We start from the raw sequence: 57,671 nt of genomic DNA on the forward strand, positions 1-57,671 counted from the left end.
TAGTAAAGCGCACAATAAATTGTCATAATTCATAGATGGTTGAGTTATATACTCCACATTCCGGCTATCCGGCTCACGCATAAATCCATCTAAATTTGTAGTAATTTGATCCGATAGTCCGACAATATCACCTTGATGCGTACCAGTGTACATCTCAATCTCAAAGCCTTTTAATAAGACCATATTATTCTCCAAAACTTCTTCTAATGTTCATAAATTGTATCTAATTAGACGATTTTTTGCATTTTTTATGTATATATAAATTTAGGTAAGGAAAAAGTCATAAGAATTACAAAAAAGGGAACAGGGAATAGGGAATAGGGAACAGATAAGAAACACTCATTTTCATCAGTTTAGAGCTTCAGTCAAAAAAAAGATGTTTTTAAAAGATGCGTAGCCCGAAAAAAACAGTGTCATTATTTCAATCTCATGCCATAATGCCATCTAGTAAAATCAGCAATATTAGAAATAACTAAAAAGTCAATAGTTTTAAATTGCTGATCAATAGCTGGTAAACTGCATACTTTAGCCCCAATATTTAGATATGCCTGAAAAATATTAGGAATTGATATATTAGACTTTTCTGGATAACTTTGCGGAATTTCTATCAAGTATTTTGCATGAGGACATACTAAAATATGAGGATGGATAAAATTATTTTGTTTTAAATAATTAAAAGTACAAGCTGCTTCTCGATGAGATTGTGTAAGTAAAGATGCACAGCCAAAAAAATATTGTTGTTTAGTCCAAAGTAAATAATTAGCTAATCCTTTCCACAGTAATAATAGAGTATGACTATTGCGGTACTTCTTAGCTATACAAGCACGTCCCACCTCAACAGAAGATTGAAGAACAGCATCAGGAATACCATGAAGATCAAATATATCAGCCGCATCAAATCCTAGATATTGAGCAGCCATTGTATAAGTTTGCATTCTATAAGTACCAATCGTTTCACCCGTATTTTTAGCAATGAGTAATAAATGATGACAAACTTGATCAAATTTATCTTGATCCATTTGGGCAATATTAGAATTAGATAATCCTAAACCGAGTTCTAAATTAAATACTTCAAATCGCAATTGGAAAATAGATTCTAGTTCTTGAGGATTTGCAGCTAGACGCAGGATATATTTATCAGTTTGCAAAATGGGAAAATCAGAAAGATGGAGTTGATAATTATTGTAGCGATCAGAAACTTTCATCTATTTTCCTACATAGATTTGTAAAATATTTGATAGAAGATACATCCCCGACTTGTTAAAGAAGTCGGGGATCTGGTTATTATCTTTTTTTCATTATGAGCTTAACTGCTCAAAAAATCTGGTAATAAGATACAAATTTAGTTATACAAGTAGATTAGCGTTAAAATTTGGCGTTAGAGACTTCCAAATAAAAAAATAGAGAAGAGGTTTTGGTCTTTTAGTAGTTAGTGTATCTCTTATAGGATCAGTAGGCTCTATTATATGCTCCTAGAACCTGTTAAATACTTTTTGAAATATTGACTTGTCGTTGTAGATGTGATATTTTAGACGGAAATACTGCAAATAATAATGTAATAATAGAAACTTTTTGAAATATTGACTTGTCGTTGTAGATGTGATATTTCAGACAGAAATGCTGCAAATCAAATAATAATGTAATAATAGAAACATAAGAAGGTGAAAATATGAGTAATTCAATTGAGTCTGTTGACGATTTAATTCTAGCTAGTCATGGTAACTGGAAATTTGATCAGCAAGTTAGTGAAAGTTTTGACAGTCATGTTATAAAGAGCGTGCCTTTTTATGAAGAGATTCAGAGAATGGTAGTTGAAATTAGCGAGTATTTTATCAAAGATAATAGTGTTATATATGATATAGGTTCTTCCACAGGCACAACTTTATCACTACTATCTCAACAACATATTTCAAAAAAGAATATTAACCTATTTGGGATATAAGAAAGCCCATCCATGATATAGAGCGCTAGATATAGATGTACTTCTCCAAATGTGAATTTTCTTCTTCAAGATGTAACCAGTAGTAATATATGTTTTGAAAATGCTAGTTTTGTAACTAGTATTTTGACAATGCAATTTGTACCCTTCAATTACAGGCTCAAGGTACTACAAAGGATCTATGATGGTATAATAGGAGGCGGTGCTAAAATAGGATTTTACTGCAAAATTCTGCTGTAGTCAAAAAATCGTCATCATGTAATTTCATATTTGTAGTTATTTATGAAATTTTCTGTAGGGCAAAACCTCTTCAAATCGGGCTTTTTATACGATGCTATTATTCCCCTTGTCAGGTAAATATCAATTTATCTCTCGCTTTTATCTAATTACCCTTACTAATATTTTATCTTGCACTATTATACCGTTAGCTGGTTTTACCAGTACAGTTTTTCTAGGTCATTTGACAGATATCCGCTATTTTGCAGGTGCTTCTCTGGGTGCAATTCTTTTTGATTATATATACTTTAGTGTAGGTTTTTTACGTTTAGTAACTACAGGCATGACAGCAATAGCTGTTGGTGAAGATGACCGAGAGGCTATGTTACTAGTAGGAATACGGAATAGCGCGATCGCTTTAGGTTTGGGGATACTCATTCTGGTTATACATGAACCCTTAGGGAATTTGGGGTTTGCACTGTTTACTACTTCTCCAGAGGTCAAGGATGCTGGTCTTGCCTACTTTAATGCCCGTATTTGGGGCGCACCAGCAGTTTTACTCAACTATGTACTAATTGGCTGGTTTATTGGACAGGAAAAAAGTAGTAGGGTATTGCTAATGACCATTGTTTACAATGTGGTTAATATACTGCAAGACTACCTATATATTAACCAGTGGCATTGGGCAAGTACCGGAGCCGGAATGTCTGCCGGAGTCAGCCAATATTTAATGTTGTTGACGGGGTTAATTTTCTTACTCCGTGATGTCCCTTTAAAAGAGGTAGCAGCATTAAAGGAGCAAATTTTGGAATCGTCAGGTTTCAAATCCATTGCTCGGTTGAATGGAAATCTATTTGTGAGGTCTTTAACTATTGCATTCACCTACGTCATTTTTTCCTGTTTGAGCGCAACAATGGATACAATGATATTTGCTGGCAATGCCTTACTTTTACAGGTGTTACTGCTGACTATAGATATTTTTAATGGTGTAGGAATTTCTACCGCTGCTTTAACTGGAACATTTAAAGGTGAACAGACAACTCATAAGTATTTGCCTTTATTGCAAATAGCAATAGGAACTAGTCTTTCCATAGGACTTACCTGCGCTGGTCTTTGTGTCCTTTCTCCACAAACCATATTTGGGTTGTTAACCAACCACAGCGAAATCATAGAGCTAATTAAGACCTATGTTCCTTGGTTATTAGTGGTTCTGGGGTGTGCCTCAATTTGTTTAGTTCTGGAGGGATACTTTACGGGTCTAGCGGAAGGGGTTGTTCTCCGCAATACTTTCTTAATCAGTACCTTGGCGGGATTTATCCCTCTAGCTATATCAACATGGTTTTATCACAATAACCATATGTTGTGGTTGGCTATGTCTATGTTTATGGTGATTAGAATGGTGATTCTTGGAGTATATCTGGTGAAAAGCAAAGAGTTGAAGATCGAGACCATATTAAATTAAATTAATACACTTAATTACAAAAACTCACAAAAGAGAGTTATTAGGTGTTGATGAAACTTCGTTGACAACTACTTTTAACTTCTGAATTCTGATTCGGTAAATTCTGACTCCTGCTATAGTTCATACTTTCAATTGTCAGTAAGAATAGATATTAAAAACCCCCAAATATCTTAAAATTGGGGGCGAAGTTGAATTTACTATGACGGACTTAACGGGACAATATTTAGAAAAGATACATAAAAATCAATTGCGGTGATTATTGTTGTAGCGAACTCTCGTTCCAGCCCAAAGTAACTTCTCCCGCAGTGTTTGATAATATGAGTTATTTGCCCGTAATACAATAAACTTAGCGCGGCAATCAGCCATTCGGACATCAACACGATGTCCTGGCCAAATGGAAGTAGATAACACACCATCCATCCAGAGTTTGGTACTTAAATCATAATCGCCCAAAGGCCAAATACTGACCACAGAACCAGGAGGTAAGACAAGGGGACGACTTGAAAGACTCATGGGACAAATGGGAGTGATGGTAATTGCTTCCATCCCATCGTGCATAATTGGTCCACTGGCAGAAACAGTATAACCAGTAGAACCTGTGGGAGTAGAGATAATTAACCCATCTCCCACATACTGATCTACTATCTCACCATCAATTTCCATTTCCAAAATTGAGGTAATCATTCTGTCAGCAGAAGCCGGTTTGACACAAAATTCATTTAAAGCCAAGTAACTTTCAGTCACAGGTTCTAAATTTGAGCCAGTTCCCTCATATACCGCTGCTTGTAACATCATGCGCCGTTGAATAGCATAACGATCTTCTAACAGCCTGTCCCAAACTATTTCTGGATCTTGAAACTCATCTACTGACTCAGTTAAAAACCCCAAATGGCCGCCTACATTCACTCCGAGAATGGGGATACCAGCTGGGGCTAAATGTCTGGCACTTGTGAGGACAGTACCATCACCACCAAGTACCAAAGCAAGATCAATTGGTTGATTAGCAGAGGCCAAAAAAACCGGATAGGGGTTATCTTTTGGCCCACTAGGTCCCATCAATACTTGGCAATGACGATTTTCTAGTTGTTTAGCACAAAGTTCAGCCCAGCTTTTACTCTGGGGATCTCGTGCTTTATAAGCAATGATTACCTGCTTGAGTTGCACGCACTATTACCACTTCAGAAGATTAAACTGCTCCATATCAACGGTATCGCGGTTGCGATAAATCGTCAGCACAATCGCTAAACCCACTGCCGCTTCTGCGGCTGCGACTGTAATCACAAAAACTGTGAAAACTTGACCTTTAATTAAGGTTGAATCAAGGAAGTTGGAAAATGCCATTAAATTTAGATTAACGGCATTCAGCAATAACTCAATTGACATCAGTACCCGCACTGCGTTGCGACTGGTAATTAAACCATAAATCCCAATGCAAAACAAAGCTGCGGCTAGTAATAAAAAGTATTGGAGTTGCATGATTGTCGGTTGTCAGTTGTTAGTTGGTAGGGGCGAAGCATTTGGAGAAGCATTTTTCGCAACTACCGATAATTTATCTTCCAAATGCTTCGCCCGTACAGTTGTCAGTTGTCAGAACTTCTACCAGTGCCGATGAGTTCTTTGGGGCGTTCTGGTAGGGTTAAAATTGTTTGTTGTAGGTCAGAAGTTGGTACTTGGTCAGGTAAATATTCCCGACGTGCCAAAATAATTGCTCCTACCATTGCTATTAGCAACAGAACGGAAGCTAATTCAAAGGGTAGCAAAAAGTCGCTGAAGAAATGCTCACCAATGACAATGATGGAATTTTGACTAACTACGGGATTAGTTGTATAAGCCCAAGGCGTAGCTAATACCATTGTACTTAAAAGCGCAAATAGTCCAAAACTCACTAAAGCTGTAAATACTTTCCGTAATCCCGCACTAGGTAATGGTGAAAAATCCTGTCTTTTGTTTACCAACATAATGGCAAACAGAATTAAAACGTTAATTGCACCAACATAAATTAGGATTTGTGCTGATGCGACAAAATCACCATTTAGCAATAGGTATATTCCCGCCATGCTGATGAATACACCTCCCAGCAAAAAGGCGGAATAAACAATGTTAGAGAATAGCACCACACCTAGTGCTGTCCCAATCATCATTACGCCAAGAATGCCAAGTGATACAGACTGTACTCCTTCGGCTAGATTCACTGTTTTTGTCCTTAGTTAGTTGTTAGTTGTTAGTTGTCAGTTGTTAGTTGTCATTTGTCATTTGTTAGTTGTCATTTGTCATTTGTCATTTGTTAGTTGTCAATTATTTTTCTACTAGGTCTTCTGGACGAGAACCTGCACGGGGGGCATCGGCGGGGACTCCGTGGGGGTCCATTACGCCTTTAGGTAGGTAAACAAGTTCTCGTAATGGTGTCACCATTGGATCGTTTGTAACTTTATAGGGCAAACGTCCCAGGGCTACGCTATCGTAATTAAGTTCATGGCGATCATAAGTAGCTAGTTCATATTCTTCTGTCATGGATAAACAGTTGGTGGGACAATATTCCACACAGTTACCGCAGAAGATACAAACTCCAAAATCAATACTGTAGTGTTTGAGCTTTTTCTTTTTAGTGCCTTTGTCCATTTCCCAGTCAACGACAGGAAGATTAATGGGACAAACACGCACACAGACTTCACAAGCAATACACTTGTCAAACTCATAGTGAATGCGACCGCGAAATCTTTCACCAGGAATTAATTTTTCGTAGGGGTATTGGACGGTAACAGGTCGCCGTCTCATGTGGTCAAAAGTAACAGATAATCCTTGACCAATATAACGACCTGCTTGGACTGCTTCTTTGGCGTAATCACCAACTTGTTTGAGGAATTTAAGCATTTTTGTGTCTCTCTCTTTACAATTTTGGATTTTGGATTTTGGATTTTAGATTTCAGATTCAATCCAAAATCTAAAATCTAAAATTGCCTTACCCACCGAAGGCGAAGGGAAAGGCTAGTTTGAAGGCTGCGGTTAATAGGAGATTTACCAAGCCTATTGGTAAGAGAAATTTCCATCCTAAGTCTAGCAATTGGTCAATCCGTACCCGTGGTACTGTCCAACGAATGAGGATGGCGAAAAATACTAGTAAGTAGGCTTTGATTACGGTCATGGTAATACCTATAACCGCTGTGACTACCTGAATTGCTGGGTCACTTTCGCTGACTCCTAACCAACCAGTGATCATCTCCAGGGGTATAGGACAATGCCAACCACCAAGGTACAAAATTGCTACTAGTAAGGCAGAAAGTACCAGGTTAATGTAGGAACTGAGGTAGAAGAGGGCGAATTTCATGCCTGAATATTCGGTTTGATACCCTGCAACTAGTTCTTCTTCTGCTTCTGGTAAGTCAAAGGGTAGGCGCTCGCATTCTGCTAGGGCGGCTATCCAAAAGATCACGAAACCTAATGGTTGTCGCCAAATGTTCCAGCCCAAAATGCCAAAATTAGATTGCTGATTAACGATGTCAACGGTGCTGAGACTGTTGGACATCATAGCGATCGCTAGTACACTCAATGCTAAGGGAATTTCATAACTGATGGACTGCGCTGCTGCCCGTAAACCTCCTAACAAGGCATATTTATTATTGGAGGCATAACCCGCCATTAATAAGCCAATGGGCTGAATACTCGATAATGCAATCCACAAGAATACGCCCATGCCGACGTTAGCAATGATAATATTCTGTCCAAATGGCACAATTAAATAGGACAGAAATACTGGTAAAACGACAATAATTGGACCAATGGTAAATAGCCAAGGATCTGCTTTGGCGGGGATGATATCTTCTTTAAATACCAGCTTCAGACCATCTGCTACAGGCACTAACAATCCAAAAGGACCCTGGTATTCAGGACCAATTCGTTGCTGTGCTGCCGCAGAAATTTTCCGTTCTAGCCATGTGGCAACTAGGACACCTACTGTAGCCCCAATCAGCATCAATACCATTGGTAATGGCATCCATAGGGCTTTGGCCGCTCCTGGGGGTACGCCTAAGTCCTTGACAGATTGAATAAAAGTTCCTTGGAGGTCAATTCCTGGATTCATGTTTGCTGCTCTTTAAGTCAACGTGCTGATGAACTGTGAAGGATGAAATCAGTTATTCTAATTTTCATCTTTTGTCTTCAGCTTTAGTAATAATCTCTGCTGAGATGATGACCGATTGAAGTTCAATACATTTGCCAATTCATGAGTCTAGTATATCCTTGGATGGTTTTCACCATGAGACTCCACAAGACAACTTCTACTTATGGTTGGGATTGGGAATTGATGATTGGTGGGTGAGGAAATGGGCAAAAGTTTCCCCATTAAGTCGTTAAACAAGACAAATTAGCCGCTTCCGAGTTGGTAACGGTTGTCTATGGTCTACAAATTGTCTGATTTTCCCACACTGGCTGCTGCTGTCAAGTTGCCAATTTTAGCGGGTTTTGATTTTGGACGACAAGCCTCAATGGTAGATAGGACAGTTATCAATCTGCCCATTAGAGGACTTGAATTAAACATCCAAAATCTAGAGTTAATTTATTTGTTAGTTAACGTTGGTCAATGGGAGTGTAGGCGATTTCGTGACGACCGTTGTAAATTTGGGTAGGACGGAAAATCCGGTTTTCTACCAGTTGTTCTTTCCAGTGTGCTAACCAACCTGCTACACGAGCGATCGCAAATACTGGTGTAAACAAGTCTGTAGGAATTCCCATTTTCCTATACACTAAACCGGAATAAAAGTCAACATTAGGATAAATCCCTCTGTCACCCAGTTTTTCCGAAACTACCCGTTCCATTTCCACGGCAATTTCATAGTATTCATCATAGCCAAACTTCTCAAACAACTGCTCTGCCAAGCCTTGTAAGATTGTAGCCCGGGGGTCTTTGACTTTGTAAACTCGATGTCCAAAACCCATAATTTTAGCTTTGCGTTGCAGAAGATTATCCACATAAGGGACAACATTTTCTACAGAACCGATTTCTTCTAACATCTGAATTACTTCTTCATTCGCTCCACCATGCAATGGTCCACCTAAAGTACCTACGGCACTGGCAACTACTGCATAAGGATCAGTTAAGGTTGAAGCTGTTACCCTAGCACTAAAGGTAGAAGCATTCATTGTATGCTCAACATGAAGAATTAAGCAGATATCAAAGATTTTAGCGGCTAAAGGATCAGGCTCTTTCTCGTTGAGCATATACAGGAAGTTAGCCGCATAGCCTAAATCATCTCTGGGCTTAACTGGATCATTACCTTCCCGCATTAACTGGAACGCTGCTACCATCGTGGGAATAGTCGCTATTAAACGGACAGCGGCGGTACGAATGTAGACCGGATTATGTAAGTCCCTAAGAGAATAAAATAAACCTAAAGCAGCAGCAGAAGCTTGAAGAGCATCCATCGGATGACCACTTTCAGGAAAGCATTTCATCATATCCCGAATGCGGTATTTGATGCGTCTGTGGAAGAGAACTTCATGCTCAAATGCTTTTAGTTCTTCCTGATTTGGTAACTCACCCCAAATTAACAGATATGCAGTTTCTAGGAATGTACTTTTTTCGGCTAATTCCTCAATCCTGATACCACGATATTCTAGAATTCCTTTCTGCCCGTCTACATAACTAATACTCGACTGGGCTGCGGGAATACCTTCTAAACCAGGCTTGTATTCGCATACCGTCATGGCAACACCATTTACTTTGTAAAATATCTGCTCACGCTAACTCACCAGAGACTATTTTCACCACAAAAGTTGCAGATGTAACAACTATTACAGCAGGTACTTGGGTGGTGTCAACCAAAACATTTGACTACGACCCCAAGCTGAACCATCATCTGGTAGTTTTATTCCCATCATACCTGCTTTTTTGAGGATGAGGCTCTCTTTTGCTTCTCCCCACAGGAGAATTTCTGCCCAATGGCTTAAATTAGGCTCATGGCCTACTAATCCTAGTCGGGTTTTTTGGGGATAATTTCTAGGTTGAAGCCATTCTTGTAGCCAATTTTGAATATTACCATCAAAGCTAAGATGATCTGATGCTTCTAACTGGGAACTCAGTCCAGCAGCAATGAGTATTTCTGCTGTTTGGTAAGCACGGACTAGGGGACTGGTGAGAATTAGATCAAAGTGTAATTCTAGCTTTAGTAATTTTTGAGCTATTTTCTCGGTTTTTTGTCTTCCTTCTGGGGTGAGTTGTCGTTCTTCATCTTTTAGTGTAGGTTGATGTTCTTCGGCGATACCATGACGGATTAAGTATAGTTCCATGTTTTTAGTTGGGCGTTTTTATATTATTTTTGTTTCGCGCAAAGACGCAAAGAAGCAAAGGCGCAAAGAAGAATGCAGGAATCAGTAGTTTATACTCAACACGGCTTAATTATTTGATTGTGTGGGTAAGGGTTTAGCAGTTCTAAACCCCTACAAATATAGGTTTTTCGTGATAAAGAATCTAGATTTTTCATACTTTAGCCTTTTCTAATAATCCATATAACATTTGAATCCGTTTGTAATTAACTATATCAATAATAGTTACTTTTTTAGGTTGAACTTCAAAAATGATTCGATATATGCCTACCTTGGCAATAAAATCATTATCTGAGCTTGAATTCAGTTGAGAAACTTCAATTTCTGAACAATCAGGAAAGTTTTCTAGACAACTAATAGCATAACTAATCTTTTCTTTCTCTTGAGTTGGTAAAGCATCAAGTGCTATTTGTGCGTTATCATCTAAAATTATTTCATTTTTGTTTACCTGTTGATTTTTAGATTCAGTAGAAGTATCGTAATACTCATCAGATAAGTGTTGAAGTTCATTGAAAAAATTATTTCCTCCTTCTTCTTTTTCCACTGCGTGCTTAATCTTTGCCAATATTTCTTTTTCTCTTGGGTGATTATGTAACTCAGAAACTGCTATTTCTTGAATTTCTTGATTCGTTTGTGCTGTGTTTTCCTGATTATTTTTTGTCATACTGTCCATAATTTGCCTGGAAACCTGTAGAACTGCTATTTTCTCAGATATATTAGAAGTCCATTCTATCAATAAGTTAACAACCAACATTATAAACGTAGGTAAAACCTCCGAATCTAGCTTTTGAATATATCCATGAGCTAGACGATTGCGCTTTTCAAAATAAGCTTGAATAATATCAAATTCAGAAATTGATAACTCTCCCAAAGAGTACATTGTTTTTAGCAATCTTATGACTGGTAAACGTTCAACAGGAATTGATACATCAACTGCTCTTTTTCTTAATGCTCCCTCAAAAACACTCCAGAGAAAAAGAAAAGCAGGTTCAATATTATTATTTTCAATAAGCTTGCTAACTTGACTAAAATAGTTGATTAGTTCTTCCCAGGAAGGTAGTTCTTCCGATGTTCCAGGTAATGATTCGGCTTCTATATCTTCAAGTGTTACCAATAAAAAACGCCAGCCCGGATGTCTACTAATTTCTTCCGCTACAGATTGTAAACGCTCAACTGAAACTGGACTAATGCTGGTTTTTACTTCAATTATTAAACCAGATTCATTTTGATTCTTAGTAGCAAGAATATCGGGTTGATAGTTATCCAAATCAAAGGGTAATTGATCCGCCTTCGGGTTTTGTATAACTGTAAATCCTTCATCACGATACTTTTTGATCAAAGATTCAACTTTATCATCACGTAAACTTTTAGTATTGTCTATCATAAGTATTGTTCCAATGGTTGAGATTCACTTACTTTGACATAAACACACTCTTCGCCAATGATGGCACCTTCCCGCAATAATAAAGGTAAATTTGTTATATCAATCGGATCTGACATAAACCGACGATGACTATCTACATCTAATACTAAATTATCATCTTCATAAACTAAGCCTATAAGTGCATCCTGTATTGGTTTGATAATGTTATCAGTATCAGGTGGAGAATCATCACTACAAATGTAAACTAGCGTAAGCTGTAGATAAGATACTTTAATTGGACTGTCACCTTTCCAAAACTTTTCGGCTTCAGAACGAACAAAATTTTTCCATTCATTCAGTCCTTTTGGTTTTGCTTGTAATGAAACAGGCCGTCTGGAAATGAGAAATTCAAAAGGTATTATTGGCATTCCCAGTGCATCTCTTGATTATAACTTAACAAACTTATAAGCACCTTCAACAAATCTTGGATATATTTCTAAATTGTACCAAATTTATACCTGCTTCTTTGACAGCAAAAGCTAAATTCATTTGCATGGGTTCAGCACTGCTAAACCCTAAATCAATCAAGTCTTTTAATCCGGTTTAAGACTAAATTGGATTATCTCTAGGATTCACCAATCTCAATAATTTTTGTTTGATTTGTGCGTCGAAAACTTCCCATTTGATTTTGGCATAAGCCGAATTTTCATTACCACCAGATAAGAAACCCATGGGAATTTCAAAGCCTCCCGCACCCGTTCTTCCACCACCAAAAAATCGCCCAGTGCTATCCTGTCCAAAGGCTTCTTTAATAAATTCATCAGGATCTAAAGTAAGTTTTGTGGTTCTCAGAGATCCTATCACCACTTCTAGTTCGTCATCTTCATCATGAACGATTCCATAAACTACTGCGGTATGCACATTTTCTTCCGTCACCAGAAAATCAGCCGCTTGGGGAATTGCATCCCGGTCATCATAGCGCAAGTAACCAACACCAGCTATGGAAAAGTTATTTTGAACGATGCGGTTTTTAAGCGATCGCTCGATCACATCCATCACCCGCTTAGAACGATTTGCTTGCAAAATAGCATTTAGTAACTGAGCATCATAAAACCTACTCAAATACCCAGCAGCCATAAAATCTTCTTCTTGGGCTTGCATCAACCGATTTGTATCTGAGCGCAAACCGTGCATTAAAGCTGTAGCACATTTAACGTGCTGGCTAATGCTGTTATCTAAAGTTAATAATCCTGCTTGTAAGTATTGAGTAAAAATTGTGGCTGTAGCTCGTACATAAGGACGAACATCAACAAATTCTGACTTGAGTTCCCCTTGTAAACTATGATGATCCACCAGCACTATCAGGGGAATTCCTGCTTGTTGGATTGCTGGTAATAATTGAGATGTAGTTCCCTGGTTGTCAATTAACACAAACCCTTGATAGGACGACAAATCTTTATTTTTTAAAGTTTGCATCGTCCAGCGTTGAGCAGGTAAATTAGTTAGCTTAACTAAAGCAATATTTTCCTGATGGCTTAAAGTTCCCGCGTAAACAATATCACACTTAATATCATACTGTTGGGCAATTAGTTGGTAAGACCAAGCACAAGAAAGAGCATCAGGATCGGGAAAATCCTGTAAAATCACTAATTGACGTTCATGGCGATGTGCAAGCAGCGTTTTCTGTAACTCTTCTGATTTTTGAGATGCTAGAGAATTGCCACGCTGAACTAAATAGATACCTCCATCACCATTAGAGGATGATAAGGAAGTTCGGGTTAAAGTTGGAAGCTCAATTAGCTCTTTCTCCTTCTCTTTCTCTATTTCCTCTGGATGCGGATCTGTGGTCAATGATAAACTCTCAAATTGAGAAGCCGGATAATTCACGTACATAAGTAACTGTATTTTTAAGCGGGGAAAGGGGGGTATCCATTCAGGCATAATCCAAGCAATAATGCGCTTGTAAAGCTACAGGAGACTTGGCAAAAATCTAAAATTAATTGTCTTGGCACTTTGTCGGGCGGTTTATTTTTGTCAATAGCATGAGTCAAGGATCTATTACATCTACCTCAAGTGCTACAGAGATGCTGAAAATGAGGTACGCTTTACCTCTTGGGTTATATAAAACCTCATAATTTGTGGCTTTGTCTAAACAAATATGCAGATTTTTATGAAAAAAATTTGATAATTATCTTGAATATTTATTTGACTTGTGTTATCTTGGACATTCCGTGTGCAAATTGACATCTCAATTTCTAGCTGGCAAGTCATCCACTTATAATTGTAACAAATTATCAGTTAAGAACAAAATCTATCTATATATCGTTTTTTAAAGGACAAAACGCTAGTTCTGGAAATTAAGGTTGTTTGATGCTGCGGACATGAAAATATCAGCTTAGTGGAAACTTGCCATAAGCTGTAGTAAACACTAATCAAAAGCCAGTGAAACCCCTACTTGTAGTCACTATCATTGACTTTATTTAGTCAAACGAATACATCTACAGGTAAATTTTGACCTGAACTTTTGTAGTTAATTTTGGGTAATGTCAAAGACCTATGACATACTTTTGCCACTCCTGGTGAAGTCCACTTTTCAGATGCTTCGTTACCTCAAAGTAGAGACTACTGTAAGGTTGACGGGGTAAATTACGCAAAGGCATTCGGGCTTCTTGAGGTGTACGACAGCCTTTTTTGATATTGCAGCGTACACAAGCAGTAGTAATATTCTCCCAGGTATCTCCACCTCCTCGTGATCTCGGTATCACATGATCTAGAGTTAACCCGTCCCCTGTGTGACCACAGTATTGACAGGTATGGCTATCACGATGCAGGATATTTCGCCGAGTGAGAGGAATTTCCATATAAGGAACGCGGACATAATGGCGCAACCGGATCACGGTCGGCATGGGAAAATCCGAGTAAAGGAATTTACCGTTGTATTCTAAGCGTTCAGCTTTGCCTTTAATCAACAACACGGTGGCACGTCGCCAACTGGTGATGTTGAGCGGTTCGTAAGAGGCGTTCAGGACTAAAACCTTCCTCATGAATCTGCGCTCAAGGTATTAGTTTTACACATATTAACACAAATATACTCCGCTGGGGATATGAGAATAATTTATACTTTTGTCCTTGACTCAGATCCCGGACTTCTTAAAGAAGTCCGGGATCTTATTTACCTAAAATCGCCATAAAAGAGGATTTAGGGGTTGACATTTGATTTTAAATTTGTTATGATGAAACTGATAAGGAAGAACTATCTTCCAATAATTTTTGGAATTATTGAGTATTCAGACACACTAATAATATTGCTCGTGCTACTATCTTGTGTAAATTACCGGATCAAAGTTAAACTTCCTGATTAAAGTGATATAGCTTCTAGGGGATGTGAGAAGCTTTTCGGTGGTGTGATAGGAGTGAAGTGCAATGTTAAGTCGCAAGCAAACCCCGATTTTTGCTGACAATCAGGAATGTGATACTTATGCTTGGTTTTCTCAGCGGGCTTGGGTAGAAATTGATTTAGGGGCGTTGTCTGATAATGTCAAGCAGTTGGTCAAGTTTTTATCACCACGCACCCAATTAATGGCAGTTGTTAAAGCGGATGCCTATGGACATGGGGCGGTAGCAGTTGCTAAAACTGCCTTAGAAGCGGGTGCTGGTTGGTTAGGTGTGGCGACTGTTCCTGAAGGTATTCAATTGCGGGAAGATGGCATTAAAGCCCCGATTTTAATTTTAGGGGCAACCAACACGCCAGAGCAAATTCAGGCGATCGCTCATTGGCAACTTCAGCCCACACTGTGTAGTCCTAAGCAAGCTTTAGAATTTTCCAACACATTAGAAACTATTAACTATAATTCTTCTTTATCTGTACATATCAAATTAGATACGGGAATGTCTAGATTAGGCACTAATTGGCAACAGGCGGCGGAGTTTGTGCAGTTGGTACAAGGATTACCCCATTTAGATATTGCCAGTATTTATTCTCACTTAGCAACAGCAGATAGTCCCGACGCTACGGTGATGATGGAACAGCATAGCAGATTTGAAGAGGCGATCGCCCACATCAAAGCTAAAGGGATCACAATTCCCAGTTTACATTTAGCCAACTCAGCCGCTACCCTGGCAGATTCAAGATTACACTATGATATGGTGCGGGTAGGTTTAGCCATTTATGGGCTTTATCCTGCTAATCACTTACAAAATCACATCAAACTGCAACCCGTTTTACAACTCAAAGCTAGAGTTACCCAAGTTAAAACCATAGCCGCAGGAACTGGAGTTAGTTATGGTCATCATTTTATTGCTCCTCAAGAAATGCGTCTGGCTGTAGTTGGCATTGGTTATGCAGATGGAGTTCCTCGTCATCTTTCTAACCAAATGCAGGTGTTAATCCGTGGACAGCGTGTGCCACAAATTGGCGCAATTACCATGGATCAAATTATGTTAGATGTGAGTTCCATCCCCGATTTGCAAGAAGGGGAAATCGTCACTTTGCTAGGAGAACAGGGAAAAGAACAAATATCCGCTGATGATTGGGCAAATTGCCTCAATACCATCTCTTGGGAAATTCTTTGCGGCTTCAAGCACCGTCTACCTCGTGTAGCTGTGATCTAAAGGCTTGGGGTTATGGAAATCAGCAATACCCCATACCCTGATTTTAAATTTTGTATTTTTACCTATTGCCATAAATATTTTATTGTGCTAAGGTAAGGTATTGATGCGGATATGGCGAAATTGGCAGACGCGCTAGATTTAGGTTCTAGTTCCGAAAGGAGTGAAGGTTCAAGTCCTTTTATCCGCACTTTTAAATAAATAGCCAAGTTAAAAGCACTCAGGAAAATTAAATCCTGATAGTGCTTTTTTCTGTATATTATACTCATTGATCAAAACATAGCAGAGTGATTTTAGACATATATTTTACAAAAAAAACAGCAAAGGTATTGCTATATAACCCCATAAATTAATGTTCATAATAGTCGCCCATGAAAAAATTACACATTGACTTTAATCATCAAGCAGCCGTATACAACAGCCGAGAAAATGGCTATCTTAAATTTCAACTTAATCAACAAACTGGTGCTGTTTTATCCATTGCTCATACTCAAGAAGCAGTTGTTGTGCCTGTGACATCGGTTACAGCTATTCCGAATATGCCCGCTTGTATATTAGGATTGATGAATTGGCGCAGTCATATAATTTGGGTAGTTGATTTACCTAAGATGTTTAATTTAGAATGTCTTGATCATCGGTTGCGTCAGTATAATATCATTGTTATTCAAATAGAATCAATGATCTTGGGTTTAGTTGTTCAAGAGATTAAAGGCACAACTAAATTTATTGCTGATGATATTCGTTCTCCCGTAGGACAAGTAGCATCTAGTTTAGTACCTTACTTGTGTGGTTGTGTGGTGCAACAGGAAGAAATTTTATTGGTATTAGATGCAGTGCATATTTTACGTTCAGATATTCTTGGTATTAACTAATAATTAATACTCGGAAAAAGGGGTAGTTTTTTTATTTTATAGATGTGGTATGAGGAATATATGTTGAATAAAACTGATATCAAACAAAGTGGCAATTCTCAAAATAACCCATCTTTAATTTCTTCAGCAAAAGTTGTTGATGTTAGAGGAGAAAATTCTAGTTATAATAGGGTGTGGCATCAGGGAATAGGATATTTGCGACAATTTAAATTGAGTACAAAAGCTATAATTTTATCCATAGCTATTGGTACTTTACCAGTTTTGGGAATTGGGGCGATCGCTTATCTTTTTGGGAGCAAATTAATTACAAAGCAAATTATTACATCCCAAGAAACTAAAGCAATTAACTTGAGTGATAAAGTTAATAATTTTATTGGACAACGTTATGGAGATATTCAAGTATTATCTGGTATATCTTTTTTAAGTCCTCCTAATTCCGGAAACAAGGCCGGATCAGAAAAATCTAGCAAAACAAGTAAAGTTGATGTCAGCATCATTAATATAGAAACACAAGCATCCTGGGATCGCTTGATGAAAACTGTTAAGGTTTATGATAGTGTCGCTGTATTTGATCTTAATGGAAAAGTGATTATTCAATCAGCCGGAGAATCTTTAATTTCCGAAAAACAACGGATCTATTTTCAAGAAGTAATCAAACAAAATACTCCTATTATTAGTCAAGCAGAAATAGTTAAAAATATAGGCGCAGTAATTTATATAGCTGCACCAATTAAAGATCCAGTGCGGGGTAATACTATTGGTATAGTCAGAACCCGTATGCCTGTAAAGGCTTTAGAAACAGTAATAAAAGGTTATATAGATGAGACTAATCAATATTATTTTTTAGATGGAACAGGAAGAATTTTAATTAGTTCCGATCAAAATTTATTTGGTGAGAAGTTGATAGGTATATATCCTAGTTTAACTAATGTTTTGAATGCGAAAAATATTGATACATTTACAGCCAAGTCCAAAAATAATCAAAAGCAGCAACTAATTAGTTATGTACCATTGCCAATATTATCAGGTTTACCGGATATGAATTGGCAGTTACTTGTGGCGAAAGATGCAGCAATTGCCTTTAAGCCGCAGAGGGAATTTTTGATATTAATTGCTAGTACAACACCATTAATTGCATTATTGATGACGTTGTTTATAGCTTGGTTAAGTCAGTGGATTAATTCTAAAATTTCTAGTACATCTATAACATCCTCTAAGGAAATTCAAGAGCAAATACATTTAGATGTATTTAATAAAGAAGAGGAACAAGAAAAAGAAATTGAATGGCTAAAATTACTCCTAGAAATTACTAGAAAAATTCGTCTAAATCTTCAGTCTGAGGTTATTTATCAAACTGCCATTTCCGAAGTTAGTCAAGTTCTAAAAACAGACAGAGTCATCGTTTATAAACTGCATCGAAAAACCCAAGCTGTTAAGGTAATTGCTGAATCAGTAATTGATGATTACCAAAAAATGCTCGGTGTATATAACAATGATTCCCACTGGCGAGAACTTGGTAAAAATAGTCAATTTGAGGCAATATCAAATATTGAAAAAGAGTCAAGTTTAACGAGTAGTTATATCGAGTGGTTAAAGAAATTTTCTGTGCAAAGCAGTTTAACAGCACCAATTTTAAGTCATGGAGAAATTCAAGGATTTTTGATTGCTCATCATTGCCATAATTCTCATATTTGGCAATCTGAAGAAATTAATTTTTTGACCCAAATTGCCACACAAATTGGCTATGCTTTAGAACAATCCCATTTACTAGTAGAGATAAAAAGATTAAAAGCACATAGTCAGACAAACACTAATCAAGACACTTCAGAACTCCAGAATTTTCAGAATAGTATTCAGCAAATTGTCAATCAAATTCAACAAGCTATTGGTGAAGTAAATATTTATTTGGAAAAATTCACAACAGAAGCAATTATCGAACCTGAAAAAATACACCTAAGCTTAGAAACCATTGACAATATGACTATTGCTATTCAATCTATAGCTGATATAGCACAACAAGCTGTTACCATTGTTAATGATGTTAACCATAGGGCTACTAAAACTGAAGCAGCGATAGATTTAACATTGCAAAATATTTTCTCTGTCCAAGAAACAGTTGATGAAATAGCTAAAAAAGTCAGACGGTTAGGAGAATCTTCCCAACAAATTTCCCGTGTAGTTTCTGTAATTAATCAAATTGCTATGCAAACTAATCTATTAGCAATTAATGCCGGAATTGAAGCTGCAAGAGCCGGGGAAGAGGGTCAAGGGTTTGCGGTAGTAGCTGAAGAAGTAGGAGAATTAGCCGCCAGAAGTGTAGCCGCAACTCAAGAAATTGAGGAAATAATTGAGAAAATTCAACGAGAAACTGGTGAAGTATTAAAAACGATGATCATGGGAACTAATCAAGTTACCCAAAGTAGCCATATTATCGAAGATGCCAAACATAGTTTACAACAAATTGTTGATGGATCACAGCAAATAAATACCTTAGTTCAGTCAATTTTGATTTCTACTACATCTCAAGTCCAAACATCACAAATTGTTAGTCAAACTATTAAGGACATTACTATTATATCAGCCCGTAATAGTGATAATTCTCTTGAGGTTTCCCAATCTTTACAAAAAGTAGTAGATATTTCTCAGGAGTTAAAAGATACTATTGAGACTTTTCCACCTAATTAATATTCTCATTTGTTCTGAATTAATAACTAATGACTAAGGACTAATGACTAATGACGAAAGATAAAGAATTAGAAATCCAGATCCAATTTCTGGAAGAAGCAACTGATTATCTCAATACTTTAGAAGGAATATTACTGGAAATTGACACCAGTAAACGCATCGAACTAGAACATATTAATGCTGCTATGCGAGCCGCCCATTCTATTAAAGGTGGAGCAGCTATGATGGGATTTCGGGTATTAAGTGATTTAGCTCATAAATTGGAAGATGCTTTTAAAGTTTTAAAGACTCAGAAAGATTCCTTGGAACTTGATACTCATTTACAAAGTTTATTACTATCTAGTGTTGATTGGCTGCGACAGATTGTGGAATTACTGGCCAAGGGTAATGATTTAGATGATAGTTGGTTAGGAAAATTTTGTTACCCAATTTTTGACGAACTTTATGAGCGTTTAGGTGAACCTACCCCAGAAGATATCACAACTTTACTATCATCAGAAGATGATCCAGAAATTATTTCTTTATTATTTGAAACTGAAGTTGAAGAGTATTTACAACACCTAGAAGCTAGATTAAAAAATAGTAACAAATCGGGATTAAGAGCAGAGTTAGTAATGATGGCAACTGAGTTAGGTGGGTTAGGAGAAATGCTGCAATTAACGGCATTTACCCAACTATGTCAATCAGTTAGTCATTACTTAGAAACTGATCCTGATAGTGCTGTGGAAATTGCTGATTTAGCATTAAAAGCATGGCGACAATCTCAAACTTTAGTATTAAGCAATCTTCGAGGTAATTTACCAACAAAAATTGATTTTGGTGAAGTTATTAATCATAATCTTTCTGAGCCATTAAATAAACAGGATTATTTATTAAATAAATCAGCTATTTCTGATTTTCAATTATTAGAAAATGTCGAATTATCTCCAGAAAGTGCTGATTTTGTTAGTGCTGATAGCGGATTGGCTTCAGAGAATCTGCCAATAGATTACAAATATACCGAACGCAAAACTGATATTCATTTATTTCCCAAAGAAAGAGAAAATCAGGAAAATACAGTTAGAGTTCCTAGTAAACATTTAGAGAAAATTAATGATTTGTTTGGAGAAGTAATTATTCAACGTAATGGGTTAAATGTGCAAATGGAAAGATTACGTAAATTGGTGCGTAATCTTAGTCAAAGAGTCCAAATTCTTGATCAAGAAAATCAAGAACTGCGAACAGCTTATGCAAAAATGATAACCCATAATCATCTGGTAGAAGAATCAACTAATCATGGTAATCAAGGAACAGAAAACAATTTTATAGAACAAGATAGCTATCAAAAATTGAATCTTTTATCTCAAAATGTCATGGAAACTATTGTTCAAGTTGCAGAAGTTACCAGTGATATCCAATTAAGTGTGGATGATACAGACCAAATAGCGCGAAAACTGAATAAAACTTCTAAACAATTGCAAAGACAATTAACTCAGGTGAGAATGCGTCCTTTTTCTGATTTAGTGGAACGTTTTCCTAGAGCTATTAGAGATTTAAATGTTGAATATGGAAAAAATGTGCAGTTGAAAATTGAAGGTGGAAATACTTTAATTGAAAGAGGTATTTTAGAGGCTTTAAATGAGCCTTTAATGCACCTGTTACGCAATGCTTTTGATCATGGAATTGAAGATCCTACTACTCGTAGAACTCAAGGAAAACCCGAACAAGGGTTAATTGAAATGAAGGCAGTTTATCATAGTAATCGCACAATTATTACTATTCGTGATGATGGTCAAGGTATTTCTTTAGAAAAAATTCGTCACCGCGCTTTAAAAATGGGTTTGGATGATTCTTTATTGGCGAGCGCTAGTGATGAAGAACTACTATCATTGATTTTTGAACCAGGATTTAGCACCTCGGAACAGGTAACAGCTTTATCTGGTCGGGGAGTAGGCATGGATGTAGTCCGTAATAACCTGAAATTAGCGCGAGGAGATGTGAATGTTGACACCCAAGCCGGAGTGGGGACGAAATTTACTTTATCAGTCCCATTTACCTTGTCAGTCGCGCGGGTTTTATTGGTTGAGAGCGATCGCTTAGTGTTAGCATTTTTTACAGACGTAATCGAGGAAATTTTCCTCCTAGAACAGGAGCAAATCTTCTTCCTAGACGGCAAAGAATTTATTAACTGGCAAAACCATCAATTACCATTGCTGCGTCTAAATAGTTACTTTGAGTTTAACTGCTCCCGCTACAATAACCTGGAATTAGAAACTTTGCCGATCATTAATGCTATAAGTGTATTGATAGTCAAACATGATCATCAACAGGTCGCAGTTCAAGTAGAACGCTGCTGGGGTGAGCAAGAGGTAGCTATTCGTCAAGTAGAAGGTAATATTCCCCTTCCCAGTGGGTTTAATAACTGTACAATTCTTGGTGATGGTCGAGTAGTTCCCCTGATTAATACTAATGATTTAGTCTTATGGATTACAACAGGTGAACGTCCCCATATCAGTAATAAATTACCAACAACTAGATTACAAACTGCATTCCTCAAACCGCCAAAAGTAGCAACTGTCAAACAACCTAGTCGCCAAAAAGGGGTAATTTTAATTGTTGATGATTCCATTAATGTCCGCCGTTACCTCGCCCTAACTCTCGAAAAAGGTGGGTATCAAGTAGAACAAGCTAAAGATGGTCAAGAAGCTTTAGAAAAGCTGGAAAGTGGTTTACAAGTGCAAGCGGTAATTTGTGATATTGAAATGCCCCGTATTGATGGTTATAGCTTTTTAGAGCGGATTAATAACAATACAGAGTTAAGAAATATTCCTGTAGCCATGTTAACTTCCCGTAGTAGTAGTAAACATCGTCAGTTAGCTATGCAATTAGGGGCAAAAGCCTATTTTTCCAAACCATATAATGAGCAAGAATTATTAAGGACATTAGAAGAAATAATTTTCCAGATTGCAGAAACAACATGATTGAATTAAAAATATATAAAATACAATAAAGCAATTTTAAATTTGAAAATCTTGGCTGTTTTTAAACCAATGATTCAGTCCACACGGGGTTTATGGCACTTTGGACAAACGGTACTGGGTATTATATTCCGCCACCCCATTACTGGTACAAGTATTATCCCCATTTTACCTGATGGTCAGATTGTTCTCATTAGAAGAAAGGATGATGGTCGTTGGTCATTGCCTGGTGGTATGGTGGATTGGGGAGAAGATGTTCCTCATGCAGTCCGTCGGGAATTGATGGAGGAAACAGGGCTAGAAGTGGTCACAATTCGCCGTTTAGTGGGAGTTTACTCTTCACCAAATCGTGATCCTCGGATTCATTCTATCTGTATTACTGTTGAAGTCGAAGTTCAGGGAAAAATGGCAATAACAGATTCCTTAGAAGTCATGGAAATTCAAGCTTTTCCTCCTAGTTCTTTACCAAAACCAGATATGTCTCATGATCATTTTCGTCAGTTGCAAGACTATTTAAATGGCTTAACAACACTTGCATAAAATATCAAAGATGAAAGATTTTGGGTTTGAAAATTAAATCCAAAGTCTATAATTAAAAATTGCCCAACTTAGACAACTAAATTAGTAAATTAAAATGAATCTTTTATTTCGTAACTCCCGAATCAAACTTAGTCAAGGGGTACTGTTTTGGCGTGAAGTTGGTACAGGAATACCCATGATTTTTCTACATGGTGCATGGAATGATGGCAGCGAATGGGTATCGACAATGGAACTATTGGCTAAAAATATCCATTGCTTCTCACCAGATTTGCTAGGTTTTGGTGAATCAGCAAATCCTAATATTCACCATTCTATAGATTTGCAAGTCGAGTGTTTAGCTGATTTTTTAGAAGCCTTGAAATTAGAAAAAGTCTATTTAGTTGGTAATTCTCTTGGTGGTTGGATTGCGGCTAGTTATGCTTTAAAATATCCAGAGCAAATATCTGGTTTAATATTGTTAGCACCGGAGGGTGTCGCAGCAAAAGGACAAAAAAAGGAATGGCAAAAAAGACGGCGGTTATTTAACTGTTCACCATTGATAATTAAATTTTTACGCTTCATTCTGCCGCTGATGAGATTGATTGGTTGGGAAGAAAGAATTGTTAAAGATTTAGAATTAAGAAGAGAATTATTACAATCCTCTACGGCTTGTCAATTACTTTTTAACCGCAAGAAACCAGAAATAGAAGCAGAATTATTAGAAAACCACTTACCAGAAATTAAAGTTCCCTGTTTGATTTTACAAGGTAGTCAAGATACAAAAACTGCTATATCAAAAAGTAATACTTATGCTCGATTAATTCCTCAAGTTCAGTTACATAATATTCCTCATGGGGAAAGTAATTTACCAGAAACTTGTGCTGGGGTTGTTGCTGAAGCTATTTGGGATTTTATTAATAAGTAGTCAGGAGTCACCGAGTCACCGAGTCAGGAGGAAGAAGAAGAAAGAAGAAGAAAGAATAGTCTTAAATCTAGGAAAGTGATCATTGAGATTAAGACTAGATTGACTCTAAATATCGGCGTAACTTACTACTAAACCAATCAATAACTGTGACTACTACTAATAGCACTAACATCATGGTTGTGGCTTTGGTATATTCAAAACCATCTATATAGCTTTTTAATTGAAACCCTATTCCCCCAGCACCAACTACTCCTAAAACCGAAGCAGCACGAATATTATATTCAAACATCCACAGGGTGTAACCTAATCCTAAAGGTAATATTTGGGGTAATATCCCATACTGGACAATTTGTATTTTCGATGCCCCAATTACCTGTAAAGATTCTAAGGAACGATGATCTACAGATTCTATTGCTTGTTGATAAAATTTAGCAAGATAACCAATAGTATATATTGACAATGCCAATGTTCCAGCAGGTGCGCCTAAGCCTGTAGCAGCAACAAAGATTAAACCTAAGATCATTGAAGGTACGGAACGAACAGCATTTTGCAGTAGGTTTGCTATCCATCTTAGCCATAAAGGGGCGATATTATTAGAACTGGCTATGGCAATTGGTAATGATAAAACTGCACCTAGGGATGTTCCCCAGACAGACATTTGCACGGTTTCAATTAATCCTTTAATAGCAATATCTAAAACTTGTAAGTTGGGAGGAAATAATCGTGAAATAAAATCTGTAATAAAAGGCCAACTATCTCTTAATAATTTAAGATCAACTTGTAATCCTTGTAATGCCCAAATGTAAACTCCTATCATCAATAGAAATACAAGTGAGGGAATAAGCCAAGGATAACGATGAAAAATTTGTGAATTAGAAATTTTTTTCATTGTTTTTAATAACTAAATATAAATTCAACTTTCTTAAATGATATGTGATGAAAATTGCGCTTGTAAATTTTCACATTTACCATCATAAACTACTTTTCCACTATCTAGAATTATCGCCCTTTGAGCGTATTCTGTAGCTAGTGCTAAATCATGTAAAACGGTAATAATAGTTAATCCTTGTTGATGCAATTCTGATAAAGTTGTCATGACTTGTTGTGAGGCTACCACATCTAAACCTGTGGTGGGTTCATCGGCTAAAAGTATTTGTGGAGATTGCATTAATGCTCTAGCAATTGCTACTTTTTGTTGTTGTCCACCACTCAATTGACTAGTTTTTTGATATATTTGTTCTCTTAAACCTAATTGTATTAATAATTCTAAGGCTAATGTGCGATCGCATTGCGGAAATCCCCATAAAGTTTGTCTCGTCTTTCTCACTCCCAATTTTCCAGATAAAACATTATCAATTGCTGATAATTGACGAATTAATCCCCCTCCTTGAAATAACATTCCCACATCTCGACGAATTTGCGGTAAGTTTTGATCACCCACAGAAACACCATTAATTGTAATTTCTCCCTTAACTAAGGGAACTAAACCCACAAGTGATTTCAATAATGTTGATTTACCTGCCCCATTCAATCCTAACAATACGACAAATTCACCTTGATTAATTTGGCAATTGATATTATTTAAAATGGGCCGGTGTAGAGATGCAATATAATCTGTTTCTAAATGACAACATTCAATAAAATTCACGTTACTTTTAGATAAATGATAATTTGTAATTACTTCAGAGAAAGGAGTCATGGTTAGTTTTGTGAAAATTTCATCAGAAAATGATAATTTTGTCAGAATTAAGAATTTTATTCCCAATATTCCTAATTCTGAATGCTGACCTTTAAAGATTATTCCATCCCCGCATTTTTCAGGGCTTCCCGCACTGGTTGAAGATGACGATTATGATCAACTCTTACCAATTCTGTGGAATTATATAAACTGCTTAGTAATTGATTGTTTTCGGATTTGTTTAACTTTAATAAAGCATTAATTAGCTTTTCTCTAATGATAACTGGGACATCATCATCAATCGCAATACCATGAGCCGGAACACCAGAAATTTTATGTAATATCCTGACTTTATCTCTATTCTCAGCCGCCAAATAGGGAGGGAAAAGAGCATATTCTGAGACTACCGCTACATCTGCTTGACCTCTAACTACAGCATCTAAGGCTTTACTATAATTTCCACCATAACTAACTTTACCAAAGAAGCTATCCAAGCGATCGCGGTTAGGGACAAAACCCTGTTTAACTAGCTCACTTACAGGAAAAAGAAACCCAGAACCAGATGTTGGAGAAGTAAAAGCAATAGTTTTTCCTCTGAGTTGTTCTAAAGTTGCTTTCGGAGAATTTTTACTTTTTAATTGGCTATTATTGGGAACAACAAAAATAGAATTATAAGTATACCTACCAGAGTAATTTTTGCGAACTTCAGCCAAATATAACCGAGAATTTGCTAATTGTTCAGCCTTTAAAGCCGGACGGCTACTTAAAAACGCTACATCAGCCCGATTTGCTCTTAAAGCTTCTACTGCGGCTGTCTCATCACCTACTTGCGCTTTAACAGGTATCCCTAACTCCTGAGATAAAAAAGCAGCCACATTATTAGCTTTATTTTGCAAGTCTGTGGAATCAGAACGACTAGGAAAAACTATAGTTAAAGGGTTCATTTTCTGAGCAACTAAGCGTGGTGCTGGTTGATTTTTTAAGGGGTTAGCTATGGCTATTTGCATAGAACCCAAACCACTCAAAGCCATTCCCGTCAAAGCTAACAGCCCTCCACTAATCCCCCAAAATCCCTTTTTATTTATTGTCATTTTTTTAACTCCAATTAGAGTATTTTTGCGAATTACTTGCAATTATTGCCATAAAAAACCTTAGCCTTTTTAACAATAAAAGTCAATAAACAAAAAAAAGAATTATTCATAACAGTGTTAAAAATCTTTTTATCGGATTTTTATACCAATTCTATTAAAAATGCACTGAATATTAATATCTTCGCCATTGTTCGTAGGTTGGGTTAAGCGACAGCGCAACCCAACGCATTTTTTGGTTTTAAGTAGGTTAGCATTGAAAATTGTCGTTATGGCACTAGACAAGAGGCAAGGGTGAAGAGATTTTGGGCGATTTTACGTTTCTTTACACAGATTGGTTTTATTCTGTTCACCTACTTAGTGCCTGAAGTTGGGTTTGGTCTTTGTTCAACCCAACCTACGAATCAAGGCTTTTTCAAACCTTTAACCTTTAAAGCTCTTACCTTTGCGCCTTTGCGCCTTTGCGTGAGACTAAAATTCATAACCCTGGGGTTTTACTTACATCCTAAAGATGCACGAGTATCTACACCTGTTTTAGAATTTACACCACTGGCATTAATACAGATTTTTTTTATCTGTATCATATCTAGAATTGCATTGGTAAAATCAGCACCAGTAACATCAACCTGATCAAAAGTGGAACGCAACATCATGGCTTCTGTAAAAACTGCATCACTTAAATCAGAATTTTTGAATCTTGATAAATAAGCAATACCTTGACTAAAATCTACACCGTGAAAATTCACAGTATCCAGTAAAGTACCGTTAAATACAGCACCACGTAAATCAGCATTGTTAAAATTAGTATTCTCTAATTTCACACTTGTAAACTCAATCCCAATTAAACTTTGTCCAGAAAAATCCTTCCCCCCGACTCCCTTGTTAGTAAGAGAATTAGTTACACTCGAAGAGCTTGCAGCTTGCGCTGATAAGGGAAACACAAACAACACTAAGGCTAAAATCAGACTAGCTAATATTGAGCGATACTTCATAATCTTTGCTTAATAAATCTCAACAATTCCACTATTAATCATTAAACCGCAGGAAGGATGCAGAAGTAATTCTCTGCTAAATTACCAGCAATCCCGTAGGATAGATAAATGTTGAGGTGCTATCCCAAGTAAATATAAATAACCACCTGTGGCTAATCAAGAAAATACTCCCCTGTCGGCAGTCGCTCATGGAGGAAACCCTCAAGACCGCGCTGCCTCCCAATCTCTGACGCGAACCCCTTTATATCAAATGGGTGTAGAACTCAAAGCCAGATTCACCAGCTTTGGGGGCTGGGAAATGCCCATACAATACAGCGGTATCACCCAAGAACACCACGCTGTCAGAAATACTGCGGGAATGTTCGATATTTCTCACATGGGCAAATTTACCCTCCAAGGTAAAAACCTGATTTCCCAACTTGAGTATTTAGTTCCTTCCGATTTAAGTCGTTTACAGCCTGGACAAGCGCAATATACCGTCTTACTTAACCCCCAGGGCGGAATCATTGACGACATCATTATTTATTACCAGGATACAGACAGTGCTGGTAAGCAAAATTTAGTCATCATTGTTAACGCCTCAACTACCGACAAAGACAAACAATGGCTATTGGCACATCTTGATCTTGATGTAGTTAAATTTCAAGACCTGTCACAGGATAAAATCTTAATTGCTGTTCAAGGCCCAACAGCTACTCATTCGCTGCAATCCTTAATTTCAGCAGACTTATCACCTATTAAGGCTTTTGGGCATTTAGAAACAACCATTTTTGGAAAACACGCATTCCTCGCCCGGACAGGGTACACTGGCGAAGATGGTTTTGAGGTGATGGTAGATTCATCAGTGGGTATAGATTTGTGGCAGAGTTTATATGATCTTGGTGTTGTGCCTTGCGGACTTGGTTGTAGAGATACATTGCGTTTAGAAGCGGCAATGGCACTTTATGGGCAAGATATTGATGATACCACCACACCGCTAGAAGCTGGTTTGGGTTGGTTAGTACATTTAGATACTAAAGGTGATTTCATTGGTCGGGAAGTTTTAATACAGCAGAAAGCCCAAGGAATGTCCCGTAAACTCATAGGTTTGCAAACACAAGGACGAAATATTGCCCGCCACGGCTACCCCGTATTATCATCAGATCAGGTCGTAGGAGAAGTAACAAGTGGTACTCTCTCACCTACGCTTGGTTATCCCATAGCCTTAGCTTATGTTCCCACCCAGTTAGCAACCCTCAAGCAGCAGCTAGATGTGGAAATTCGCGGCAAGGCTTATCCTGCGGTAGTTGTAAAACGCCCATTTTATCGCTCAAAGAATCGTGTTCCTAACTGATAATCTTTGCGGTTTTTGAGGAATAATGTTGTTTAGGTTACTGTTGTAACACTATTTTTTTAACAGAGAACGTGATATGTCTTTTGAATATCCCCAAGATTTGCGATACTTAGATTCCCATGAATATTTTCGTCTAGATGGCGACATTGCTACTATCGGTATTTCCGAATTTGCTGTTGATCAATTAGGTGATATTGTTTTTTTGGAACTGCCAGAAATTAATGATGTTATCACTCTAAATGACCAATTTGGTACAATTGAATCAGTAAAAGCCGTAGAACACCTGAATTCACCAATCAGCGGTACTGTCATAGAACGGAATCAAGCTGTAATTGACTCTCCTGAAGATATAGCAGAAGATCCCTATGGAGAAGGTTGGTTAATTAAAGTGCGTATTAATGATGCTGCTGAAATAGAAGACGCTATGACAGCAGATAAATATCGCGCTTTGGTAGAAGGTGAGTAAATAATTTAACATTCATATTACTCAAAATGTAGAGATGTTTCCCAGTAACCTCTCTACATATAGCAGGAGTCAGAATTCACTTGATAGCGCAGTGTGGTGGTAGCCATTTTTTGGTTTAGATTTTGGATTGTGAATTCTGGCAATTGCATTTAAATTTAGGTTTTTAGCTACAGTCTGCTTAGGCTTTTTTCGCAACTTGAAAAGCTGAGATATAGGTAATTTGGATATTTCCTCCATAATGATCTTCGATCTTTTTTCGTAATGCTGTAAATAAACAAGTTCTGGTTTCTATATCTAGTTTTAGGTATTGTGTATAGGTGCTTAAAAGCAGTAAAAAGTCATCCATATAATAATTAACTCTACAGACAACTTGTTCGGAAACTAAATTTTTGAATTTACCTGAATCAATGGCTTTTTGTCCTAAAGCTTGCACTATCTCTTTTTGAGTTTCTATATCTTCATATCTGTCTAAAAGTGGAGCATACTTTTGATAAATTTCCCGAAAATTTTGATATATTTCATATTCTGGTTGCGGTGTCATATTCCACAGCAAAATTAAATTACCATGATTCCGTAAAGCTTGAGAAATTTTGCTATTACCAAATTCAGGATTAATCCAATGGTAAGAAGTTGCTGCTAAAACAGCATCAAATTTTCCGGTTTCTAGTTCCCATTCTTCAAAGGTTGTTTGCTGAATTTCCACCTGTGGATAGATTACACAATTTTGTTTTGCCAAATTACAAGCTGCTAAACTTGGTTCTAAACAAATCATAGAAAAACCTAATTGAGCAAATGCTAAAGTTGCATTTCCCGGTCCACAACCTAATTCTAGAATATTGGCTTTGGTGGAAAGTTGAGCTACTTCTACAGCACCATTAATAATTTCTTGTGGATAGCGAGGTCTGAATTTATTATAGACTTCTGCTACATGAGAATACCAGTTTTTTCTAGTTTCTAAATCTTGAGAATATAAGTTTTTTAGTAGTTCCAGTTCTTTCATAATTAATCCTTAATTTCCCAAAGCTATCACGGCATTTTGTCCCCCAAAGCCAAAGCTAAAACATAGCACTTGCTGAATTTTACTTTCTTGTGCTGATGTGATGAAATTTAAATTAAATTCTGGTTGCTGAAGTCCTACACAGGGAGGTAAAATTTGGTTTTGCAATGCCATGAGTGAAAATGCTACACCTAAAGCTCCAGATGCTCCTAATGTATGACCTGTGCTACCTTTTGTGGAGCTAATCGCTAATTTTGGTGAAAACAAGTGTTGAATAATTTTACTTTCAATGCGGTCATTTAACTGGGTAGCTGTACCATGAGTGTGAATGTAGTCTATGTCTGTGGGTGAAATGTGACTACGTTCTAAACATTGTTTAATTGCCATGATTGCACTTTTACCTGATGGTTCTGGTGAATTTCCATGATATGCGTCTGCTGTCAAGCCAAAACCTAGTATTTCTCCATAAATCTTGGCTTGTCTTTGGGTGGCTAATTCCGCAGATTCGAGAATCAAAACAGCACCACCTTCACCTAGTACCAAGCCTTCTCGCTGCAAATCAAAGGGATAAGCTCCTGTTTTGGCTAAAGCCCCCATTTGCCTAAATCCGGCAATTGTCAGGGGGGTTATGGGTGCTTCTATTGCTCCTGTAATTGCTCGTTGGTATTGCCCAGTTTTGATCAACATTGTAGCTTGAGCGATCGCCCAAATTCCCGTTGCACAAGCCGCCATTGGGGCTAAAACTGCTGCTGTTGCCCCAATTTGTCGCGCTACAGCGATCGCATTCATCTGAGGTAAAGTATTTAACCAATTATCTAAGTTTAATTCTGCCTCTTCCTGATACATCTGTCGCGCCATGATCTCCCAAGATGCTTGATAACTCCGACTAGAACCAATTACCACCGCGCAATCAGGTAAAGGCGTTATTAATTGAGCATCTTGTAAAGCTGAGTTAACAACTATTTCCGTGAGTGTATTTAATAAAGAGGGTTTTTCAGCAATTAATCCCAGAGGAATTATTCCCAATTCTGGAAATAGTTGATGTAATTTAATTCCCGTTTTTCCTAATAGTAAATCTCGCCAACTACCCTCCAAGCTTTTACCTAAAGCGGAAACTAAACCAATCCCAGTCACAACAACTCTAACCAATTTTAGATTTTATATAAAAATACATGAAGAAGGAGTCAGAAGTCAGGAGTCAGGAGTCAGGAGTCAGGAGTCAGGAGTAAGAATACTTGTAAAATTACGAAACAACTTTAGGCTAGTTATCAATTATTTTGACCACTGACAACTGACCACTGACCACTGACAACTGTACGGGCGAAGCATTTGGAGAACTATTTTTGGCAATGACCGATAATTTATCTTCCAAATGCTTCGCCCCTACTGACAACTGACAACTAAACTATGGAGCAGTTTTTAGATTTTCCGCGCCTTGAGTAACTTTTGCCGATACAATGCGATCGCCTTGCTCAATTTTGTTCACTACCTCAAAACCTTTGGTAACATTACCAAACACCGCATAGTTACCATCCAAGAACGATAAATCTGCTAAAGCAAAGTAAAATTGAGCAGAAGCAGAATCAGTTGGTTGTGATCTAGCCATAGCGATCGCCCCTTGCTTATGCTGTAACACAGGCTTCTCAGTAATTGTTTTACTGTAAATAGGCTCTTTTGCGCCTTTTGGTTTAATTTCTAACGGTATCCGGCGCTCATTCCCAGTTTTAGGATCAATAAAACCACCTGTTCCCAGTCTATTTTCGGGAAATTTCGGATCTTTACCTTGGGGATCTCCACCTTGAACCACAAAAGGTTGAGGTTCACGGACAACACGATGGAATGCTAAACCGTCATAAACGCCTTTTTGAACCAAATCCACAAAATTACCCGCAGTAATTGGTGCATTTGTGCCATCTATTTCAATTGTAATTGATTGGGGGTTAACTACTTCTCCACGCCTCACCGTCATCACCACCGTAGCTTTACCCTCAAGGCGTGGTAAACCTTTGGTTCCAGGAATACTCTCACTAACAGTTTCTGATACTGTTTGTGCGCTAGTAGTAGCACTGGTAGTCGTTGCCGTTGGGGATGAATTAGAAGATGTTGTACTACCAGTACATCCTCCCAAAGTCAAAGAGCCAATCATCAACAGAACTACAAAAAATTGTGGAAATTTTAACCGCATTGTTAGTGACTGCATTAAACAAAATATCTTCATCTTTTCTGGCCAATTATTCCTTAGATCCCCAGATCCCCGACTTCTCTAAGAAGTCGGGGATCTTATGTTATGGATCTTATTGTTCACCAATCCAAAATTCCTAGAGTCCTTCTAAAGATACTCCTAAAAAACGAGCTAATTCCGCACCTTGGGTTTCCAAATCTGCCAAAGATAACGGTTGACCTACTCGTGTGAGGGGAATATCTCTTCTACCCTTAACCCTAAGATACAAAGCACGTTGAGGATTCAGACCTTCTTTAATCACAATCCTGACAGATTGTACATCTGCAATCCTGCCGTCAATTTGGATTTGACGGTTTTTCCCTGGAAACCCCCAACGAAAGATTTTTAATGTCCCCGTTTCCCGATTGAACTCATTATAACCGCCGCCTAAATCCCACAGCACCACGAGCCACAGATATGTAGCTAATAGCAAGCCAGCAGAACCATATAGTCCCATCACCAATCCTTGAGGGACAAATATTAGTTGTGTTGCATCAGTAACTATGAGTAAATTAACTTTGAGATAACTAGAGATACCAGCTAAGAAAAAACCACTGGCTCCCATAGTTACAATGCTTGCCCACCAGTAGTTACTAAACCGACGTGAACCAAGAACCTTTTGAGAGAGGAGGTTCTCGCTTTTGTTAATTGTTGTTGATACGGTCATTAAACTGCCTTGGACTATCTTTCTCAAGTCTGCCACTGAAGCAGTCTGGATTGCAAGTTATCAAAGAATTGAGCAGAAATTTTATCCTGAACTTGAAGGATTTTAGGCCGCAGGGCCAGCGCCCCTAGGAAGATTTCTGAGAAAACCTATGTCCAATTGTTAAAATTCTGATATGGATAGAAAATATTTAACTTCCTGTTCCATATCCAGCCCAAACTCTGAGGAATGTGATAAGTTAAGAATCATTGCGTTACCACAATCTAGATTGCTAGTTAACGGTAGCCGATCGAGAAATGATTACTTTGTCAAGTAGTCAGTTCTCACAATCTTAGCTTCTGCAAGGCTGCTGGGTTTGTAAAAAAAACGTTGAATTCCTCACGGCAGATGATATAAATCAGTAAAACTGTGGAAACACTGCTTAAAAAAACGGGGCAATTTTAGTAAAAAACGAGGATTTTAGTTAAATGACCATCGCAGTTGGACGCGCCCCCAGTAGAGGGTGGTTTGACGTACTAGACGACTGGCTAAAGCGCGATCGCTTTGTATTCGTAGGTTGGTCAGGAATATTATTATTCCCCTGTGCCTTCCTCGCATTAGGCGGTTGGCTGACCGGTACAACATTCGTCACTTCCTGGTACACCCACGGACTAGCATCTTCTTACTTAGAAGGAGCTAACTTTCTAACAGTAGCAGTATCCACACCAGCCAACAGCATGGGGCATTCCCTGTTGTTCCTGTGGGGTCCTGAAGCTCAAGGTGACTTCACCCGTTGGATTCAACTCGGTGGTTTGTGGCCTTTCGTAGCCCTACATGGCGCATTCGGTTTGATTGGCTTCATGTTACGCCAATTTGAAGTCGCCCGTCTCGTCGGTCTGCGTCCTTATAACGCTCTTGCTTTCTCCGGTCCTATCGCCGTATTCGTCAGCGTGTTCCTGATGTATCCTTTAGGGCAATCTAGCTGGTTCTTTGCACCTAGCTTTGGAGTAGCCGCAATTTTCCGTTTCCTCCTATTCCTACAAGGTTTCCACAACTGGACACTCAACCCCTTCCACATGATGGGTGTAGCGGGAATCTTAGGTGGAGCTTTACTTTGTGCCATTCATGGTGCGACAGTAGAAAACACCCTATTTGAAGATGGTGAAGGATCAAATACCTTCCGCGCCTTCAACCCCACCCAAGCTGAAGAAACCTACTCCATGGTGACAGCAAACCGTTTCTGGTCACAAATTTTCGGAGTTGCTTTCTCCAACAAACGTTGGTTACACTTCTTCATGTTGTTTGTCCCTGTGACAGGCTTGTGGATGAGTTCCATTGGTATCGTTGGTTTAGCATTAAACCTCCGGGCTTATGACTTCGTTTCCCAAGAATTACGGGCAGCCGAAGACCCAGAGTTTGAAACTTTCTATACCAAAAACATTTTACTAAACGAGGGTATCCGCGCTTGGATGGCTCCTCAAGATCAACCCCACGAACAGTTCGTATTCCCAGAGGAGGTACTCCCACGTGGTAACGCTCTCTAATAGAGTTATTAGTGGTGGACGCGACCAAGAATCCAGCGGCTTCGCTTGGTGGTCTGGCAACGCCCGTTTAATCAATTTATCTGGTAAACTACTTGGCGCTCACGTAGCCCATGCTGGTTTAATCGTCTTCTGGGCTGGAGCAATGACTTTGTTTGAAGTCTCTCACTTCGTCCCAGAGAAGCCTATGTATGAACAAGGCTTGATTCTGCTTCCTCACCTCGCCACACTTGGTTGGGGCGTTGGTGCAGGTGGTGAAGTTTTTGATACATTCCCCTACTTTGTTGTCGGTGTACTTCACCTGATTTCCTCCGCAGTTCTAGGCTTTGGCGGTATTTATCATGCTGTTCGTGGTCCGGAAACCTTAGAAGAATATTCTGCTTTCTTTGGTTATGACTGGAAAGACAAGAACAAAATGACCAACATCATCGGCTTCCACCTGATTATCTTAGGATGTGGTGCGTTGTTGTTGGTGCTGAAGGCTATGTTCTTCGGTGGAGTTTATGATACCTGGGCTCCAGGTGGTGGTGATGTGCGTGTGATTACTAATCCCACACTCAACCCCGCTGTTATCTTTGGCTATTTAATTAAAGCTCCCTTCGGTGGCGAAGGCTGGATTATTAGCGTTGATAACATGGAAGATATTATCGGCGGTCACATCTGGATTGCTTTCACTTGTATTGCCGGTGGTATTTGGCACATCTTCACCAAGCCTTTTGCTTGGTCACGTCGGGCCTCCATTTGGTCTGGTGAAGCTTACCTATCTTATAGTTTAGGTGCGCTTTCTTTGATGGGGTTCATTGCCTCTGTCATGGTGTGGTTTAATAACACCGCTTACCCTAGCGAATTCTATGGTCCTACGGCTGCGGAAGCTTCACAAGCTCAAGCCTTAACCTTCTTGATTCGTGACCAACGCTTGGGTGCTAACGTCGGTTCTGCCCAAGGGCCTACAGGTCTAGGTAAATACTTGATGCGCTCTCCTACTGGTGAAATCATCTTCGGTGGTGAAACCATGCGCTTCTGGGATTTTCGTGGTCCTTGGTTAGAGCCTCTTCGTGGACCTAACGGTCTTGATTTGGAAAAAATCAAGAATGATATTCAGCCTTGGCAAGCTCGTCGCGCTGCTGAATACATGACTCACGCGCCTTTGGGTTCTTTGAACTCTGTGGGTGGTGTGGCTACAGAAATTAACTCCTTTAACTATGTGTCTCCTCGCGCTTGGTTGGCGACTTCACACTTCGTTTTAGGATTCTTCTTCCTGATTGGTCACTTATGGCACGCAGGCCGCGCCCGGGCTGCTGCTGGTGGTTTTGAGAAGGGTATTAACCGTGAAACAGAACCAGTAATGTTTATGCCTGACCTCGACTAGGTTGTTTTTAGCTTAATTTCATTACTGACAATATAATGCTTTTGATAGCTCTTGCCTCACCGCAAGGGCTTTTTTTGTGGTTTTCTGTGTAAGTTCACACATTAAGCTTTATTAAGTAAGAGTAAAAATTTAAAATAAATTTTGCACAGGTACTTACAATAATTAAACATTGCTGCTAATATATAATGTAACAAATCAATCTTACTCAGGGTTAAGCAATGAATAAGCTAAAGTTCGGCACATCTGTATTAACAGTTGCTGCTGGTTTGGTAATGGGGACATCAATAAATCAAGTTGTTATAGCTGAGGAAGTTGTTGTAGAACCAATTACTCAGCCAGTAGTTACAAATGAAGTTATTGCCACATCAATCACTCCTGAAAAAACTGAAACTCATCCTCAACCAGGAACTTTCAGTTATAGTGCTGGTGATTTACTGGCAAAAAGACCACTGGATTTAGATATATTTTGCAAAAGTTATCCTTTAAACTCTCGCTGTACTGAGCGTTCTACTCCATCAAAACCACAGGGGGGAGAGTCAAAACCTACTCAAGAATCTAAACCTAGCGAAGAAATGAGCCAAACTTCTGTAAAAACTAGAGGTTGGGCAATTACACCTGAAATTAGTACATTAGGTGTTGGTGCAACAGTCACTAAATCTATAACACCTAATGTCAATGCTAAATTAGGCATTAATGGCTTAGGTATAAGTAGAGATATTAGCTTGTCCGATGTTGATTATAAAGCTAACCTCAACCTATTTAATGTGTCTACCCTCGCTGACTACCATCCCTGGAAAAATGGCGGTTTCCGTTTGACTGGAGGCTTAGTATTTCAGGACAATAATATAGAAGGAACTGGGAAACCCAAGAATGGTGTGACCATTAGGATCAATAACAAAGACTATAACAGCAAAACTGTGCTTACATCATTGAACGCTAAAGTTTCCTTTGAAAATAGTGTAGCACCATATATTGGACTGGGTTGGGGTAATGCTGTGAAGCCTGGTAAACATTTGGGATTTTCGGCAAATTTAGGGGCAATGTTTTCTGGCTCCCCAAAGATATCATTAACACCTGGGTTTGGTAAAGATGCAACGGATGCTATAAAAGCGGAAATTAATAGTAACATCGAAGCAGAAAGGAAAAAACAAGAAAGTGATCTGAATTGGTTGAATATTTATCCTGTTTTTTCTCTTGGTATTTCTTACCAATTCTAGTTGACAATTTGGGGTGTGTCAGATGTTGGAAATATATTCATTATTACTGAGTTATCGAGTCTGACGCACCCTAAAAAAATATTTAGTATCACATTTGCGTAAATCCTAGTTTTAACTTTCCTCTCTACCAGTTACTATATTAAATTAACTTGTATTTTATTCTTAGATATACAAATGATCATCACCAAACATCGCGCTGATAGAGTTACAGCACTTCCCGGTGTTATGAGGTACATATCTAGCGGGCAAGATGCCCGCACTACAAGAGTTTCATGATTCAACTTTGTACCTCATAAGAGCGGAAACCGCTGTATAACATCAGTTGGCAACAATTTGAGAATCTGCTGCAAGATTTGGGAGAAAATCGGGCGGCTAGAGTGGCTTATGATGATGAAACTTTGGAAATTATGACACCTTTACCAGAACAGGAATATTATACAAAAATTCACACTATCATGTGAAACGTCTCCCAATATCTCTGCTAACCTACTGCACCCCCCAACTTTGGCTCTGACAGTAAAAATAAGGTGTATAGGTCTAGATTGCATTGCGCTGTGGATGGTTTCGTAATTTTTCTGATTGTCCGATACCTCGTAAGTAGACGACCTATATTTATCAATGCAAGATTTTGTTATTCTGTCAATGAGTAACTCCTAATATCTTGACATTTTTTGCTTTTACTCCAATATCAGAAGTGTTGAATCCTCCAATAAAACTTGACAATGTTTGGGTTTTAGCCAGGTAAAATCCCTTGTCTATTGAGAATAGAGTCATTAACTGCTCAAATTTGGTATCATCAATGTCAATGCACAACTTGGACAATATCATCAAAATCCTAACATTCAACACTTCTGGATTTAATCAAGATGTAGCTAAAAATCGAATCTTAAAAACAAACCCTGCCCATCTAGACAAGGTTCTGTTTTAGGTTTATGATTTTTGCAAAGCAACTGGAGGTAAAACCTGATTTAATTTACCACTACGATAACCTTCTAAATCCAAAGTTATATAAATAAATCCCCAGTTTTGAAATACAGATACTAGACTTGGTAAATCTGTCATGGTAACAAAATCTTTAATTTGATCTGGTGATAATTCAATTCTGGCTGTATCACCTTCGGAACGAACCCGTAAATTTTGCCAACCTAAATTTCGCAAATAAATTTCGGCTCTTCCTACTCGCTGTAATTTGGCTATGGTAATTTCTTCACCATAGGGAAAGCGCGAACTTAAACAGGGTTGCGCCGGTTTATCCCACCAAGGTAAACCTAATTGTTGGGAAATTTGCCGAACTTCGGCTTTTGTTACGCCAATTTCTGCTAAAGGCGATCGCGCACCTCTTTCTTTTGCAGCTTGAATTCCGGGACGATAATCATGTAAATCATCGGCATTTACACCATCCACCACATAAGGATAACCCAATTCTAAAGCCAAAGGTTTGAGGGTGTCGTGTAATTCGCTTTTACAAAAATAACAACGATTGACTGGATTAGATGTGTAATTGGGATTGTCCATTTCCTGTGTTTGGACAATTCTATGAGATATTCCGATAGTTGCGGCTTGAATTTTTGCGTCTTCTAATTCTTCTGGTAATAAAGAAGGAGAAACCGCAGTTACAGCCAAAGCGCGATCGCCTAACACATCATAAGCAATCTTAGCTACTAATGTACTGTCAACTCCGCCAGAATAGGCTATTAAAGCCTGCTCCATTTCTGTAAAGAACTCTTTTAACTGCTCTAGTTTTTCTGTCCAACTCATCTTCCTAAAACCCCATAATGCCTAACCACTCCTATTTTAGTCATTAGTTGTTATTAGATCACTAATGTTTTCGAGAATTTCTCGCCCCATACGTCAACTACGGATTATAATATTCTTCATAATCTATTCTTTACTTGCTACTGAGTGAATTACAAAGATGAGATGAAATGTTATAAACTTCGCTAATTTTTATTGAAAACTATGAGAGTTAAACGGCTACAAATGCAATCTTTTCGCGGAATTGGTGATTTAACAATAGATTTTGATAAAAAAGAACCAACCGTTTTTATTGGTATTAATGGTGTAGGTATTTTACTTTTCGTTACATATTACTCTTCGAGAAGCCGCTCCGCGTCTACGGTTTTTTTCCGTTCACCTACTTATGATTCCTGCTATTATTCCTAAGTGATCTAAGTTTTTACTCTCAAATTCTTCTTTTTGGTAATTCATATTTTTTGGTATTTTGATTTCATTCAGACTCATTTTCTCATTTTTTCTTCTGAATTTATTGTTAATACCTTATTAATTTCAATTTGTTGGCAATTTTTATATTACTGTCTATATTTATTGCCAATTTAGTTATGTGTTTATATTTAAGCTGTTTCTGTTACTTGTTACACTTGCATCTGTACTACAAAATGAAGTGCGGAATGTGGGGTATAAGCTTTTTATATGCAGATTTATAAAAAATTAGTATTAATTTTTGACAATGCAGTAGGATAGTATCATGGGATTAGCTGTAACTTAACGTACCTGTTCACAAACTGTCACAATAGTTGTTACCAGCAATACACAATATTTGGTATACTTACCCGTACTAATGTCATTTTTTAGTTAGGGAATAGGTAATAGGCAAATGGAAAGATCAGTCATGAGTAAGTATTCTTTCCACTTACCTCTTCCCCAATCACCAATTATCCACTACCTCTTTCCTTAACTACTACATGAATCTAAATCAAGTTAAATCCATCCCCAAATGGACACAATTACCATCTCCATCTATATTTTGTGCAGAAGTATCTATGCAATTGAGTATAGATACATCCGTTGCCCAATTACAACAGCAGGTAGAATATTTACAAATCCAATTGGAGTCAGAAAGACAGGAACATATTCAAGAAATCCAGCAAATTCAGAAATTTCAGACGTTACTTCAACATATTACTGAACACATCCGCGATAGTCTAGATGATCGAAAGATATTAACAATTATTACTCAAGAATTAGTTGATGTATTACAACTTAATCGCTGTCAAATTGAACTTTATAATCCCTGTTTAACTTCTGCCACAGTTACCTATGAATATAGTGCTGTTTTACCCCATTTTCAAGGCTTAACCACAGTAATTGCTGATTTTCCTCAAATTTATCAATCTCTATTGCAAAAACAAATTTGGCAATCTATAGAAATTGTCCCAGGACATTATTCTGGATTACAGATGATGAATCAATTAGCTTGTCCAATTTTTGATTATCGAGGCATTTTGGGTAATATTTGGCTAATTCGGCATACAGAGGCAAAATTTGGAGAACAAGAAATATCCTTTTTGCAGCAAATAGCTAATAAATGTGCGATCGCAATTCGTCAATCTCGACTACAGGCAAAAACCAAAGCGCAGATTCAGGAAATAGAAAAACAAGAACGGCAAAAAAATGAATTTCTCAAACAGCTTTCCCAAGAGTTACGCACACCGATTACTAATATTAATCTTGCTGTGCAAACATTAGAAAGTCTGATGACACCAACGGGAATTTTAGATATAGAAATAGGATCTCAACTATTACAAATTCTCCATCATGAATGTGGACGAGAAAATAAATTACTTAACGATCTTCTCAGCTTTGCATATCTGAAAACCCATTCGGAATCTCCTACTTTAATTACTATTGATTTTCCAACTTGGTTATCTCCCATTATTGAATCTTTTCGAGATGTTACCAATTGTCAGCAACAACAGTTACACCTGGATATCTCCACAGAAATTCCCCCATTCTCCACAGATATCACTGATTTAGAAAAAATTATTACCTTGCTACTCAACCAAGCTTGTCAATGCGCTCCCGCAGGTGAATCAATTACAGTTACCGCCGATTTGAATGCAGCCACGGTAGAATTAAAAATCAGTATTTCTGGTGTAGAGATTCCTCACCATGAACTATCACAAGTCTTTCAGCCATTTTACCGCATTCCCAAACATTCCTCATGGCAAGCACAGAACACTGGTTTAGAGTTAATTTTGGTAGAGACAATGGTACAGCGTTTGCATGGATTAATTCATGTTGCAAGTGCAAATAATCGCATCACGTTTATCATGCAATTTCCCCTGCGACTAGTTTTTTAGCTGCAACTTCCAACTAAAAAAAATATCCCAATCCTGAGTATAAATGTAGGGGTTTAGCAGTGCTAAACCGTTACTCAGTGTATTTGCGGTATGTGGGATAAATATTGATTTATTTTGGTAATTGGTAATTTTATTGGTTACAAATCCGATAATTGTCTAGAAAAAAAATATTGATTTTTGTCTTATTTACATCAAAAGAGTCAATATTATTTGAACTTTGTCCAAGTAAGAAATAAAATACTTATAATATCTTTTTAGTTAAGTAGGATACTGAATATGAACGCCCAAGCCAAGAATTTACAGACTTTATATGCTAAAACTCGCTTGCTGCTTGCGTTGTGGGACTTAGGAGGAAGTCAGCAGAAAGTGGCTAGGGGTAAATTGACGAAGCGGATAGACTCCAAGAGTCAGAATAAAGCGGATTATCAAGCTATTTTAGAGGATTTGGAAGCACAGGGGGCTGTTACTGTTACTAAAAAGGGATCTTCAACCAGTTATACTCTCACGTCACCGACGGGCTTAGATGTGTTAAAAGCGGGTTTGCGTAGTGATGAGTTTGAGTTTAATACTAATCTTGGTGCTTGGGTAGGAAATTCTTTGTTGCGATTGTTTCGTGAGATTGATGTTGTAGTAGCTGCGCCGGTTGCATCTGGTGGTGCGGTGATTGGTTCTTATGAGGAGTTTAAGTCTGTCGCGTTGGATATTTATGACAAGTTGAATTATGAACACAATCTTAATAATTTAGTACCTATTTATCGGATTAGGAGAGAAATAGGAGAACGAGTTAATCGGACGGAATTTAATGATTTTCTATTAGAAATGCAAGCTGATGATATTTTTCAACTTCAAGGAGGGAGTGTAGAAGACAGCGCACCAGACAAAATAGAAGATTCCATCAAAACAGCACTTGATGGATTACGCTGCTATGCCAAGCGTATTTAAACCCAAACTTTTTTGCTCCTTTACACCTTAACTTTACAAAACTATGATTGCTAACATTGATGAACTAATTAAAGAGCAAAATCCATTTGCCGGACATATTGTTGTTAGACCTCAGCAGATATGGGGTAAAAGTTTTCCTGATGTTCTCTCAATTAATGTTCATGCTTCTGATGCAGTATTTAATGCAGTTGAAAAAATACGCAAGCAACAACGTGAAACTGTAGGTATCACGATTACAGCGGAAAAAGGGTTAGGAAAAAGCCATATTATTAGTCGAATTCGCCATCGTTTACAAACGGAAGATGGTTGCTTATTTATATACATGGGTAAATATGATGACTTGAATCAAATCAAGTATCAATTTCTGCAAAATATTGCCTCTAGCTTGAGAGCATTTGGTAGCCAAAATGTGATGCAATGGCAAGAAATTGCAGCAGCATTAATTAATGAATCAAAGCAATGGAATTACACACCACAACAGTATATTAGTCAATTTCCAATTTGGTTGAATAAATACTCAAATAAATTTGTTGAACAATTAACCAAGCTTATTCTACCAATCAAACCTGAAATTATTAACCCTTACATAATTCAAGCAATTTTATGGACACTTTCTCCAGTTCATATCAATTATGCAAATCGTTGGCTATCTGGCTTAGAAATAACACAGGAAGACGCTGAAGCAATGGGGCTACCAAATCCGAAAAAAGAGGATAGAGAAGCGGAAGCATTAAGTAATATTCGCCAGATTTTAGATATTACTAGCGATTATAGAATTCCGGTGATTTGCTTTGATGAATTAGACATAGCTGATATAGCAGATAATGGTTTTACCGCACCACAAGTTATTGCCAACTTAGTTAAGGACTTATATAACAATCTTAAACGAGGCGTTTTACTATTGGCAATGTATCCTGAAACATGGAATGACCAAATTAGGGTATTACCACAAGCTGAAGCAGTAGTTGATAGATTAGCAAGTGAACAATCTGATAGACAACCAATTGCATTAAGATATCTTAATTCTGATGATATTGTAGCTTTAGTTAAAATATGGTTACAAGAATTTTATCAGGAACATCAACAAATACCTCCTCATCCTCTTTACCCATTTGATGAAAATAAGTTGAGAGAACTTGGTAAAGGGAAACCTACTATCAGAGCAGTTTTAAAATGGTGTGCAGATAATTTTGTTAGTAATCAGCCTATTATTGATAACACTCAAAAACAAGAAATAGAGACAATACACACTACAGAAACTACTACTAAATGGACATCTAAAACTATCCATACTGTGAAACCATACTATCAAAGTGAGTTAGCTAATGTAGAAGCTTCTATTGATTCATTAATGGAAGATGAAGAAGCTATTATTAATTCTATTTGGCTGGCTTTTAATAGCTTGATAGGTAAAAATCTAAAAGGAGTAACAATTGAAGCAGTTGAAGATATAGGAGCTAAAGCAGCAGACGAAGGATATATTAATTTCAAAATAGTTGGTAATGATCAAAAAGTCAAAATTGGAGTAAGTGTAGTTCAGCAAGATGGGTCATTTATAACTGCTGCATTGAAACGACTAATTAATTACCAAAAATTTGACATTACTCGCGGTTGCTTAGTTCGCTCAAAGAATATTAATCCAGGTGCAGCTAAAGCTAGAGAACTTTTGAGAAAGCTGTTAAAAGAAAAGAGTGGAGAGTGGGTTGGTTTACAAAGCCAAGACATTAAACCTCTCTTAGCTATCTGGTTTGTTTTCCAAAACCAAGAGAGTAATGAATTGACAGATGAACAGATTTTTGATTTTATTGAGAAATCGCAACTAGCAATTAATAATCCTTTAGTTCGGGAAATTTTAAGTGATCCTTCTGGACAAGAACCAACTAATTTAACTGATGATGGATTACCTATTAGTATTCCTCAAAATGTTAATTATAACGATAACATTGAACTTGACTTTTAGCTAATTAGAAATGAATCAATCATTTTCACTTCCAACAGCATTGTGTTTATCCGTCCCTGATATTGAAGCTTTAATACAGGGACGCACAATTGCAGCTTTACCCAGGATGTTTATTCGTACTGGGCAAAGATTTTCTCTTTATCCTGTTGACAATTCAACAAATGTACTTTTAATTAAAGTATGGGCTAAGTGTGAACTTTGCCAAATTCTAAATAAAACAACACCATTAGATATTTTATCTCAATTAACAATCTGGAATTTAGAAACCTTAGAAGCAATGATACAGAAACATGAAAATATTTTTCTGGCTTACTTGCGCGTTTATCATTTACCTCAGTTTATTGAAGTTCCAACTATTCCAAATATTCAAGATAAGTTAGGTAAGTTTGTAGGTTTACCTAACATTTCTGGTTCTGAATATAAACCCGTATTAAGTGATCAGGTTTTCATTCAACGTAAACAACAACTAGAAAAACGAAAACCTTCTCTAAATCCTGAACTGGAAGAATTACAAAGTGCATTATCACAAATAGCCAATAATAATCCAGTAGCACAACAATTAGAAAATGAAATTAAAGTATTTTTAGGTTGGAGTAATGCACCAACTACAAATACAATAGATGCTGATTTAGATTGGATAAAAACAATTACAACATTAGGAGATAGAAGCATAGAAAAAGATGATACTACAAGCAACTATCAAGCGGGTACAAATTTTGAAATTGTTACACGCAAAAGCCTTAATTTTTTAGGATTTAAAGTAGAGGAAGATCACAAAGGTGGTGCTGGAGGTTTAGATTTATATTGTTCACAACCTTATTCTCTAGTTTGCGAATGTAAAGCAGGTAAAAGCATTCCTCATAACACAGTAGAAGAATTAGATAGAATTGGTAAAAGACATCTTCAAGAAAATTATCTTCAAGCTGTGCGGTTAATTATTGGACCTGGTGAACCTACTAAAAATTTGAAAGAATCGGCTCAAATCTCTAAAGTCAGTATTATCAAAGCTATGACATTACAAAAATTAGTTGAACTTAAAGCAAAATATCCCGGTGCGATAAACTTAATTGAATTAAAGCAATACTTAGAACCGGGACAAATTGATGATAAAATTAATGAATATATTGATAAAATAGAAAAAGAGATAAAATTGCGATCGCATATTATCCAACTCGTCAAAAAACATCTAGAAAAGACAGGTACTAAAGATGCTCAATTTAGTAATCTTTGCATAGCATATCTTTATAATAATCCACCACAAAAGCTAGAAGATAAAGAACTATACGACATTCTCATAGAACTATCATCACCATTAACAGGCTACTTGGGAAGAATTAAAGAAGATTTTTGGAAAAGAGATCGCTTTTACTATTTGCGCGACTTAGAGGTTGTTTGAAAAGTATTATATGAAACCCATAATCTCCAAAAACCTAACCCCCCTCCCCCCCCTTCCCTACAAGGGAATGGGGGTTTTAAAGCCTCTCCCCTGGTAGGGGAGAGGTTTGGAGAGGGGTCTGTTTACACATTAAAAACTTTTAAAACATCCTCTTACCAATAAATTAAAAATAACTCTTTTCTTCCTTCTTTTCTTCGTAGCATTGAAAATCGTCGTTATGGCACTAGGCAAGAGGCAAGAGTGAAGAGGGTTTGGGCGATTTTACGTTTCGTTACATATTACTCTTCGAGAAGCCGCTCCGCGTCTACGGTTTTTTTCCGTTCACCTACTTATCGGGAAAATCAACGACTTGAAAGCCTTGCTGTAATAATCTTAGAGTAGATGCTAATTGACCAGACTGCATGAGTAGAATAAGCTCAAAACTATTTGTATTTTTTAATTGTTCCCAGTCTTCATCCCGCAAATCGTTAAATCCTGGTCATCCTGATTCAGACATCCTCCCATACAACAAGCTTGATAAAAAAGTCAATTAGTCTTAATTTTAGTTACAGTTAGATAACAAATAAATCGTGAGGGGTGAGACTATGCGTGTTTTGCTAGTTTATCCAATATTTCCAAGCACCTTTTGGTCTTATGAGAAAATTCTGGCACTAGTTGACAGAAAGGTATTGTTACCACCATTGGGTTTAGTAACGGTAGCGGCAATTTTGCCCCAAGAATGGGAGTTTAAACTTGTAGATCGTAACATTCGCGCCGCCACAGAAGCAGAATGGGCATGGGCAGATATGGTGATTTTCTCCGCCATGATTGTCCAAAAACAAGACTTACTTGAGCAAATTCGGGCAGCGAAAAGACGCGGTAAGCTGGTGGCTTTGGGCGGTCCTTATCCTACCTCCACACCCCATGAAGTGGAAGCAGCAGGGGCAGATTACCTGATTCTCGATGAAGGGGAACTGACTTTACCCATGTTTGTGGAAGCTGTGCAACGGGGAGAAAAATCGGGAGTTTTCCGGGCTGCTGAAAAGCCTGATGTCACTAGTACACCCATTCCCCGTTTTGATTTATTAGAGTTTAATGCCTATGATATGATGTCGGTGCAGTTTTCGCGGGGTTGTCCCTTCCAGTGCGAATTTTGCGACATCATTGTTTTATATGGTCGCAAACCTAGAACTAAAACTCCTGCACAACTTTTAGCCGAGTTAGATTATCTCTATGATTTAGGTTGGCGACGGGGTGTGTTTATGGTGGATGATAACTTTATTGGCAATAAGCGAAATGTGAAATTGTTGCTAAAAGAGTTAAAAGTTTGGATGGCAGATCATCAATATCCCTTCAATTTTGACACAGAAGCTTCCATTGATTTAGCACAAGACCAAGAAATGATGGAGTTGATGGTTGACTGTGGATTTAAAGCGGTATTTTTGGGGATTGAAACCCCAGACGAAGATAGTTTACAACTAACTAAAAAATTCCAAAATACTCGCAGTTCCTTAACTGAGTCGGTAGAAACCATTATTAGAACTGGACTGCGGCCAATGGCTGGGTTTATTATTGGTTTTGATGGTGAAAAAGCGGGTGCAGGCGATCGCATTGTCCGTTTTGCCGAACTTGCAGCTATTCCTTCTACTACCTTTGCCATGTTGCAAGCGTTACCCAATACCGCCTTGTGGCATCGGTTGACCAAAGAAGGCAGATTGCGGGAAAACCAAGATGGAAACATCAATCAAACTACATTGATGAATTTCATTCCTACCCGTCCTCTAGAAGAATTGGCTAGGGAATATGTGGAAGCTTTCTGTGCTTTGTATGACCCTGCTGCTTATTTAGATCGCACCTATCGCTGTTTTATGATGTTGGGTTCTCCCAAATGGACAGCACCAGCAAAAACACCAGAATGGGTAGTTGTTAGAGCTTTACTTATTGTAATTTGGCGACAAGGATTTAAACGACAAACTCGTTGGAAATTCTGGCATCACTTCTTTAGTATTCTCAAGCATAACCCCAAGGTAATTGAACAATACGTTTCTACCTGCGCTCACATTGAGCATTTTATGGAATATCGGCAAATTGTCCGTGATGAAATCGAAAGTCAATTAGCTGAATATTTAGCCCAAGGTGCAGAAACACCTTATGTACCTGTTAAGGAAAAAGCAGAAGCTGTAGTTTAATAATACCCAGATCCCCGACTTCTCAAAGAAGTCTGGGATCTATTTTGTGATCGGCAAAGTCACGGTAAATGTTGAACCTACTCCCACTTGACTATTAACTGTAATTTCTCCTCTGTGGGCTATAATGCACTGTTTGACGATTGTTAATCCTAAACCACTACCAGGAATGATTCCCACATTTTCTCCTCTGTGAAATGGTTGAAATAGTTGTTTTTGATCGGTTTCTGTCATCCCAATTCCCTGATCTTGAAATTTTAAAATTACGGTTTTTTCTTGTTTGATTAATTCAAATAGGACTGTACTATCGGGAGGTGAATATTTAATGGCATTATTGAGTAAATTACTGACAATATGCTTTAATAGGGTTTCATCTCCCAGGAATTCAAAACAGTTTTCGGAACTGGTAAAAATCAAATTCAACGGTTTTTCTTGGGATTTCAAAAGTTCCGCAGTTTTTTCTTCCACTTGAGTTTCTAATGTTTGATTAATTTGATTTAATTGTTCTAAAAATTGTTTACGTTCTATAGCATATCGTACAGAACGCACCAATGTATCTGGATTTACGTGTCTTTTGACTAGATAATCTTGCGCTCCTTGTCTGACTGCTTCAATGGCTAATTCTTCATCATTGGTGTTAGTCAAAACTATGATAGGGTTGCTAGGATTTTGCTTGAGTAACTGGGGTATGGAAGCTAATCCTTGACTGTCAGGAAGGGTTAGATCTAACAAAATTACATCGTATTTTTCGCTGTTTAATTGGTTGATTCCGTCTTGGAGTTTTTGGACGTGAACTAAACTAAAATTTTGAGATTTTGTGAGTTTAATAAACTCTTGTAATAACCTGGCTTCTGCTAAGTTATCTTCAATTAATAGGATTTTTAATGTGGAAGTTGCAGTAATCATTCCTTGATTTTACCTCTTGCAAGTTTTCAGCCCGTCTCAGAATGAATTCTGAGTCTAATAGCAAAAGTCGTCTAAAGACGACTAAAAGAAAGTTTGTAGTCCGTTTTAACGGACTTGAGTTATTAGCCCTGATAGCGAAGCGTCGCGTAAGCCATACTTTAGTTCTGGGTGGATTATGTTTAGAACGAAATAGCCCTGGACATTGAGTAGTTTTCTTGTTATTCTCATGGTAAGGTCGCGGTAGAAAACCAAAAGTCTTCAATACCTTTGATGATTTGGAATAGCTCACTTAGATTACGAGATTTGGTAATATAGCAGTTAGCGTGTAAGTCGTAACTATGGAAAATGTCATCTTGATTTTTTGAAGTTGTCAAAATGACGACGGGAATGCGTTTTAGTTGAGGATCAGATTTAATTTCTGCTAATACCTCTCTCCCATCTTTTCTGGGTAAATTCAAATCTAATAAAATTAAATCAGGTCGTTGTGCATTAGCATATTCTCCTTCTTGATGGAGGTAATTCATAGCTTCTACACCATCCCTAACTGTGACCACTTGATGAGGTAATGAACTGGTTTTTAAGGCTTCTTGAATGAGACGAACATCAGCTTTATTGTCCTCCACTAAAAAGATAATTTTGTGTGTTCCTGTCATTTCGATGCTCATGATCACAACCTCTGACGGGAATGGTAAAGTAGAAAGTTGTACCCTGACCGAGTTGGGACTCTACCCAGATTCGTCCCCGATGACATTCGATGATTTTTTTACAAATAGCCAAACCCATTCCTGTACCTGGATATTCGTCTCTAGTGTGTAAACGCTGGAAGATAATAAAAATGCGATCGCTAAATTGTGGATCTAAACCAATTCCATTATCTTGAACTGAAAATAACCATTCATCTTCCAATCTTTTCGCACTAATATGAATCTTTGGTAGTTGACTGCTGCGGAATTTGATAGCGTTACCAATGAGGTTCAAAAATAGCTGAATTAATTGTGTTTCATCAGCCATAACTGTGGGTAAAGGATCATGGGTAATAATTGCGCCGGTTTCCCCAATGCGTTGACGTAAATTCTTCAAAGTCCGATTTAAAGCTGTTTCTACTTCGGTAACTTGAAAAGCAATTCCTAATGTATCTACTTTGGAATATGCGAGTACATCATCAATTAAGTTCTGCATCAAACTTACACCTTCGACAACATAACCAATAAACTCTTTTGCATCTGCGTCTAGTTCTGATTCATAGCGCATTTCTAAAAGTTGTACATAATTACCTACTTGATTGAGTGGTTCTTGCAAATCATGGGAAGCGACATAGGCAAATTTTTTCAATTCTGCATTAGAACGTTGTAGATCTTCAGCTAATTGGGCTAATTCATCAGCTTGACGTAAGACAATATTGATGATTGATTTTCGCAACTCCAATGCAGCTTTGATTTCTACATTTTGCCAGGGTAAAGATGTTAACTGCACTATTTCTTTCCATAAGTCAAATGATTTACGGGGACACAAACGGACATTTCCTTCAGATTGATCAACTGAAAAAGCCTGATGGGGATTTCCACCCCAATTTACAGTTTGAATGACTTCTGGTCGAAACCATAATACATAATTTTGCTTGGAAATGGGAATAGCTAATAAACCACTAGCGACATTTTTAAAGCTGATCGCGTCTGGATAAATACTAGGTAAGGAATTTGTGGAAAATACCTCATCTTTGACATTATTTCTCAGCCATTCTCCTAAAAAATTCAGTTCTTCCTCTTGAGGAGTATTACCAATCAGAGTATACTTTCCAGCAAAATAGATTGCTGCACCTTCAGCATTAGTTAAATTGAGCAGATTTATTTGATTTTTGACTAAACCATCAATAAAGTTCTCTTTTTGAGACATATATTCAACCAATAGTGATTGAACTTGTTTTAAACTTATTTGATAGTCGTAGTCTTCTGTTTCTTCCTTTCCAGAAATTTCTGAAAATATGATTCTTCCTAAAAATTCACAGGCTTTCCGTAATTCATAGGAAACGTATTTAGGTGATTGATGATGACAAGCAATTAAACCCCAAAGTTTGTGATCTTTAATTAAGGAAATTGTCAAAGATGCAGCCACGCCCATATTATGTAAATATTCTAGATGACAGGGTGCAGGACTTCTGAGAATTGAATTAGTTAAATCAATTGGTTTACCGCTAACTGGGTTAATTTTAGGAAAAAGTTCGGCTGATAATTGAACGTTTGTATCGGGGATAATTCTAATCGAGTTTTCTAAAAATAATTGTCGTGCTGGCTGAGGAATATCTGATTCTGGATAATGTAATCCTAAATAAGACTCTAAAGTAGCTATTTTTTCTTCAGCAATCACAGAACCATGTCCATCATCACTAAATTTATATAACATCACTCTGTCAAATCCGGTTATTTTGCGGATTTCTTGCACAATTATTTGACTGAAATCACGGAGACTTTTACTTTTTTCTAAGCGATTAATTGAGGATTTAGCTAAATGATAAAAACTCAAGAAAGGAATATTTTCTTGAGATGCTGTAGGTTCTAGTTCTAAGATTAAAAATCCTTCAGAGTTGCGATAGAAAGTGGCATCAAATATTGTATATTCATCCCCTTGTTTCTTAATCCAAATTTTTGTAGGATTAATAAAATCCAGATTTTCTTCTGACAACCAAAATTTGATTTTCTGGATTTGGTAAGGATCTAGTAAATCTTCTAATTCCTGTTGCACGATATCTTCTGGCGATATGCCAAAAGTGCTGAAAGTATTTTGACTAACTTGTAATATTTGTAAATCTGGCTCTTGTAAGACTAATAAAATTCCATGAGGTTGAATTTCACTAGTTAGATGTATCGCTGCTTCTTTTAAGCTAGTGATATTAATATGTTGCTGCTTGATATTGATATCCATAAAAGCCTTCCCCGATAATTTTGGAGAATAAAATATGTAGATTTCATCTCAATTCCTCACACCTCTAAAAATCACCATTGATTTAGTAGCCTTGATAATGGCAAAGCCCATATTCATAGTTGCCCTCACCCACTATTCTCACACAATTTAAATATCTGTTACCTAATATATAGATAAGAAATGTACAAGGGAAGATAATCAAAGCCACAGTCTTTGTGTACATATATTAAGAAATTTCAATTTTATGTGTGGCTGCACAAAACCATGAAATTAATTCGTCTTTGCATAATGAAGGTATGAATTGTGTTTCGCTCTAATTTCATACTTCAAGTCAGCAATGCCATTAATTCATTAATTTATCTGCGTTTATCTGCGTTTATCTGCGTTCAATCTTTCATAAAACTTCGCGGGATGTGGGAAACTCAGTCACAAAGCGTGCTGAGAGGGAAACGGCACGAGCGGTTTTAACCGCAGTCAGTCTTTGCTTAACCATTACCGCCTTGGAGTTGTTCGATTCGGTGTGCTTTTGTATTGCACTTTCAATGGGACAATTACCATTTCAAATTTCACAACCCTGTACGCATAATGTTTTGCTCAATAGAGCCTCCCATTTCTGGGGTGATGTTAGCTTCGACCTGTTATAAGAGCTTGTTAGGCTGAAAGCACTGTTCCAGTGACTTTAGAACTGTTTAACTTACAGCGACAGAGCGGGGAACTAGCTATGCCTGACGGCACGCTGGCGCGAACGCATTCCGAGGTGTCGTGACTCAAATAACGGCTACCCTTCGACTACGCTCAGGGTGGTCTGGTCAGTACAGCTTGTTTGATTTCTCTTACAAGCTCAATCCCTTTAGGGTTGAGTTACTGACTATTCCTACTTTTAACTAAATCCAGGAACTAAACCACATCCGCATTCTATAACCATCAGGAGACATGGGTAAACCTAGATAAATAGGCATCCAGAAAATAAAGGCAGCGACAATGATAAAAGTTATAGTCACACCTACTGCCCGAATTTGCCGATAATAACTAAGTAGACATTGATCAACAAACCAAGCGATCGCTATAAATGTAAAAACAACCGCAGACATATAATGGTAGATGAAAGTACACCTTGTTACCTCCACCCAAGGGAGGAGATTAGCTCCATAATTTATGACTAAAAATAAGCCAATCCAAGTATCAATGGTGAGATTTTTCGGGATAAATAACCGCTTTTTTTCAATTATCGGCATCGTAATTGTGATGATTACCATACCAATTAAAAAGATCATTGCAGCTAAACCAAACCACCATAAAAAAGGATTCCCCATAGCATGAACATCATAAATTACTTTACCAGCACCATCAGGTAAGGGCGGTCCAAAGACAGGTAAGGAATTCTTGGTACTTTGAGCAGTTTGATAATAATAAGCCATTGGTCGAGTTAACAATGGCCATTTATACCATGCAGCGCAATAAGGATGAACGCTAGGACTATTTCCACCTAATTGGAGATGAAAGTGTAAAATTTGTTTATGAACTTCAATAAATCCATATCTTTTATCAAGTTGGAGATGAGGAATCCAAATCAGACTATAAATAACTGCCGGAATAATTCCTAAATAGGAAAACATCTGCCAAATATTTATTTTTGTCAGATTTTGCAAGGGTAATTTTATGGTATCAGTTGGGGAATTATTAGGGTGATTAAAAAAGTGTAAATAAGAAAATAATGGCACGCGAGATGTATGATCAAATGATTGCAACCAGCGAATTATCCAAGCTGCTATCCATACACCATAAGCACCAGTTAAAAACCATAAACCATTCCATTTTGTGCCAATACAAGCACCAAAACTGATTCCAGAGAGAATTAACCAAAACCACCGTTTTTGCTTTTCTAATGCTAATAATAATAACCATTGTCCGAGTAAACCAAAGATAACTATATAGACATTACTTAAAGCATAACGAGATTCTACTAAAAATAAGCCATCACAAGCTGTAAAAAATCCTGCCAATAAAGCAAACCGATGACGATAACTAAATTGATAAGTTAATAAAGTTATGACTACGGGAATTAATGAACCAGTTAGCGCATTTACCCACCGATAATTCCAAGGAGATAATAAAGAATCTGTGAGACTATTTACAGTATCTCGACCAAGGGGAATGTATTTACTAATCCAAATCCCCAACCCGATCAAATATTGGCTTAATGGTGGATGAGCATTAAAAAATGGTGTATGAGTAAGATAGTTGTTACCAAATTTGGCAAAATAAACTTCATCAAATACTAAAGTATTAAATCGGCTGATTCCCCAAAAACGTAAACTCAAGGAAAGTAGAAATATGCCTATTATGCCTAATCGAAACCAAGTTTTTTTCATGATGTTCTTGAGGTGTTTTTCGAGTTAGGTCCCCGACCTCTCTAAAAAGTCGGGGATCTTGTTGTCCACAAATATAGAATAATAGCTCTAATACAGTCAAAAAACTTAATCTACTATGTCACAATTAGAACGACTGCTAAAAATGGCAGAAGATGAACTTACGGAGTATAGCACTGATGCCCGCAAAATGGAAAAACTCCGCCGCAAGATTAGTTTATCAGTACCATTAGCGGAACAGAGGCAACTAAAAGCGACATTATTAGCTACAATGCCATCTGGTAAAATTGCAGAAGTTGTGGAGGAGCAAAGACAGACGGTGGCCTTGCCATTTTGGGGAATTGCTGGTTTGGGTTTATTATTGGGGATTTCCCTAAATCAACCCATGGGCTTATTAGCAGCTATCGGGGGGACTGTAGCGGCTTTTAGAATTCAAAAATGGGGTTGGCAATTACAGGCAAATCGTCTATTATTACGGACACTAGAAGATATTGAAACCCGGATTTCTCAACCTAGTAATTAAGTGCAAACAACAAATTAATTGAGGAGATAGAAGTTATGACAAAGTATGATTATATTTTCAAATCGAAAGAGCCGATCAAAGAATCATTGAATGAACAAGAAGCCGTAGCGGCAATTGCGGTGATTACCACCATAGTTGATTCTGGCAGTGAAGACATAGATGCAGAAAGTTTAGCTGATATTCTCTGGGAGTTTGAGATATTTGATGAATACTCAGAAGAAGAAATGCTAGAAACGGTGGACAGACTCATAGAAATTGCCGGAGAGGCTGGATTAGGTTCTTTATTTAATGCTGCCAGTGCGGGGATTTCTGATGAGGCAGTTTTAGATGGTTTTGCGGCTGGAGTGATTATGCTTTTAGATGCGGAAAATTTAATTATTCCAGCAAATAAAAAAGTTTTTCTGAAACAACTACAAATAGCTTTAGAATTGGACGATGAAGAAGCAGAAGAAATTATCAAAGAGATAATTGACTCAGTAGAAGCTGGAGATGAGGAAGAATATCTCGAAGAAGAATATGAAGCAGTCATTTTTAATGAAGCTGGTGAACAATTTTATCAATCACCTTTGGGTAACTTTATAGTTCCTATTCCTTTAAATGTTGAACAGGGAGGAAAACTGCAAACAGAGGAAGGAATGGTAAGTTTTTCGGACGATACTGGTACTTTACTCAGAATTGATTATTATCCTCTCTCTCTAGAACAAATTGGTGATCTAGAATCCCAAGAAAATGAAGTATATCTGCATGAAGTTTTGGTAGATAAATATGTGCCTCAAGCAATTATTTCTCATGTTCCTACGGCGGAAGTGAAACATAAAGAATATTGGCAAGATACTTTAGAAAGTTATTACTATGTATTAGTAAATATGCCTCAAGGTTCAACTATATCCAAGCATGAAACTAATGGCAATGGGATGAGATTAGATGCCTATAGAGGATTATTGTCTTTTGTCAATAATGAATGTTTGTATATAGTTAGTAGTCAACGCAGCTTTTTAAATGGTGAAGTACCTGGTTCTATGAAAGCAGAAGCGAAAAAAATGAAAAAAGCTATTTTAGATTTTGTCAGCACGATTGAGTTTGCCTAAATCTAAATTTCTCGGTATTAGCGGTATTCTCTTGGGCGTAGTCCCTGCGCCTCTAGCCCCTACCTCCTGTGATATTAGCGATCGCATAGGACACAATTGCGAGAAACTAAGAATAGGTCTTTAAAATTAGGAGAATCTCATGGCTTGGACTCAAGTTTTAGCTGCTAACGCACTGGCTGCTGGTGCGCGGGAAGTAGTCAAAGTGGGCGATCGCAAAATCCTACTCTTAAACCACGAAAATCAGCTTTATGCTGTAGATGATACTTGCCCTCACTTAAAAATGTCTTTGAAAAAAGGAAAAATCGAAGATGGGGCGATAGTTTGTCCCTTCCACCGCAGTGCATTTGATTTGGGTAATGGTGAAGTCAAAACTTGGTGTCCCTTCCCACCCGTAGTTGGTAAATTACTGTCAATGGTTTCCTCAGAAAAAACCTTACCAACCTATCCTCTGAAAGTGGAAGCAGGCAACATTTTGATTGATGTATAAGTAGCTAGGTTGACAGATCCTGCACCCAGGGACTAAGATGCCATAACTCATCTATAGGGGTAAAGCACAATGCTAAACCCCTAAAATTTCCTTGCTAAAAATTAACTAATTTCTGAATATTTAGTAATCATTGTTTTCACATTTAATAAATGTTCTTCAACAATTTCGGGAACTTCGGTATTGGTTGCAATAATTAACTCACCAATAGTATTACTCGCAATTTCATTAATAGCATCAATCAAGAGATTGGGCATAGTAATATTAGCTTCAGCAATTTGTTTAATAGTAGCTCTGGGGTTATCTTGCTCAAGGATAGCTTTCAAAACTTGAATTTCATAAGCGGGGAGATGGTTTAAAAAAGTATCCCATTCCGTTGGTAAATTTCCTGTGTGATCATGTTTGCCATTTATGGAATCTAATGGTTCTAATAATTCCTCAAAAGGAAATAACTCTAAATTATCTTCTTCATTATCGGGAAATGTTTGGGAATTAATAGTTTCCACCTGTTGCAGTAATTCCCAAACTTGATTTTGCAATAAATCCCGTTCGTCTTGTAAGACAGAAATTTGATTTTGCAGTTGATTAACTTCAGATTTTTGTTCTAATGTCTTATTTTGTAAAGAATTGAGAATAGTTTCAAGATGATATTTAGTTGTACTTGTCTGTACTATTAAATCATCTTGTTTAGCAATTTTCAGTTCTTGAGTTTGAACTTCTATTCTTAGTTCATAAAGCTTTTCTTCTAGTTGTGGCTTGAGTCTTTCCAGCAAAATTACATCATTTCCTAGTTCTTGTTTTTCCTGTTTTAATATATCAATTTGAGGTTGAATTTGGTTAAGTTCGGCATGAGAAGCATGACAATTTATTTCTAATCTCCGCTTTTCTGTGATCAGATTATTGCAGCTATTATTCAGTTCTATATTACTATTTTCTAAATGGACAAATTCATTTTTAAGATTACATACTTCGGCTTCAATTTGCTTTTTCTGAGCAGCAAATGTCCCTATGTCTCGATGTAAACTATCCCTTTGACTTCGACAATCTCCAATTTGGTTTTCTAGTTGCTGAGTTTCTGTATACAATAAATTTCTATATTCTTCTAATTGCTGTATTTCTCTAACAATGCGGGATTTCAATCCTTCTATATCCCGAATGCGTCTCTGAAGAGAACCAATCATCCTCAGTTCATCATTTCTGCGTCGTTTATCAACAAGAAATGCGGCTGCATAGGTAGCCAAAACCGTAATTATCCCAGTGAGAAAGGCTTTAGGGAAATCCCAACTGGGGACGAGGCTTAAACCAAAACTGATACTAAAAGCGGCTATGCCTAAGACAACTTGATAATTAAATATTGTTGATTGGACTTTACGAGGTTTTATGGTACTCAAGTTGTTAGTATTATTAGTA

The 57,671-nt window shown here is 37.5% G+C and carries 53 protein-coding genes, 1 tRNA gene and 2 pseudogenes (2 of these 56 cut by a window edge); 26 read left to right on the forward strand and 30 right to left on the reverse strand.

Going from position 1 to position 57,671, the window contains the following annotated elements:
* A protein-coding gene (gene gshA / locus FJR09_RS01385; protein ID WP_168653252.1) for a glutamate--cysteine ligase crosses the window boundary here: on the reverse strand, positions 1-183 show its 5' portion. Its footprint begins 957 nt before the window's first position; the window shows 183 of its 1,140 coding nt (coding positions 1-183); its start codon is at positions 181-183; the stop codon falls past the left edge of the window.
* Between the two features lie 233 nt (positions 184-416).
* A complete protein-coding gene (locus tag FJR09_RS01390) occupies positions 417-1,205 on the reverse strand; it encodes a GNAT family N-acetyltransferase (RefSeq protein ID WP_015080277.1) in 789 nt (262 codons plus the stop codon).
* 464 nt (positions 1,206-1,669) lie between these two features.
* Here FJR09_RS01390 and FJR09_RS01395 point away from each other — a divergent pair, with 464 nt between their 5' ends.
* Both FJR09_RS01395 and gntT read left to right on the forward strand, forming a co-directional pair.
* Positions 1,670-1,942: a hypothetical protein gene (locus FJR09_RS01395; protein WP_051155179.1), complete on the forward strand. Its 273-nt coding sequence runs from the start codon at positions 1,670-1,672 to the stop codon at positions 1,940-1,942.
* A gap of 328 nt (positions 1,943-2,270) precedes the next feature.
* Positions 2,271-3,617 carry a guanitoxin biosynthesis MATE family efflux transporter GntT gene (gntT, locus tag FJR09_RS01400; RefSeq protein WP_168653253.1) on the forward strand — a complete coding sequence of 449 codons (1,347 nt, stop codon included), beginning with the start codon at positions 2,271-2,273 and terminating at the stop codon, positions 3,615-3,617.
* Between the two features lie 243 nt (positions 3,618-3,860).
* Here the strand turns inward: gntT and FJR09_RS01405 are convergent, their stop codons facing one another.
* Positions 3,861-4,781, reverse strand: a complete 921-nt coding sequence (locus tag FJR09_RS01405; RefSeq protein WP_015080279.1) for an NAD(+) kinase — start codon at positions 4,779-4,781, stop codon at positions 3,861-3,863.
* Positions 4,782-4,787: 6 nt separating this feature from the next.
* On the reverse strand, positions 4,788-5,093 hold the full coding sequence (nuoK, locus tag FJR09_RS01410; RefSeq protein ID WP_015080280.1) for an NADH-quinone oxidoreductase subunit NuoK: 306 nt from the start codon (positions 5,091-5,093) through the stop codon (positions 4,788-4,790).
* A 23-nt stretch (positions 5,094-5,116) separates the two neighbouring features.
* Between nuoK and FJR09_RS25695 the strand changes: the two genes are divergently transcribed.
* Positions 5,117-5,251: a hypothetical protein gene (locus tag FJR09_RS25695; RefSeq protein WP_256370229.1), complete on the forward strand. Its 135-nt coding sequence runs from the start codon at positions 5,117-5,119 to the stop codon at positions 5,249-5,251.
* On the opposite strand, the gene FJR09_RS01415 is transcribed toward FJR09_RS25695, so the two are convergent.
* The 9 genes from FJR09_RS01415 to FJR09_RS01455 all read right to left on the reverse strand — a co-directional run bounded on the left by FJR09_RS01415 (position 5,198) and on the right by FJR09_RS01455 (position 14,342).
* Positions 5,198-5,809 (reverse strand): NADH-quinone oxidoreductase subunit J, encoded by a 612-nt coding sequence (locus FJR09_RS01415; protein WP_015080281.1) that lies wholly within the window; start codon positions 5,807-5,809, stop codon positions 5,198-5,200. The two genes, FJR09_RS25695 and FJR09_RS01415, sit on opposite strands and share 54 nt — an antisense overlap.
* Positions 5,810-5,912: 103 nt before the next feature.
* Positions 5,913-6,488 (reverse strand): NAD(P)H-quinone oxidoreductase subunit I, encoded by a 576-nt coding sequence (gene ndhI / locus FJR09_RS01420; RefSeq protein WP_015080282.1) that lies wholly within the window; start codon positions 6,486-6,488, stop codon positions 5,913-5,915.
* An 88-nt stretch (positions 6,489-6,576) separates the two neighbouring features.
* The gene (gene nuoH, locus FJR09_RS01425; RefSeq protein ID WP_015080283.1) at positions 6,577-7,695 is read right to left on the reverse strand and encodes an NADH-quinone oxidoreductase subunit NuoH; all 1,119 of its coding nucleotides are present in this window, start codon (positions 7,693-7,695) and stop codon (positions 6,577-6,579) included.
* A 485-nt stretch (positions 7,696-8,180) separates the two neighbouring features.
* Positions 8,181-9,317: a citrate synthase gene (locus tag FJR09_RS01430; protein ID WP_015080284.1), complete on the reverse strand. Its 1,137-nt coding sequence runs from the start codon at positions 9,315-9,317 to the stop codon at positions 8,181-8,183.
* 87 nt (positions 9,318-9,404) lie between these two features.
* A complete protein-coding gene (gene sixA, locus FJR09_RS01435) occupies positions 9,405-9,899 on the reverse strand; it encodes a phosphohistidine phosphatase SixA (RefSeq protein ID WP_015080285.1) in 495 nt (164 codons plus the stop codon).
* Positions 9,900-10,089: 190 nt separating this feature from the next.
* Positions 10,090-11,319: a hypothetical protein gene (locus FJR09_RS01440; protein WP_015080286.1), complete on the reverse strand. Its 1,230-nt coding sequence runs from the start codon at positions 11,317-11,319 to the stop codon at positions 10,090-10,092.
* The gene (locus FJR09_RS01445) at positions 11,316-11,726 is read right to left on the reverse strand and encodes a RusA family crossover junction endodeoxyribonuclease (protein ID WP_015080287.1); all 411 of its coding nucleotides are present in this window, start codon (positions 11,724-11,726) and stop codon (positions 11,316-11,318) included. The genes FJR09_RS01440 and FJR09_RS01445 overlap by 4 nt, the downstream gene beginning before the upstream one ends.
* Positions 11,727-11,907: 181 nt before the next feature.
* Complete coding sequence (locus FJR09_RS01450; RefSeq protein WP_015080288.1) at positions 11,908-13,191, reverse strand: bifunctional oligoribonuclease/PAP phosphatase NrnA; 1,284 nt, start codon at positions 13,189-13,191, stop codon at positions 11,908-11,910.
* 653 nt (positions 13,192-13,844) lie between these two features.
* Entirely contained in the window at positions 13,845-14,342 is a 498-nt protein-coding gene (locus tag FJR09_RS01455; protein WP_015080289.1) for an HNH endonuclease, read from the reverse strand.
* Positions 14,343-14,721: 379 nt separating this feature from the next.
* On the opposite strand from FJR09_RS01455, the gene alr reads away from it, so the two are divergent.
* The 7 genes from alr (at position 14,722) to FJR09_RS01490 (ending at position 23,864) form a co-directional block, all read left to right on the forward strand.
* Positions 14,722-15,909 carry an alanine racemase gene (alr, locus tag FJR09_RS01460; protein WP_168632121.1) on the forward strand — a complete coding sequence of 396 codons (1,188 nt, stop codon included), beginning with the start codon at positions 14,722-14,724 and terminating at the stop codon, positions 15,907-15,909.
* A 105-nt stretch (positions 15,910-16,014) separates the two neighbouring features.
* Positions 16,015-16,096, forward strand: a tRNA-Leu gene (locus FJR09_RS01465).
* Positions 16,097-16,277: 181 nt separating this feature from the next.
* Positions 16,278-16,778 (forward strand): chemotaxis protein CheW, encoded by a 501-nt coding sequence (locus tag FJR09_RS01470; protein WP_015080291.1) that lies wholly within the window; start codon positions 16,278-16,280, stop codon positions 16,776-16,778.
* A gap of 60 nt (positions 16,779-16,838) precedes the next feature.
* Positions 16,839-19,463, forward strand: coding sequence for a methyl-accepting chemotaxis protein (locus FJR09_RS01475; RefSeq protein ID WP_015080292.1), 2,625 nt, complete (start codon positions 16,839-16,841; stop codon positions 19,461-19,463).
* A 50-nt stretch (positions 19,464-19,513) separates the two neighbouring features.
* Entirely contained in the window at positions 19,514-22,423 is a 2,910-nt protein-coding gene (locus FJR09_RS01480; RefSeq protein WP_015080293.1) for a response regulator, read from the forward strand.
* Positions 22,424-22,492: 69 nt separating this feature from the next.
* Positions 22,493-22,960 (forward strand): NUDIX hydrolase, encoded by a 468-nt coding sequence (locus tag FJR09_RS01485; protein WP_174782899.1) that lies wholly within the window; start codon positions 22,493-22,495, stop codon positions 22,958-22,960.
* A gap of 94 nt (positions 22,961-23,054) precedes the next feature.
* On the forward strand, positions 23,055-23,864 hold the full coding sequence (locus tag FJR09_RS01490; RefSeq protein WP_168653257.1) for an alpha/beta fold hydrolase: 810 nt from the start codon (positions 23,055-23,057) through the stop codon (positions 23,862-23,864).
* 94 nt (positions 23,865-23,958) lie between these two features.
* Here the strand turns inward: FJR09_RS01490 and phnE are convergent, their stop codons facing one another.
* From phnE to FJR09_RS01510, 4 genes are all read right to left on the reverse strand, one after another.
* Positions 23,959-24,753, reverse strand: a complete 795-nt coding sequence (gene phnE / locus FJR09_RS01495; RefSeq protein WP_015080296.1) for a phosphonate ABC transporter, permease protein PhnE — start codon at positions 24,751-24,753, stop codon at positions 23,959-23,961.
* Between the two features lie 33 nt (positions 24,754-24,786).
* Positions 24,787-25,563 carry a phosphonate ABC transporter ATP-binding protein gene (locus FJR09_RS01500; protein ID WP_015080297.1) on the reverse strand — a complete coding sequence of 259 codons (777 nt, stop codon included), beginning with the start codon at positions 25,561-25,563 and terminating at the stop codon, positions 24,787-24,789.
* Between the two features lie 98 nt (positions 25,564-25,661).
* Positions 25,662-26,633 carry a phosphate/phosphite/phosphonate ABC transporter substrate-binding protein gene (locus FJR09_RS01505; RefSeq protein ID WP_168653258.1) on the reverse strand — a complete coding sequence of 324 codons (972 nt, stop codon included), beginning with the start codon at positions 26,631-26,633 and terminating at the stop codon, positions 25,662-25,664.
* A gap of 491 nt (positions 26,634-27,124) precedes the next feature.
* Complete coding sequence (locus tag FJR09_RS01510) at positions 27,125-27,622, reverse strand: pentapeptide repeat-containing protein (protein ID WP_015080299.1); 498 nt, start codon at positions 27,620-27,622, stop codon at positions 27,125-27,127.
* Between the two features lie 148 nt (positions 27,623-27,770).
* Here FJR09_RS01510 and gcvT point away from each other — a divergent pair, with 148 nt between their 5' ends.
* Positions 27,771-28,955, forward strand: coding sequence for a glycine cleavage system aminomethyltransferase GcvT (gene gcvT / locus FJR09_RS01515; RefSeq protein WP_168652315.1), 1,185 nt, complete (start codon positions 27,771-27,773; stop codon positions 28,953-28,955).
* Positions 28,956-29,031: 76 nt separating this feature from the next.
* Positions 29,032-29,421: a glycine cleavage system protein GcvH gene (gene gcvH, locus FJR09_RS01520; RefSeq protein ID WP_015080301.1), complete on the forward strand. Its 390-nt coding sequence runs from the start codon at positions 29,032-29,034 to the stop codon at positions 29,419-29,421.
* A gap of 178 nt (positions 29,422-29,599) precedes the next feature.
* On the opposite strand, the gene FJR09_RS01525 is transcribed toward gcvH, so the two are convergent.
* From FJR09_RS01525 to FJR09_RS01540, 5 genes are all read right to left on the reverse strand, one after another.
* The gene (locus FJR09_RS01525) at positions 29,600-30,421 is read right to left on the reverse strand and encodes a class I SAM-dependent methyltransferase (RefSeq protein WP_168653259.1); all 822 of its coding nucleotides are present in this window, start codon (positions 30,419-30,421) and stop codon (positions 29,600-29,602) included.
* Positions 30,422-30,430: 9 nt separating this feature from the next.
* Positions 30,431-31,567, reverse strand: a complete 1,137-nt coding sequence (locus tag FJR09_RS01530) for a beta-ketoacyl-ACP synthase (protein ID WP_168653260.1) — start codon at positions 31,565-31,567, stop codon at positions 30,431-30,433.
* 112 nt (positions 31,568-31,679) lie between these two features.
* Positions 31,680-31,811 (reverse strand): hypothetical protein, encoded by a 132-nt coding sequence (locus FJR09_RS25700; RefSeq protein ID WP_256370230.1) that lies wholly within the window; start codon positions 31,809-31,811, stop codon positions 31,680-31,682.
* 12 nt (positions 31,812-31,823) lie between these two features.
* Positions 31,824-32,603, reverse strand: a complete 780-nt coding sequence (locus FJR09_RS01535) for a peptidylprolyl isomerase (RefSeq protein ID WP_168653261.1) — start codon at positions 32,601-32,603, stop codon at positions 31,824-31,826.
* A 133-nt stretch (positions 32,604-32,736) separates the two neighbouring features.
* The gene (locus FJR09_RS01540) at positions 32,737-33,306 is read right to left on the reverse strand and encodes a photosystem I assembly protein Ycf4 (RefSeq protein WP_015080308.1); all 570 of its coding nucleotides are present in this window, start codon (positions 33,304-33,306) and stop codon (positions 32,737-32,739) included.
* 464 nt (positions 33,307-33,770) lie between these two features.
* On the opposite strand from FJR09_RS01540, the gene psbD reads away from it, so the two are divergent.
* The 4 genes and pseudogenes from psbD to FJR09_RS01560 all read left to right on the forward strand — a co-directional run.
* Positions 33,771-34,826: a photosystem II D2 protein (photosystem q(a) protein) gene (gene psbD / locus FJR09_RS01545; RefSeq protein ID WP_015080309.1), complete on the forward strand. Its 1,056-nt coding sequence runs from the start codon at positions 33,771-33,773 to the stop codon at positions 34,824-34,826.
* Positions 34,810-36,192: a photosystem II reaction center protein CP43 gene (psbC, locus tag FJR09_RS01550; protein WP_168652895.1), complete on the forward strand. Its 1,383-nt coding sequence runs from the start codon at positions 34,810-34,812 to the stop codon at positions 36,190-36,192. The genes psbD and psbC overlap by 17 nt, the downstream gene beginning before the upstream one ends.
* 218 nt (positions 36,193-36,410) lie before the next feature.
* Positions 36,411-37,409 carry a hypothetical protein gene (locus FJR09_RS01555; RefSeq protein ID WP_168652894.1) on the forward strand — a complete coding sequence of 333 codons (999 nt, stop codon included), beginning with the start codon at positions 36,411-36,413 and terminating at the stop codon, positions 37,407-37,409.
* 308 nt (positions 37,410-37,717) lie between these two features.
* A pseudogene (locus FJR09_RS01560) lies at positions 37,718-37,855 on the forward strand (Uma2 family endonuclease); the annotation flags it as partial.
* Here the strand turns inward: FJR09_RS01560 and FJR09_RS26055 are convergent.
* Both FJR09_RS26055 and larE read right to left on the reverse strand, forming a co-directional pair.
* Positions 37,853-37,980 (reverse strand): annotated as a pseudogene (locus tag FJR09_RS26055) (IS701 family transposase); the annotation flags it as partial. The pseudogenes FJR09_RS01560 and FJR09_RS26055 overlap by 3 nt on opposite strands.
* 359 nt (positions 37,981-38,339) lie before the next feature.
* A complete protein-coding gene (gene larE, locus FJR09_RS01565; RefSeq protein ID WP_168633383.1) occupies positions 38,340-39,167 on the reverse strand; it encodes an ATP-dependent sacrificial sulfur transferase LarE in 828 nt (275 codons plus the stop codon).
* A gap of 201 nt (positions 39,168-39,368) precedes the next feature.
* On the opposite strand from larE, the gene FJR09_RS24520 reads away from it, so the two are divergent.
* From FJR09_RS24520 to FJR09_RS01585, 5 genes are all read left to right on the forward strand, one after another.
* Positions 39,369-39,572: a hypothetical protein gene (locus FJR09_RS24520; protein ID WP_083881457.1), complete on the forward strand. Its 204-nt coding sequence runs from the start codon at positions 39,369-39,371 to the stop codon at positions 39,570-39,572.
* 539 nt (positions 39,573-40,111) lie between these two features.
* Positions 40,112-41,509 (forward strand): HAMP domain-containing sensor histidine kinase, encoded by a 1,398-nt coding sequence (locus FJR09_RS01570; protein WP_168652893.1) that lies wholly within the window; start codon positions 40,112-40,114, stop codon positions 41,507-41,509.
* A gap of 276 nt (positions 41,510-41,785) precedes the next feature.
* Entirely contained in the window at positions 41,786-42,451 is a 666-nt protein-coding gene (locus FJR09_RS01575; RefSeq protein WP_168652892.1) for a hypothetical protein, read from the forward strand.
* A gap of 43 nt (positions 42,452-42,494) precedes the next feature.
* Positions 42,495-44,411, forward strand: coding sequence for a hypothetical protein (locus FJR09_RS01580; protein ID WP_168652891.1), 1,917 nt, complete (start codon positions 42,495-42,497; stop codon positions 44,409-44,411).
* Positions 44,412-44,421: 10 nt separating this feature from the next.
* Positions 44,422-45,807 carry a DUF1802 family protein gene (locus FJR09_RS01585; protein ID WP_168652890.1) on the forward strand — a complete coding sequence of 462 codons (1,386 nt, stop codon included), beginning with the start codon at positions 44,422-44,424 and terminating at the stop codon, positions 45,805-45,807.
* A gap of 325 nt (positions 45,808-46,132) precedes the next feature.
* On the opposite strand, the gene FJR09_RS01590 is transcribed toward FJR09_RS01585, so the two are convergent.
* Positions 46,133-46,270 (reverse strand): hypothetical protein, encoded by a 138-nt coding sequence (locus tag FJR09_RS01590; protein ID WP_158310529.1) that lies wholly within the window; start codon positions 46,268-46,270, stop codon positions 46,133-46,135.
* Between the two features lie 121 nt (positions 46,271-46,391).
* On the opposite strand from FJR09_RS01590, the gene FJR09_RS01595 reads away from it, so the two are divergent.
* Positions 46,392-47,975 carry a B12-binding domain-containing radical SAM protein gene (locus tag FJR09_RS01595; RefSeq protein WP_168652889.1) on the forward strand — a complete coding sequence of 528 codons (1,584 nt, stop codon included), beginning with the start codon at positions 46,392-46,394 and terminating at the stop codon, positions 47,973-47,975.
* Positions 47,976-48,014: 39 nt separating this feature from the next.
* On the opposite strand, the gene FJR09_RS01600 is transcribed toward FJR09_RS01595, so the two are convergent.
* Positions 48,015-48,878, reverse strand: a complete 864-nt coding sequence (locus FJR09_RS01600; protein WP_015080319.1) for an ATP-binding protein — start codon at positions 48,876-48,878, stop codon at positions 48,015-48,017.
* 41 nt (positions 48,879-48,919) lie between these two features.
* On the opposite strand from FJR09_RS01600, the gene FJR09_RS24525 reads away from it, so the two are divergent.
* Positions 48,920-49,084, forward strand: a complete 165-nt coding sequence (locus FJR09_RS24525) for a hypothetical protein (RefSeq protein WP_158310530.1) — start codon at positions 48,920-48,922, stop codon at positions 49,082-49,084.
* An 18-nt stretch (positions 49,085-49,102) separates the two neighbouring features.
* On the opposite strand, the gene FJR09_RS01605 is transcribed toward FJR09_RS24525, so the two are convergent.
* The 3 genes from FJR09_RS01605 to FJR09_RS01615 all read right to left on the reverse strand — a co-directional run bounded on the left by FJR09_RS01605 (position 49,103) and on the right by FJR09_RS01615 (position 54,169).
* Positions 49,103-49,543: a response regulator gene (locus tag FJR09_RS01605; RefSeq protein ID WP_015080320.1), complete on the reverse strand. Its 441-nt coding sequence runs from the start codon at positions 49,541-49,543 to the stop codon at positions 49,103-49,105.
* Complete coding sequence (locus tag FJR09_RS01610) at positions 49,488-51,797, reverse strand: ATP-binding protein (RefSeq protein WP_168652888.1); 2,310 nt, start codon at positions 51,795-51,797, stop codon at positions 49,488-49,490. The genes FJR09_RS01605 and FJR09_RS01610 overlap by 56 nt, the downstream gene beginning before the upstream one ends.
* Before the next feature lie 884 nt (positions 51,798-52,681).
* Entirely contained in the window at positions 52,682-54,169 is a 1,488-nt protein-coding gene (locus FJR09_RS01615) for a dolichyl-phosphate-mannose--protein mannosyltransferase (RefSeq protein WP_168633392.1), read from the reverse strand.
* Between the two features lie 115 nt (positions 54,170-54,284).
* Between FJR09_RS01615 and FJR09_RS01620 the strand changes: the two genes are divergently transcribed.
* The 3 genes from FJR09_RS01620 (at position 54,285) to FJR09_RS01630 (ending at position 56,264) form a co-directional block, all read left to right on the forward strand.
* On the forward strand, positions 54,285-54,689 hold the full coding sequence (locus FJR09_RS01620; RefSeq protein WP_015080323.1) for a hypothetical protein: 405 nt from the start codon (positions 54,285-54,287) through the stop codon (positions 54,687-54,689).
* 35 nt (positions 54,690-54,724) lie between these two features.
* Positions 54,725-55,777 (forward strand): tellurite resistance TerB family protein, encoded by a 1,053-nt coding sequence (locus tag FJR09_RS01625; protein ID WP_168652719.1) that lies wholly within the window; start codon positions 54,725-54,727, stop codon positions 55,775-55,777.
* Positions 55,778-55,916: 139 nt separating this feature from the next.
* Positions 55,917-56,264 (forward strand): Rieske (2Fe-2S) protein, encoded by a 348-nt coding sequence (locus FJR09_RS01630; RefSeq protein ID WP_015080325.1) that lies wholly within the window; start codon positions 55,917-55,919, stop codon positions 56,262-56,264.
* Between the two features lie 101 nt (positions 56,265-56,365).
* On the opposite strand, the gene FJR09_RS01635 is transcribed toward FJR09_RS01630, so the two are convergent.
* A protein-coding gene (locus tag FJR09_RS01635; RefSeq protein WP_168652718.1) for a tellurite resistance TerB C-terminal domain-containing protein crosses the window boundary here: on the reverse strand, positions 56,366-57,671 show its 3' portion. The gene runs 11 nt beyond the window's last position; the window shows 1,306 of its 1,317 coding nt (coding positions 12-1,317); its start codon lies beyond the right edge, outside the window; its stop codon occupies positions 56,366-56,368.

The sequence above is a fragment of the Dolichospermum sp. UHCC 0406 genome (assembly GCF_009712025.1).
Lineage (GTDB): Bacteria > Cyanobacteriota > Cyanobacteriia > Cyanobacteriales > Nostocaceae > Dolichospermum > Dolichospermum lemmermannii.

Coding starts and splice junctions, on each gene's coding strand:
- FJR09_RS01390 (WP_015080277.1), bottom strand. CDS start 1,205: ATGAAAGTTTCTGATCGCTACAATAATTATCAACTCCATCTTTCTGAT.
- FJR09_RS01395 (WP_051155179.1), top strand. CDS start 1,670: ATGAGTAATTCAATTGAGTCTGTTGACGATTTAATTCTAGCTAGTCAT.
- gntT (WP_168653253.1), top strand. CDS start 2,271: ATGCTATTATTCCCCTTGTCAGGTAAATATCAATTTATCTCTCGCTTT.
- nuoK (WP_015080280.1), bottom strand. CDS start 5,093: ATGCAACTCCAATACTTTTTATTACTAGCCGCAGCTTTGTTTTGCATT.
- ndhI (WP_015080282.1), bottom strand. CDS start 6,488: ATGCTTAAATTCCTCAAACAAGTTGGTGATTACGCCAAAGAAGCAGTC.
- nuoH (WP_015080283.1), bottom strand. CDS start 7,695: ATGAATCCAGGAATTGACCTCCAAGGAACTTTTATTCAATCTGTCAAG.
- FJR09_RS01430 (WP_015080284.1), bottom strand. CDS start 9,317: ATGACGGTATGCGAATACAAGCCTGGTTTAGAAGGTATTCCCGCAGCC.
- sixA (WP_015080285.1), bottom strand. CDS start 9,899: ATGGAACTATACTTAATCCGTCATGGTATCGCCGAAGAACATCAACCT.
- FJR09_RS01440 (WP_015080286.1), bottom strand. CDS start 11,319: ATGATAGACAATACTAAAAGTTTACGTGATGATAAAGTTGAATCTTTG.
- FJR09_RS01445 (WP_015080287.1), bottom strand. CDS start 11,726: ATGCCAATAATACCTTTTGAATTTCTCATTTCCAGACGGCCTGTTTCA.
- FJR09_RS01450 (WP_015080288.1), bottom strand. CDS start 13,191: ATGTACGTGAATTATCCGGCTTCTCAATTTGAGAGTTTATCATTGACC.
- FJR09_RS01455 (WP_015080289.1), bottom strand. CDS start 14,342: ATGAGGAAGGTTTTAGTCCTGAACGCCTCTTACGAACCGCTCAACATC.
- alr (WP_168632121.1), top strand. CDS start 14,722: ATGTTAAGTCGCAAGCAAACCCCGATTTTTGCTGACAATCAGGAATGT.
- FJR09_RS01470 (WP_015080291.1), top strand. CDS start 16,278: ATGAAAAAATTACACATTGACTTTAATCATCAAGCAGCCGTATACAAC.
- FJR09_RS01475 (WP_015080292.1), top strand. CDS start 16,839: ATGTTGAATAAAACTGATATCAAACAAAGTGGCAATTCTCAAAATAAC.
- FJR09_RS01480 (WP_015080293.1), top strand. CDS start 19,514: ATGACGAAAGATAAAGAATTAGAAATCCAGATCCAATTTCTGGAAGAA.
- FJR09_RS01485 (WP_174782899.1), top strand. CDS start 22,493: ATGATTCAGTCCACACGGGGTTTATGGCACTTTGGACAAACGGTACTG.
- FJR09_RS01490 (WP_168653257.1), top strand. CDS start 23,055: ATGAATCTTTTATTTCGTAACTCCCGAATCAAACTTAGTCAAGGGGTA.
- phnE (WP_015080296.1), bottom strand. CDS start 24,753: ATGAAAAAAATTTCTAATTCACAAATTTTTCATCGTTATCCTTGGCTT.
- FJR09_RS01500 (WP_015080297.1), bottom strand. CDS start 25,563: ATGACTCCTTTCTCTGAAGTAATTACAAATTATCATTTATCTAAAAGT.
- FJR09_RS01505 (WP_168653258.1), bottom strand. CDS start 26,633: ATGACAATAAATAAAAAGGGATTTTGGGGGATTAGTGGAGGGCTGTTA.
- FJR09_RS01510 (WP_015080299.1), bottom strand. CDS start 27,622: ATGAAGTATCGCTCAATATTAGCTAGTCTGATTTTAGCCTTAGTGTTG.
- gcvH (WP_015080301.1), top strand. CDS start 29,032: ATGTCTTTTGAATATCCCCAAGATTTGCGATACTTAGATTCCCATGAA.
- FJR09_RS01525 (WP_168653259.1), bottom strand. CDS start 30,421: ATGAAAGAACTGGAACTACTAAAAAACTTATATTCTCAAGATTTAGAA.
- FJR09_RS01535 (WP_168653261.1), bottom strand. CDS start 32,603: ATGCGGTTAAAATTTCCACAATTTTTTGTAGTTCTGTTGATGATTGGC.
- FJR09_RS01540 (WP_015080308.1), bottom strand. CDS start 33,306: ATGACCGTATCAACAACAATTAACAAAAGCGAGAACCTCCTCTCTCAA.
- psbD (WP_015080309.1), top strand. CDS start 33,771: ATGACCATCGCAGTTGGACGCGCCCCCAGTAGAGGGTGGTTTGACGTA.
- FJR09_RS01555 (WP_168652894.1), top strand. CDS start 36,411: ATGAATAAGCTAAAGTTCGGCACATCTGTATTAACAGTTGCTGCTGGT.
- larE (WP_168633383.1), bottom strand. CDS start 39,167: ATGAGTTGGACAGAAAAACTAGAGCAGTTAAAAGAGTTCTTTACAGAA.
- FJR09_RS24520 (WP_083881457.1), top strand. CDS start 39,369: ATGAGAGTTAAACGGCTACAAATGCAATCTTTTCGCGGAATTGGTGAT.
- FJR09_RS01570 (WP_168652893.1), top strand. CDS start 40,112: ATGAATCTAAATCAAGTTAAATCCATCCCCAAATGGACACAATTACCA.
- FJR09_RS01575 (WP_168652892.1), top strand. CDS start 41,786: ATGAACGCCCAAGCCAAGAATTTACAGACTTTATATGCTAAAACTCGC.
- FJR09_RS01580 (WP_168652891.1), top strand. CDS start 42,495: ATGATTGCTAACATTGATGAACTAATTAAAGAGCAAAATCCATTTGCC.
- FJR09_RS01585 (WP_168652890.1), top strand. CDS start 44,422: ATGAATCAATCATTTTCACTTCCAACAGCATTGTGTTTATCCGTCCCT.
- FJR09_RS01595 (WP_168652889.1), top strand. CDS start 46,392: ATGCGTGTTTTGCTAGTTTATCCAATATTTCCAAGCACCTTTTGGTCT.
- FJR09_RS01600 (WP_015080319.1), bottom strand. CDS start 48,878: ATGATTACTGCAACTTCCACATTAAAAATCCTATTAATTGAAGATAAC.
- FJR09_RS24525 (WP_158310530.1), top strand. CDS start 48,920: ATGAATTCTGAGTCTAATAGCAAAAGTCGTCTAAAGACGACTAAAAGA.
- FJR09_RS01605 (WP_015080320.1), bottom strand. CDS start 49,543: ATGAGCATCGAAATGACAGGAACACACAAAATTATCTTTTTAGTGGAG.
- FJR09_RS01610 (WP_168652888.1), bottom strand. CDS start 51,797: ATGGATATCAATATCAAGCAGCAACATATTAATATCACTAGCTTAAAA.
- FJR09_RS01615 (WP_168633392.1), bottom strand. CDS start 54,169: ATGAAAAAAACTTGGTTTCGATTAGGCATAATAGGCATATTTCTACTT.
- FJR09_RS01620 (WP_015080323.1), top strand. CDS start 54,285: ATGTCACAATTAGAACGACTGCTAAAAATGGCAGAAGATGAACTTACG.
- FJR09_RS01625 (WP_168652719.1), top strand. CDS start 54,725: ATGACAAAGTATGATTATATTTTCAAATCGAAAGAGCCGATCAAAGAA.
- FJR09_RS01630 (WP_015080325.1), top strand. CDS start 55,917: ATGGCTTGGACTCAAGTTTTAGCTGCTAACGCACTGGCTGCTGGTGCG.